This is a genomic window from Polaromonas sp. CG_9.7 (genome assembly GCF_015752205.1).
Taxonomy (GTDB): Bacteria; Pseudomonadota; Gammaproteobacteria; order Burkholderiales; family Burkholderiaceae_C; genus Polaromonas.
The window spans coordinates 1-57671 of sequence record NZ_JADOVG010000014.1 but is presented as its reverse complement, the minus strand read 5'-3'; the positions used below and the strand labels follow the sequence as shown (position 1 = coordinate 57671).

At 56.7% G+C, this 57671-nt stretch carries 52 protein-coding genes, 5 pseudogenes and 1 other annotated feature (1 of these 58 running past the window's edge); of the genes and pseudogenes, 14 read left to right on the top strand and 43 right to left on the bottom strand.

From position 1 onward, the window contains the following. From IWX87_RS14320 to IWX87_RS14295, 6 genes are all read right to left on the bottom strand, one after another. Window positions 1–383, bottom strand: the 5' portion of a protein-coding gene (locus IWX87_RS14320) for an ATP-binding protein (protein WP_196864207.1). 1858 nt of this gene lie to the left of the window's left edge; only the first 383 of its 2241 coding nucleotides appear in the window; the start codon lies at window positions 381–383; its stop codon lies off the left edge, out of view. Between the two features lie 63 nt (window positions 384–446). Further along, window positions 447–2678 (bottom strand): ATP-binding protein, encoded by a 2232-nt coding sequence (locus tag IWX87_RS14315; protein WP_196864206.1) that lies wholly within the window; start codon window positions 2676–2678, stop codon window positions 447–449. Between the two features lie 200 nt (window positions 2679–2878). Next, on the bottom strand, window positions 2879–5263 hold the full coding sequence (locus tag IWX87_RS14310; protein WP_196864205.1) for a YgiQ family radical SAM protein: 2385 nt from the start codon (window positions 5261–5263) through the stop codon (window positions 2879–2881). 74 nt (window positions 5264–5337) lie between these two features. After that, window positions 5338–5550 (bottom strand): hypothetical protein, encoded by a 213-nt coding sequence (locus tag IWX87_RS14305; RefSeq protein ID WP_196864204.1) that lies wholly within the window; start codon window positions 5548–5550, stop codon window positions 5338–5340. A gap of 11 nt (window positions 5551–5561) precedes the next feature. Next, on the bottom strand, window positions 5562–6035 hold the full coding sequence (locus tag IWX87_RS14300; protein WP_196864203.1) for a hypothetical protein: 474 nt from the start codon (window positions 6033–6035) through the stop codon (window positions 5562–5564). Window positions 6036–6465: 430 nt separating this feature from the next. Beyond that, the gene (locus IWX87_RS14295) at window positions 6466–6945 is read right to left on the bottom strand and encodes a CHRD domain-containing protein (protein WP_196864202.1); all 480 of its coding nucleotides are present in this window, start codon (window positions 6943–6945) and stop codon (window positions 6466–6468) included. Window positions 6946–7150: 205 nt separating this feature from the next. Between IWX87_RS14295 and IWX87_RS14290 the strand changes: the two genes are divergently transcribed. From IWX87_RS14290 to IWX87_RS14275, 4 genes are all read left to right on the top strand, one after another. Then, complete coding sequence (locus IWX87_RS14290) at window positions 7151–7744, top strand: type 1 glutamine amidotransferase domain-containing protein (protein WP_196864201.1); 594 nt, start codon at window positions 7151–7153, stop codon at window positions 7742–7744. 51 nt (window positions 7745–7795) lie between these two features. Further along, a complete protein-coding gene (locus IWX87_RS14285) occupies window positions 7796–8743 on the top strand; it encodes a Ku protein (RefSeq protein WP_196864200.1) in 948 nt (315 codons plus the stop codon). A 226-nt stretch (window positions 8744–8969) separates the two neighbouring features. Beyond that, the gene (locus tag IWX87_RS14280) at window positions 8970–9170 is read left to right on the top strand and encodes a hypothetical protein (RefSeq protein ID WP_196864199.1); all 201 of its coding nucleotides are present in this window, start codon (window positions 8970–8972) and stop codon (window positions 9168–9170) included. Further along, window positions 9167–9490: a hypothetical protein gene (locus IWX87_RS14275; RefSeq protein WP_196864198.1), complete on the top strand. Its 324-nt coding sequence runs from the start codon at window positions 9167–9169 to the stop codon at window positions 9488–9490. The genes IWX87_RS14280 and IWX87_RS14275 overlap by 4 nt, the downstream gene beginning before the upstream one ends. Window positions 9491–9592: 102 nt before the next feature. Here IWX87_RS14275 and IWX87_RS14270 read toward each other — a convergent pair. Together IWX87_RS14270 and IWX87_RS14265 are read right to left on the bottom strand one after the other, a co-directional pair. Continuing rightward, window positions 9593–10039 (bottom strand): annotated as a pseudogene (locus IWX87_RS14270) (PA2169 family four-helix-bundle protein); the annotation flags it as partial. 448 nt (window positions 10040–10487) lie between these two features. Then, window positions 10488–10577, bottom strand: a pseudogene (locus tag IWX87_RS14265) (glutathione S-transferase); the annotation flags it as partial. A 325-nt stretch (window positions 10578–10902) separates the two neighbouring features. Between IWX87_RS14265 and IWX87_RS14260 the strand changes: the two are divergent. After that, entirely contained in the window at window positions 10903–11241 is a 339-nt protein-coding gene (locus IWX87_RS14260; RefSeq protein ID WP_196864196.1) for a hypothetical protein, read from the top strand. Between the two features lie 12 nt (window positions 11242–11253). Here the strand turns inward: IWX87_RS14260 and IWX87_RS14255 are convergent, their stop codons facing one another. After that, complete coding sequence (locus tag IWX87_RS14255; RefSeq protein WP_196864195.1) at window positions 11254–11922, bottom strand: DsbA family oxidoreductase; 669 nt, start codon at window positions 11920–11922, stop codon at window positions 11254–11256. Between the two features lie 182 nt (window positions 11923–12104). Between IWX87_RS14255 and IWX87_RS14250 the strand changes: the two are divergent. The 3 genes and pseudogenes from IWX87_RS14250 to IWX87_RS14240 all read left to right on the top strand — a co-directional run. After that, window positions 12105–12182 (top strand): annotated as a pseudogene (locus tag IWX87_RS14250) (3-oxoacyl-ACP reductase); the annotation flags it as partial. 233 nt (window positions 12183–12415) lie between these two features. Further along, complete coding sequence (locus IWX87_RS14245; RefSeq protein ID WP_196864194.1) at window positions 12416–12991, top strand: chromate transporter; 576 nt, start codon at window positions 12416–12418, stop codon at window positions 12989–12991. Further along, window positions 12988–13572: a chromate transporter gene (locus IWX87_RS14240; protein ID WP_196864193.1), complete on the top strand. Its 585-nt coding sequence runs from the start codon at window positions 12988–12990 to the stop codon at window positions 13570–13572. Before IWX87_RS14245 ends, IWX87_RS14240 begins: the two co-directional genes overlap by 4 nt. A 25-nt stretch (window positions 13573–13597) precedes the next feature. Here the strand turns inward: IWX87_RS14240 and IWX87_RS14235 are convergent, their stop codons facing one another. Genes IWX87_RS14235 through IWX87_RS14225 form a run of 3 tightly spaced genes read right to left on the bottom strand, consistent with a single transcriptional unit; the run spans window position 13598 to window position 18511 of the window. Beyond that, window positions 13598–14461: a DUF6671 family protein gene (locus tag IWX87_RS14235; RefSeq protein WP_196864192.1), complete on the bottom strand. Its 864-nt coding sequence runs from the start codon at window positions 14459–14461 to the stop codon at window positions 13598–13600. Window positions 14462–14471: 10 nt separating this feature from the next. Next, entirely contained in the window at window positions 14472–16952 is a 2481-nt protein-coding gene (locus IWX87_RS14230) for a YbcC family protein (protein WP_196864191.1), read from the bottom strand. Then, entirely contained in the window at window positions 16949–18511 is a 1563-nt protein-coding gene (locus tag IWX87_RS14225; RefSeq protein ID WP_196864190.1) for an NADH-quinone oxidoreductase subunit L, read from the bottom strand. The genes IWX87_RS14230 and IWX87_RS14225 overlap by 4 nt, the downstream gene beginning before the upstream one ends. 98 nt (window positions 18512–18609) lie before the next feature. Between IWX87_RS14225 and IWX87_RS14220 the strand changes: the two genes are divergently transcribed. Continuing rightward, window positions 18610–19497, top strand: a complete 888-nt coding sequence (locus tag IWX87_RS14220) for a LysR family transcriptional regulator (RefSeq protein ID WP_196864189.1) — start codon at window positions 18610–18612, stop codon at window positions 19495–19497. 27 nt (window positions 19498–19524) lie between these two features. On the opposite strand, the gene rlmB is transcribed toward IWX87_RS14220, so the two are convergent. Continuing rightward, window positions 19525–20277: a 23S rRNA (guanosine(2251)-2'-O)-methyltransferase RlmB gene (rlmB, locus tag IWX87_RS14215; protein WP_196864188.1), complete on the bottom strand. Its 753-nt coding sequence runs from the start codon at window positions 20275–20277 to the stop codon at window positions 19525–19527. Between the two features lie 131 nt (window positions 20278–20408). Beyond that, the gene (locus tag IWX87_RS14210; RefSeq protein ID WP_196864187.1) at window positions 20409–21149 is read right to left on the bottom strand and encodes an ABC transporter ATP-binding protein; all 741 of its coding nucleotides are present in this window, start codon (window positions 21147–21149) and stop codon (window positions 20409–20411) included. Between the two features lie 100 nt (window positions 21150–21249). On the opposite strand from IWX87_RS14210, the gene IWX87_RS14205 reads away from it, so the two are divergent. Both IWX87_RS14205 and mnmH read left to right on the top strand, forming a co-directional pair. After that, a complete protein-coding gene (locus IWX87_RS14205; RefSeq protein ID WP_196864186.1) occupies window positions 21250–21864 on the top strand; it encodes an arylesterase in 615 nt (204 codons plus the stop codon). Further along, on the top strand, window positions 21861–22919 hold the full coding sequence (mnmH, locus tag IWX87_RS14200; protein ID WP_196864185.1) for a tRNA 2-selenouridine(34) synthase MnmH: 1059 nt from the start codon (window positions 21861–21863) through the stop codon (window positions 22917–22919). The genes IWX87_RS14205 and mnmH overlap by 4 nt, the downstream gene beginning before the upstream one ends. 121 nt (window positions 22920–23040) lie before the next feature. Here mnmH and IWX87_RS14195 read toward each other — a convergent pair whose 3' ends face one another. From IWX87_RS14195 to IWX87_RS14095, 21 genes and pseudogenes are all read right to left on the bottom strand, one after another. Beyond that, entirely contained in the window at window positions 23041–23232 is a 192-nt protein-coding gene (locus IWX87_RS14195) for a hypothetical protein (protein WP_196864184.1), read from the bottom strand. Between the two features lie 26 nt (window positions 23233–23258). After that, window positions 23259–24479, bottom strand: a complete 1221-nt coding sequence (locus IWX87_RS14190) for a PLP-dependent transferase (protein WP_196864183.1) — start codon at window positions 24477–24479, stop codon at window positions 23259–23261. A gap of 188 nt (window positions 24480–24667) precedes the next feature. Next, window positions 24668–25192, bottom strand: a complete 525-nt coding sequence (locus IWX87_RS14185) for a phosphoribosyltransferase (RefSeq protein WP_196864182.1) — start codon at window positions 25190–25192, stop codon at window positions 24668–24670. A 77-nt stretch (window positions 25193–25269) separates the two neighbouring features. Then, complete coding sequence (locus IWX87_RS14180) at window positions 25270–26610, bottom strand: adenylosuccinate synthase (RefSeq protein ID WP_196864181.1); 1341 nt, start codon at window positions 26608–26610, stop codon at window positions 25270–25272. 92 nt (window positions 26611–26702) lie between these two features. Next, window positions 26703–27872, bottom strand: a complete 1170-nt coding sequence (locus IWX87_RS14175; RefSeq protein ID WP_196864180.1) for an ATP phosphoribosyltransferase regulatory subunit — start codon at window positions 27870–27872, stop codon at window positions 26703–26705. 148 nt (window positions 27873–28020) lie between these two features. Beyond that, a complete protein-coding gene (hflC, locus tag IWX87_RS14170) occupies window positions 28021–28926 on the bottom strand; it encodes a protease modulator HflC (protein WP_196864179.1) in 906 nt (301 codons plus the stop codon). Between the two features lie 11 nt (window positions 28927–28937). Continuing rightward, window positions 28938–30332: an FtsH protease activity modulator HflK gene (hflK, locus tag IWX87_RS14165; protein WP_196864178.1), complete on the bottom strand. Its 1395-nt coding sequence runs from the start codon at window positions 30330–30332 to the stop codon at window positions 28938–28940. Between the two features lie 65 nt (window positions 30333–30397). Beyond that, a complete protein-coding gene (gene hflX / locus IWX87_RS14160) occupies window positions 30398–31549 on the bottom strand; it encodes a GTPase HflX (protein WP_196864177.1) in 1152 nt (383 codons plus the stop codon). Window positions 31550–31566: 17 nt separating this feature from the next. Continuing rightward, complete coding sequence (hfq, locus tag IWX87_RS14155) at window positions 31567–31836, bottom strand: RNA chaperone Hfq (protein WP_196864176.1); 270 nt, start codon at window positions 31834–31836, stop codon at window positions 31567–31569. Window positions 31837–31893: 57 nt separating this feature from the next. Beyond that, the gene (gene der, locus IWX87_RS14150) at window positions 31894–33231 is read right to left on the bottom strand and encodes a ribosome biogenesis GTPase Der (RefSeq protein ID WP_196864175.1); all 1338 of its coding nucleotides are present in this window, start codon (window positions 33229–33231) and stop codon (window positions 31894–31896) included. A 35-nt stretch (window positions 33232–33266) separates the two neighbouring features. Then, a complete protein-coding gene (bamB, locus tag IWX87_RS14145; protein ID WP_196864174.1) occupies window positions 33267–34412 on the bottom strand; it encodes an outer membrane protein assembly factor BamB in 1146 nt (381 codons plus the stop codon). Next, the gene (locus IWX87_RS14140) at window positions 34409–35101 is read right to left on the bottom strand and encodes a tetratricopeptide repeat protein (protein ID WP_196864173.1); all 693 of its coding nucleotides are present in this window, start codon (window positions 35099–35101) and stop codon (window positions 34409–34411) included. Before IWX87_RS14140 ends, bamB begins: the two co-directional genes overlap by 4 nt. 72 nt (window positions 35102–35173) lie before the next feature. Next, window positions 35174–36544, bottom strand: a complete 1371-nt coding sequence (hisS, locus tag IWX87_RS14135; RefSeq protein WP_196864172.1) for a histidine--tRNA ligase — start codon at window positions 36542–36544, stop codon at window positions 35174–35176. Between the two features lie 5 nt (window positions 36545–36549). Then, window positions 36550–37824, bottom strand: a complete 1275-nt coding sequence (gene ispG / locus IWX87_RS14130; protein ID WP_196864171.1) for a flavodoxin-dependent (E)-4-hydroxy-3-methylbut-2-enyl-diphosphate synthase — start codon at window positions 37822–37824, stop codon at window positions 36550–36552. Further along, window positions 37824–38738, bottom strand: a complete 915-nt coding sequence (locus IWX87_RS14125; protein WP_196864170.1) for a helix-turn-helix domain-containing protein — start codon at window positions 38736–38738, stop codon at window positions 37824–37826. The genes ispG and IWX87_RS14125 overlap by 1 nt, the downstream gene beginning before the upstream one ends. Continuing rightward, entirely contained in the window at window positions 38731–39540 is an 810-nt protein-coding gene (pilW, locus tag IWX87_RS14120; RefSeq protein WP_196864169.1) for a type IV pilus biogenesis/stability protein PilW, read from the bottom strand. Before pilW ends, IWX87_RS14125 begins: the two co-directional genes overlap by 8 nt. Next, window positions 39537–40685, bottom strand: coding sequence for a 23S rRNA (adenine(2503)-C(2))-methyltransferase RlmN (gene rlmN / locus IWX87_RS14115; RefSeq protein WP_196864168.1), 1149 nt, complete (start codon window positions 40683–40685; stop codon window positions 39537–39539). The genes pilW and rlmN overlap by 4 nt, the downstream gene beginning before the upstream one ends. Window positions 40686–40764: 79 nt before the next feature. Beyond that, entirely contained in the window at window positions 40765–41190 is a 426-nt protein-coding gene (ndk, locus tag IWX87_RS14110) for a nucleoside-diphosphate kinase (RefSeq protein WP_196864167.1), read from the bottom strand. 276 nt (window positions 41191–41466) lie between these two features. Beyond that, a complete protein-coding gene (locus IWX87_RS14105; RefSeq protein WP_196864166.1) occupies window positions 41467–43062 on the bottom strand; it encodes a pseudouridine synthase in 1596 nt (531 codons plus the stop codon). Between the two features lie 170 nt (window positions 43063–43232). After that, a pseudogene (gene scpB / locus IWX87_RS14100) lies at window positions 43233–43766 on the bottom strand (SMC-Scp complex subunit ScpB); the annotation flags it as partial. Window positions 43767–43880: 114 nt separating this feature from the next. Then, window positions 43881–44915 (bottom strand): RluA family pseudouridine synthase, encoded by a 1035-nt coding sequence (locus IWX87_RS14095; protein ID WP_196864164.1) that lies wholly within the window; start codon window positions 44913–44915, stop codon window positions 43881–43883. A 17-nt stretch (window positions 44916–44932) separates the two neighbouring features. Between IWX87_RS14095 and IWX87_RS14090 the strand changes: the two genes are divergently transcribed. After that, window positions 44933–45757, top strand: coding sequence for an outer membrane protein assembly factor BamD (locus tag IWX87_RS14090; protein ID WP_196864163.1), 825 nt, complete (start codon window positions 44933–44935; stop codon window positions 45755–45757). Here IWX87_RS14090 and IWX87_RS14085 read toward each other — a convergent pair. From IWX87_RS14085 to IWX87_RS14075, 3 genes are read right to left on the bottom strand one after another with little or no spacing between them, the layout of a single operon-like run. Further along, window positions 45720–47726: an ATP-dependent DNA helicase gene (locus tag IWX87_RS14085; RefSeq protein WP_196864162.1), complete on the bottom strand. Its 2007-nt coding sequence runs from the start codon at window positions 47724–47726 to the stop codon at window positions 45720–45722. The two genes, IWX87_RS14090 and IWX87_RS14085, sit on opposite strands and share 38 nt — an antisense overlap. Continuing rightward, window positions 47726–47929, bottom strand: coding sequence for a YdcH family protein (locus IWX87_RS14080; protein WP_196864161.1), 204 nt, complete (start codon window positions 47927–47929; stop codon window positions 47726–47728). Before IWX87_RS14080 ends, IWX87_RS14085 begins: the two co-directional genes overlap by 1 nt. Then, complete coding sequence (locus tag IWX87_RS14075; RefSeq protein ID WP_196864260.1) at window positions 47877–48020, bottom strand: hypothetical protein; 144 nt, start codon at window positions 48018–48020, stop codon at window positions 47877–47879. The genes IWX87_RS14080 and IWX87_RS14075 overlap by 53 nt, the downstream gene beginning before the upstream one ends. Before the next feature lie 8 nt (window positions 48021–48028). On the opposite strand from IWX87_RS14075, the gene IWX87_RS14070 reads away from it, so the two are divergent. Then, entirely contained in the window at window positions 48029–48787 is a 759-nt protein-coding gene (locus IWX87_RS14070; protein WP_196864160.1) for a PP2C family serine/threonine-protein phosphatase, read from the top strand. 9 nt (window positions 48788–48796) lie between these two features. Here IWX87_RS14070 and IWX87_RS14065 read toward each other — a convergent pair whose 3' ends face one another. The 5 genes from IWX87_RS14065 to IWX87_RS14045 all read right to left on the bottom strand — a co-directional run bounded on the left by IWX87_RS14065 (window position 48797) and on the right by IWX87_RS14045 (window position 56263). Next, window positions 48797–49444: a hypothetical protein gene (locus IWX87_RS14065; protein ID WP_196864159.1), complete on the bottom strand. Its 648-nt coding sequence runs from the start codon at window positions 49442–49444 to the stop codon at window positions 48797–48799. After that, window positions 49441–50544 (bottom strand): cell division protein ZapE, encoded by a 1104-nt coding sequence (gene zapE / locus IWX87_RS14060; protein ID WP_196864158.1) that lies wholly within the window; start codon window positions 50542–50544, stop codon window positions 49441–49443. Before zapE ends, IWX87_RS14065 begins: the two co-directional genes overlap by 4 nt. A gap of 12 nt (window positions 50545–50556) precedes the next feature. Beyond that, the gene (gene lpdA / locus IWX87_RS14055; protein ID WP_196864157.1) at window positions 50557–51984 is read right to left on the bottom strand and encodes a dihydrolipoyl dehydrogenase; all 1428 of its coding nucleotides are present in this window, start codon (window positions 51982–51984) and stop codon (window positions 50557–50559) included. A gap of 68 nt (window positions 51985–52052) precedes the next feature. After that, on the bottom strand, window positions 52053–53324 hold the full coding sequence (gene odhB, locus IWX87_RS14050) for a 2-oxoglutarate dehydrogenase complex dihydrolipoyllysine-residue succinyltransferase (RefSeq protein ID WP_196864156.1): 1272 nt from the start codon (window positions 53322–53324) through the stop codon (window positions 52053–52055). A 47-nt stretch (window positions 53325–53371) separates the two neighbouring features. Beyond that, complete coding sequence (locus IWX87_RS14045) at window positions 53372–56263, bottom strand: 2-oxoglutarate dehydrogenase E1 component (protein WP_196864155.1); 2892 nt, start codon at window positions 56261–56263, stop codon at window positions 53372–53374. 399 nt (window positions 56264–56662) lie between these two features. On the opposite strand from IWX87_RS14045, the pseudogene IWX87_RS14040 reads away from it, so the two are divergent. Continuing rightward, a pseudogene (locus IWX87_RS14040) lies at window positions 56663–57579 on the top strand (IS3 family transposase); the annotation flags it as partial. Next, window positions 56941–57057: a sequence feature (AL1L pseudoknot), on the top strand. It overlaps the preceding pseudogene by 117 nt. Window positions 57580–57671: the final 92 nt, after the last annotated feature.

Below are 57671 nucleotides of genomic sequence, written 5' to 3'. Positions count from 1 at the left end.
TTTTTGACCATATCCGCCCTGATTGGAAATAGCGGCAATACGGTATCGAAAGGAACGGCAGTGTTCACAAGCTCTACGCCTTTGTCGTCGAACAGCACGATCCACGAATCACCTTGCTGGTAAAACGCTGCAGCCTGCTGGTAAAACGCCTTGAAGTTCCGACTTTCAAGATTTGCTGAGTTGCCTAATACCTTTAGCGCCGACAGTGAGCCTTGTATCTCGCGGTCAACGATAAGGGCCGTGGAATGCGCCGTTTCGCTCAACCCGCGTAATTCCGCCTGTTGTCCGGCGTCCCTGATCTTTTTGAGTGCCATACCGGACACCGCAATGACGGGAATCAGTATGGCCGCAGCCATGAGCAGCAGCTGGGAACGGATTTTCATGGGTGATTTTTCAAGGTTTCGAATTTTCGAATCAAGCTGTTCAGTCCTGAAAGACGGACTGCTTTAAGCAGACGACTGACCGGCAATCACCTTGGAAAAAACCCGCACCAGCGCTTCAGACGTGTAAGGTTTTTGAATCAGCTCAAAGCCGTGTCGTCCCTTTTCGGCCATGGCAGCGCTGTAGCCGCTGGTCAGCACGACCGGCAGGCCAGGGTAGCGTTGACGCACCAGAAGCCCAAGCTCGATGCCGCCCATTCCCGGCATGATCACGTCGGAAAACATCAGGTCAAAGCGGCCTGCATCCTTGGCCAACAGGGCCAATGCAGCCTCTGCGCTGGCCGCCCAGGTTGTGCGGTAATCCAGATCATCCAGAATTTCGCACGTCATTTGTGCCAGGGTTTGGTTGTCCTCGACGATGAGCACGCTGGTGCGATGGCCCTGAACATCCGGTTTTGTCAGCTCCGTTGCATTTTGTAGCGAGAGCAAGGGCATGGCACGCGCCAGGTACAGGGTAAAAACAGAGCCCTTGCCGGGTACGCTGCGCACCTCGACTTCTCCGCCCGATTGTTTGGTGAAACCAAACACCTGGCTCAAGCCCAGGCCCGTGCCTTTGCCGACTTCCTTGGTGGTGTAGAAAGGCTCGAAGATGGCCTGCAGCTTGTCATGCGCAATCCCGCAGCCCGTGTCAGCCATAGAAATGGCAATGAATTCACCCACGCGGCGGTCATGACCCGGGCCAGCCGGAATGCTGTCCACGGCATGCACTTTGAGGGTAAGAAGGCCTTTTGCGTTCATGGCGTCGCGTGCGTTGATGGAAAGGTTCACCAGCGCGGTTTCAAACTGGCTGATATCTGCCATGGCAAAGCAGACACTCCCCCCGGAAGGCTCAAAATCAACCTGTACCTGTGACCCCATCAGGGGACGAACCAGATCAACCACGCTTTTTACCTGCAGGTCGACATCAAACACCTCGGGACTGAGAGGCTGCCGTCGGGCGAAAGCCAGTAACTGGCTGGTAAGTTTGACTGCGCGCGCCACCGTATCGAAAATCATGTCCAGATACAGGCTATGCCGCTCGACAGGTATTTTGTCGCTGCGCAACAACTCGACCGAGGAGCTGATGACAGCCAACAGATTGTTGAAATCATGCGCCACACCACCGGTAAGCTGGCCCAGCGCTTCGAGTTTTTGTGACTGCCGCAGCGCGGTTTCCGTGCGCAGCAGTTCGGTCGTGCGCTGCTCAAGCGCCTGGTTCATTTCGCGCAGGTCAAGCTCTGTCTGCAGTCGCTGCAGCGATGTCCAGGTCCGCTGGGCAATTTCCTCGACCAGTGCTTTTTCGGAAAGCGTCCAGTTGCGCGGCTCAGGATTAAGCACAAACAGGATCGCGGCAAGATGTCCATTCCTGATCAACGGGGTATTGATGATGGCCCTCGCACCGGCAGATTCAAAAGCTGCTGCATAAGCCGCGCCGACAATCGGGTCGGTCAATGCATCGCTCACTGCAACGGTTCGACCTTCTCGCACCTCTGCCATCATCGCGGGACCGTAAATGTCAAGTCGATGGGTTCCTACTATGCTGTGGCAATTCGCAGCGGTCCAGTCCTGGTGAACCTGCATCCACTTGCCCTCGGCATCAACCTGCGCATAGCCGACGCAACCCGCTTGCAGGTGCTGGCCCAGCTTTTCTGCGGCAGTCGCCATCAAGGCTTCGGGCGTGCTGGCATCGCGCAGGGCATCTCTGAGTTCGATCCGGAACGACTGCCGTTTTTGCTCGAACGCCGCCTGCTGTGACAGCAGCATCTGTTCGGTTTTCTCGGTGGTGATGCAATACATGCCAGCGACTGCCCCACTGGCGTCGCGCAAGGGCATATAAGAAAACGACCACCAGGTGGCTTCTTCAAAGCCGTTGCGGGTCAGGGTGAGCGGCAGGTTTTCGTAAAGCGAGCCTTCTCCGTCGAGTGCCTTGCGCACGATCGGCTCAAGATCAGGCCAGGCATCGGACCACAACTCGGCAAATGGCCTTCCCATCGCACCCTCGAGGCGCTTCCCGAGCATGGGACGATAGGCGTCATTGAAAAACGAGAAAAGCTCCGGTCCCCACGCCAGGAATATAGGCTGCGGGCAACTCAGCAGTGATGCCAGCACAACCTTCAAAGCGGGTGGCCATCCCTCAACACCGCCAAGAGAGGTCTTATGCCAGTCACTGGCGCTGATGAGCGCGCCCATTTCACCACCGTTGGCCAGAAAACCTGGCATGGCCGGCGCGGGCACATCATCGGTCAGGTTTGGATTCATGTTTTTACAGTAGGCGCCGGACAGGTTTCAGGATGGACGATTATTGCCATGCAACCTTACGCCTATTTCGCAGCGCTGCCTGTCAGCCAGCCAGCCATGACAGCAAAAAAGACGCTATTGTTTTTGTAGCTACCCGGGCATGCTTTGCATGCCCAGAGCCTTGAAACACCTGAAATTTCTTTTGCTCTTTCAGCAGCTGCCTAGCGCAGCTTGCGCACCAGTTTGCCGGACACCTTGCCCGAGCCGTTGTCCCGTGGCGGCAGGCCGGTGTGCTGCGTGAGCATGCGGCCCTTGACAGGCGCGGCCGGGGCCACGGAAGCCGTCGAATTTTTCCGCCGCGCGCTGGTGTAGGTGCCGTCGGTCATCGGCTGAAAGGTCGGAATCAAATGGTGCTTGCCGTTGCCGATCAGGTCGGCGCGGCCCATCGTTTTCAACGCTTCGCGCAGCAACGGCCAGTTGTTGGCATCGTGGTAGCGCAAGAATGCCTTGTGCAGGCGGCGGCGCTTGTCACCGCGAACAATGTCCACGGTTTCGCTGTCACGGGTGATTTTGCGAAGCGGATTCTTGTTGCTGTGGTACATCGCCGTGGCCGTTGCCATCGGGCTGGGGTAGAAGGTCTGCACCTGGTCGGCCCGGAAACTGTTCTTCTTCAGCCAGATTGCCAGGTTCATCATGTCTTCGTCGCTGGTGCCGGGGTGGGCGGCAATGAAGTAGGGAATCAAAAACTGCTTCTTGCCGGCTTCCAGGCTGAACTTCTCGAACAGCTGCTTGAACTTGTCATAGCTGCCGATGCCGGGCTTCATCATCTTGGTCAGCGGCCCCTGCTCGGTGTGCTCAGGTGCAATTTTCAGGTAGCCACCGACATGGTGCGTGACCAGTTCCTTGACGTACTCGGGGCTTTTCACCGCCAGGTCGTAACGCAAACCCGAGCTGACCAGGATTTTCTTGACACCCCTGAGCGCACGGCCGCGCTTGTAGATCTTGATCAGCGGGCCATGGTCGGTGGTCAGGTTCTGGCAGATACCAGGGTAAACGCAGCTTGGCTTGCGGCAAGCGGCTTCAATTTCCGGGCTCTTGCAGCCCAGGCGGTACATGTTGGCCGTCGGGCCGCCCAGGTCGGAAATGGTGCCGGTGAAGCCTTCGACCTTGTCGCGGATGTCCTCTATCTCGCGGATCACCGATTCCTCGGAACGGCTCTGAATAATGCGGCCTTCGTGCTCGGTGATCGAGCAAAAGGTGCAGCCGCCAAAGCAGCCACGCATGATGTTGATCGAAAAGCGGATCATTTCCCAGGCCGGTATCTTGGTCACGCCGTCGTGGCTGCCGTTGTCGTCGGCGTAGCTCGGGTGCGGGGAGCGTGCATACGGCAGGTCGAACACGTAGTCCATCTCGGCGGTGGTCAGCGGGATGGGCGGCGGCGTGATCCAGACATCGCGCGCGGTCGTGCCTTCGCCATGCGCCTGCACCAAGGCTCTGGCGTTGCCGGGGTTGGTTTCCAGGTGCAGCACGCGGTTGGCGTGGGCATACAGCACCGGGTCGGCCTTGATCTGCTCGTAGCTGGGCAGTCGAATTACGGTACGGTCGCGCGGCGGCACCTTGACATTGCCTTTGCCGTAGAGCGCAGGATTCGGAAAGAAGGTCAGTGGCTTGATCGCCGGGTTGGCCTCTGTCTTTAAGCTTAATTGACCTGTAGCGCTTGCTGGCATTGCACCAGCAGCTACGTTTTCAGCAGCAGCCTTCTCGCCGTCTTCCTTGGCGCAGGTGCTGCCTTGCTCGGCCGCCTGTTCGCTGGTGGTCATGTAAGGGTTGATGTGCGACTCGACGCGGCCCGGCTCATCGACCTGCGTCGAGTCAATCTCGAACCAGCCCCGGCCGGTTTCGTCGTCCTGTCGGCGCACGAAGGCCGTGCCGCGCACATCGGTGATGCTGTGCACCGGTTCGCGTGCGGCCAGGCGGTGGGCAATCTCGACCAGCGCGCGCTCGGCGTTGCCATAGAGCAGCAAATCGCTTTTTGCATCGACGACGATGGAGCGGCGCACCTTGTCGGACCAGTAGTCGTAATGCGCGATGCGTCGCAGGCTGCCTTCGATGCCGCCCAGAATGATGGGTACGTCTTTGTAGGCTTCACGGCAGCGCTGGCTGTAGACGATGGCAGCGCGGTCGGGCCGCTTGCCGCCGATGTCGCCGGGCGTGTAGGCGTCGTCGCTGCGAATCTTGCGGTCCGCCGTGTAGCGGTTGATCATCGAGTCCATGTTCCCGGCGGTCACGCCCCAGAACAGGTTGGGTTTGCCCATCACCTTGAAGGGCTCGGCGCTTTGCCAGTCGGGCTGGGCAATGATGCCGACACGAAAGCCCTGGGCTTCCAGCACCCGGCCAATCACCGCCATGCCGAAGCTGGGGTGGTCAACGTATGCGTCGCCAGTGACGAGGATGATGTCGCAGCTGTCCCAGCCCAGCGCATCCATCTCGGCGCGGGTCGTCGGCAGGAATTTGGCGGTGCCGAAACGGGCAGCCCAGTATTTGCGGTAACTGGTGATGGGCTTGGCGGCGCGGTTGAAAAACGAGACGTCGATGGGGGCGTTCATGGCGGGCGATTCATGGTTGAAATCGCGCGGACGGCCAAATGACAACGTCTGCGATTTTTACTTAACCCATGATTTTAAGGTTTTATCGACGACAGGGGAACCCGGCGTTGATATACGCCTTGGAAATGAAAGTCCATGCCCTGCGGACGACGAAAAATGCAGTCGGCGATGGTGCGCTGAATGCTGTGGATGGCAGCCGTCCATGCCTTGACCACGGTCTTGACACAATGCTGCAAAGAGAGCGCAGCTATCGAATCAGAAACTTTCTGCCGGGGCGCGTCAAACATCACACCGCGCTTTACCTGTCGAGCTGATCCATCAGCAACGTGCTGACCGCTTCAAGGAAGGCGATTTCGCTGTCGGCAATCTCCATGGGCTGGGCGTCGAAATGGCAAAACGTGCCGTAGATCGTCCCAGCTTTGCGAGACAACGGAAGGCCGAAATAGGAATTCAGGATACCCTGGTAAGGATGGCCAAGCAGCCGCATGTCGTCAGCAGAATTGGCCGTATTGAAACCGTTGTCGCGCATCACGAACTGGCAAAAACTGTCGCCTAACGGCAATTCTGACAGGCTGGTGGGGTTTTCGCCATCACGGTCGAACAACAAGATATTGCGCATCATCTGCCCGTCAAGCCGGTAGATGGCGGTGTAGCGAAACGTGGTGCGGGCATTGAGGTACCGAAGTGCACCAAGCAAGCCGCCGTTTTCAAACGCCAGATAAAACTGCGCCAGTTGCTGCTCATGTTTCTGTTGATGGTCATGCGATGCCATGGCGGGTCTCTTTGGTACTGGTCAAAACGTCTGGCCTGTCGGCCAAACCCGGTACGCACGGATTAATTTCAACGCACACAACATGGGCTGTCGGCAAAGGCCACGCCAAAAATCTTATGCTGCTGAAAAGGGTGAAAGCCGATGAACTATTTTCATCGGCTTTATATAACGTGAAGCACTGAACCTGCCTGCCTTGTCGGCAACGGCCATAAGTGCTTTCCATATACACGTTTGCGGTCAACCCCAACGGTCAAACACTGCGGGCGCTGGTACAGCCCGCTCCCATACTGCTGTGCATCCTGCTCCATAGCTGGCAAGGATGCATTCGCAAACCCTGGGTTTTGACTGGTTCTAAGCACAAAAAGCCTACTTCACCCAGTAACTGAATGGTCTCAGCCATGCAAGCAATGGCCAAGACAAAGTTTGCAAATCAGTTTTTCACCATCATCTGGCCGCGGATTTCGCCACCGGGGTGCATGGCGGTGTGAATATTGGCATACCAGCGGCCGGCAACCAACTCGGCTGACTGCGCAGGGGTCAGTGTGGCACTGCCTTCCATCGAACTGGTGACAGGATTTGGCCATGGCAACGCCACGCCGGCATTCGCGCCGACAGCAGCAGGGCCATGGAAATGTGCCATGGAGGCAGGACCACTCAAGCCGGTGTAGCTAACTTTCCAGCGCAGCAAATTGGTTTCCTTGTTCAGCACGGCATCGACGGTTCCAGTGGCTTGACTGGCATTGGGCGGAACCTCATTGCCGGCTCGCAACTGCGTGCTGAGGGCCACCATGTTGGCACTGGCCATGTCGGTAGATGTTGATTTCATCATGCCGCAACCGCTAATGACGGCAAGGGCTGAAACAGTCAGCGTGGCGAGTGAAAGGCGAAGGGCTTGGCGACGTTGAATCATGGGGTCTCCCGATAAATGAAAATTGATTGCGATCCTGCGAACAATACGCAACGACAGAATAAACCCGATTGTTAATGGAAAGCGTTTTATGGGCCTGCACGGTCTGAATTGGGGCCTTTCTCCTACGCCATCGAACTTGGCGCGCCGACAAATACCCCTGAGGGCGCGGTTCAAAGTGAGACCATGGTGAACCCAGGAGAAAACCATGTCCAACACTTCGCAACCCACTTTGGGCAGCCTTTGCATTGGCATCTTTCTTACCGACGGTTTTGAACAGGCAGAGCTGACCGAGCCACGAGCCGCTCTTGAAAAAGCTGGAGCGATCATCCGCATGCTGTCCGATAAAACGGGCCAGGTCCGTGGCGTCCATCACGACCAACCGGGCGATCTTTTTGATGTGGACGCGACCTTCAAGCAAGCTGGGGCTGATGAATTCGACGCGCTTTTGCTGCCAGGCGGCGAAGTCAACGCCAGTCACATTCGAAACAATCCGGATGCGCAGGCGCTGGTCAGACAGATTGATGCGCAAGGCAAACCGATTGCCGTAATTTGCCATGCGCCGTGGCTGTTGATTTCGGCTGGCTTGGTGCAGGGCCGCAAGATGACCAGTGCGCCGGACGTGAAGCGCGACCTGGAAAAAGCCGGGGCTTATTGGGTCGATGAAAAGGTTGTGGTGGACCGTAACTGGGTCAGCAGCCGCACGCCTGACGACATTCCTGCCTTTAATGCGGCGTTCAAAGACATTTTGGTCAAGCATATACGGGGCACGTCGGATGACATTTCGTCTTCAGCGGCTTAAGGTGGACAGGCCACTTTATTAACGTCCCAAAGCCCAACCAAAGGAAAATTCATGGCAACACGTGCGGTGTGGAAAGGCGCCATCAGCTTCGGGCTGGTGCATGTCCCGGTGGCCCTGCATTCGGCCACGGTCAATACCGGGCTCGATTTTGACTGGCTGGACAAGCGCACCCTGGATCCTGTGGGCTACCGGCGCATCAACAAGGTCACAGGTCAGGAAATTGAGGCCGAAAACATCATCAAGGGCATCGAATACAAAAAAGGCTGCTATGTGGTGCTGACCGACGAGGAGATCCGTGAGGCCTACCCCAAGATGACGCAGACCATTGCCATTGACAGCTTTGTGCCCAATACACAGATTCCTTTCGTTTACCTGGAAAAGCCCTACTACCTGGAGCCGATTAACAAAGGCGAGAAGGTTTATGCGCTGCTGCGCGACGCCTTGCTGCAGACCCGGCAGGTAGGTGTGGCCCGGCTCGTGCTGCAAAACAAACAGCATCTGGCCGTGCTTGTGCCGTCGGGCCAGGGCCTGGTGCTGAATCTGCTGCGCTGGGGTGATGAAATCCGCTCTTGGGAAGACCTTGATCTGCCACCCAAAGGACCGAAGGCAGCGGGCGTCAGTGACAAAGAACTGGCGATGGCCGTGGCGCTGATTGAGGACATGCGCGGCAAGTGGGACCCGCACCAGTTCAGCGATTCTTTCAAGGACGAAATCCTGGCGCTGGTTGCACGCAAGGTTGCAGCCGGACAGCTGCAATCCATTGCACAATTTGAAGAGGATGCCGAAGAAACGACTCCTTTTGGCGCGCAAATCCTGAACCTCAGTGACTTGCTGCAGCGCAGCCTGCACAAAAGCGAGGTATCCGACACGCCTGGGAATGGCAACAGTGCAAAAGGCAAGGTCAGGGCAAGCGCCTTGTCAGCCAAGAAAAAAGCACCGGTGCCTGACGAAATCAAGTACGCAACCTCCGGTTTGACAGGCAGTCGCAAGACTGGATAGACGCGTCAAGCGCTTTAAAAAGTGGTAAAAATGCCTTTGCCCTAGCCTGCCAAAATTTCAAAAACAAAGATGAATTTTCACCTTTGGATCCGAACACCAATCGAGCGCTGCCAGGACCATCCAATTCGACTGTAGGCCTTGGCCGCAACATCAGTTCGGTTTCTGTCAGGCCGACAAATGACCGCCTATGATTTGGAGATGCCGAAGAACTGTCTTGGAGAATCTGATGAAAAAACGTCTTTTTTTAGTGCCACCACTGGCTTGCGCAGCCCTGTTGCTTTCAGGCTGTCCTGACGCCAAACTGCCAACGCCTACTCCGATGGTGCCCACGCCCAAGGCACAACTCACGCCTGACCATGGCCAGTCAGCAGCCATAGCGGGACAACAACCATCAGCTTCCATGCTAATCAAAGCTGGTAATTCATGAAACAGTGCATTGCTTGGGCGTTTGCTGTAGCCAGCCTTGGAATAAGTGGTTGCACCCTGCCTGGAGTAACTGCAGAGCCTGCGCCCCGCATGATGACTCTGGACGGCAAATCCTTTCGCGTCCGGCAGATTACCGAAAGCACTTGGACCGCCAGCGCCGCCGGAAACGAAAAAATCCTTGCACAAACGCCCAGCGCCCAGACATCCCTTCGTCAAGCGATCGAGATGGTTTCAGGTTGTCGCGTGACCGACAGTGACTACTCCCGGCAGGGAACACAATTTGATGCCCAGGTCAGTTGCGCCAGAGGTTTGGACAACTGAACACGCAAACTGGAAAAAAGGCCTCAACCGGATAGCCAGTTGAGGCCTTTGGCTTGCCGCATCGCAAAATGTCGGCAGGCAAGCAGGAATTCACGAAATAGTTCAGTGACGCGCCTTGTGTGAATCGCGCAGGGCCTTGATCTCGTCATGATTTTTTTGAGCGCCCTGAGCCTGCTTTTCAACAACATTACGGATGGCCGGTGGCAAGTCCTGCTTGAGCGCCTTGCGGTAACTGGCCACGGCAGAATCCTCGCCCCGCTCGCATTCGTCCAGCATGGCTTGGTCGCTGTGACCGCTCAACACGCCACGCACCGAAACCCATCCACGGTGCAACGCTCCTGACATGGAACCACCTTCATCCGGCTCGCCCCCAAGCTGACGAATCAGCGCTTGCAGTTCTTGGCCAGCGCCCTGGCACTCGCTGGCATGGCGTGTCAACAGAGTTTTGAGGTCAGGCGATTCGGTATGTTCGGCGGAAGTGGTGAATCCATATTCACCGTCGCGGCACGATTCAAGAAGGTCGTTCAACGTGCTGATCACATCGTCGTTGGTAGCTGGCATGGGGTTGGCTCCATCAAGTCAAGGTTGAAAAAATCTGCCGAATTGCGACATAACTGAACACCATCGAAATCAAGCGTTTCAACACCGCAGGCTATCGATGCGTTCGCTGAATACCTGAAAGGTCAGGCCTCTGGGCAGCGTTTTTCGGTTCAGCATCAATACTCTCCCGGATGAAACCCAACACCGGTCAGGCAAGCACAAACAGCGATGTAGGAAAAAACCGTTCCGCCATTGCAGACAACACCCAACCCCAGGCGGCGCGTGTGCCGGTCCAACCAGAATTTTTGACGCCAAATAAACGCTTTGAGCGCGTCCTGTAATCACCAACAGCTATCAAACACGTAGCAGTAGGACTCAGCTCTCCAGTTCCGGAAAATGCCGTCTTCGCTGAACGCAATGCGCCTGTCACTCTGCAGATAACCCCGCATACCATCGCTACATAGGACGCGCCAGCCGCTTCCAACGCCAGCCGCAGGAATTCGCCGCGCCCCTGAATACCGGGCCAGTAATGCAGCGGGTAAGCCATGTGTTGACTTTCAATGGTTTTGTTGAAAATACCACTCCAGCGTATGAACCACCTGATCAACCTGCTACTTATTCGATAGCAATAAAAGCAAGGGGAACTTGGCTCCGTGGCCATATCGGAAAGTCCTGGCTTGTCCTACACCGAGTTCATCCAGGTCCGATTCCTTTAATCCTGAGAACTTCATACATTCAATTCGCGCCCTCATCACAGGCTACTCAAAGTCTGCAACCTGGCACGGCTTTGGGCCGAATGTTTGGCCCAATTCCCAGCATGAAACATGCTTTCTGCATGGTCCCAATTCAACGATTTCATCAAGGAAATTCAAATGAACCCAAGAAAACCAAAGCATCTGGCAGAGCCAGCCACTGAAGTCAGCACCACAACTTCAAATGAATCGGTACCCAGTCAGGAAGTGCAGAGCAGTCCACCGCTTCATCCTGACCAGACAGGTGCGCAATATGGCGGCTATGGCCATGCTGACAATTCGTTCGGCCGGGATGCTGGCAGTTCAAGCAAAGAAGGCGGCCAGGGTGCTGACAAGTCCGGCGCAGACAGGCTTTCTGCTTCCAAACCGCTCAAGGACGCGAGCGATGGCAGCACGAAAACCGGGTCTGCCAGTGCCGCCAGCCAGCATGACCAGGCCAGCGTGAAAAAGCCGGACTGATTTGAATGCAGTTCAGCCTGCCGCAGCGATCTGGCGCAGCGCCTGCTCGAACACCTCAACCGGCTGGCCACCGGAAATCAGGTGGCGGTCGTTGATGATGACCGCAGGCACCGAATGGATCCCCTGGGTCAGGTAAAACGACTCTCGCTCGCGTACTTCTTCGGTATAGGCATCGCTTGCCAGCATTTCGGCGGCCTGAACCGGGTCGAGACCGCACTCGCCAGCTACACGGATCAGCACCTCGTGTGAAGCAGGACTCTGGCCATCGGTGAAGTAAGCCTTCAGCAGACCTTCCTTCAATGCCTTTTGCACGCCGCTTCCCTGAAGTCCGGCCCAATGCAGCAAGCGATGGGCGTCAAACGTGTTGTAAATGCGACTGCGCCCTCCTCCGGGCTGGTCGGCCCGGCTGAACGTGAAACCGACATCCTCGCCGCGCTGGCGAATGTTTTCGCGATTGACGTGGGCCTGCTCCGGCGTGATACCGTACTTTTCGGTGATGTGTTCGGTGATTTCCTGGCCTTCGGGCGCCATCTTCGGATTGAGCTCGAAAGGCTGGAAGTGCAGTTCGGCGGTGATCTCGCCCGCCACACGTGCCAGCGCCTCGTCTAGTGCTTTCAGACCAATGGCGCACCAGGGGCACGAAACGTCGGAAACAAAATCAATCTTTATCAAGGTAGTCATGGGGGTTTTCTGTAAGCCAAAACGCGGCATTCCGGGAATGGCCCGTTTTCCGGTTTTGTATTGAAGTGGATTTCAGGCATTGTCCTCCGATCAACGGAGGGATGCACGTCAACCCGGCAGTCCGCAAGCGCGGTCACTATGGCCTGCTCATTCATCACACGGAGCAGGCCATGTAGCTACGGGGCGTGATTCTCGATGCCAGCTCGGTGGTGGGCATCTTTGGCAACTTTGGTCAGACCAACTGCGACGCCACCAAGTTTGACGCCAGCGCGGGCAAGCGCTTGCCTGCAGGCCACAAGGTTGCGATGGGTGGTGTCGTGAATGGCGTGACCAACAAACGCCCTATCATTCAGTGCGTTCATTTTATTGGTGTTTTATGCCTTTGGCGCATGCTGGACGGGCACAAGCAGCTATGTTTTTTTGATTAGATCAGTGCTCATTCCATCGCCCCGCGCCGACCTTGCTTTTTCAAGCCTGCAGCGATAATTCACGCATGCCTTCCCTGCCGATACCCGACCATCCGCAACCCCAGTCCCTGACTGACCTGTTCGTTTCCTTCACTCTCCTGGCGCTGCAGGGTTTCGGCGGCGTGCTGGCCGTGGTGCAACGCGAAATGGTTGAAAAAAAACGCTGGATGACACGCGAAGAATTCATTGAGGACTGGGCGGTGGCGCAAATCATGCCCGGTCCCAATGTGGTCAACCTTTCACTGATGATTGGCGGGCGCTACTTTGGGCTGAAGGGCGCCATGGCGGCACTGGCCGGCATGCTGGCGGTGCCGCTGATCCTGGTGCTGCTGCTGGCGCTGGTGTATGCCCAGTTTGCCGACCATCCGGGCGTCGCGGGCGCGCTGCGCGGCATGGGCGCGGTGGCCGCCGGGCTGATTGCGGCGACCGGCCTGAAACTGTTTGGCGCACTGCTGAAAAATGTGCTCGGTCTGCGGCTGTGCATCGCTTTTGGTCTGATGTGCTTTGTCTCCATTGCGCTGCTGCGCTGGCCCTTGTTTTATGTGTTGTTCGGTCTGGGCAGCGTGGCCTGCACCGTGGCCTACCAAAAGCTCAAGCCATGACGGAGCCGATCACCCTGGTGTTTGGTCCGCAAGACTGGATCAACCTGTTTTTGCATTACCTGACGCTTTCTTTGCTGTCGATAGGCGGGGCGATCACCACCGCGCCCGACATGCACCGCTTTCTGGTCGATCAGCAGCACTGGCTCACCGACGCGCAGTTCAATGCCTCGATTGCGATCGCCCAGGCCGCGCCTGGCCCGAATGTGCTGTTCGTCGCGCTGCTTGGCTGGAATGTCGGCCTGAATGCCGGCGGCATGATGACCGGCCTGCTCGGCGTGGTGCTGGCGCTGACGGGCATCCTGATTCCCAGCACGGTGCTGACCTATGCCGCTGCCCAATGGGGCTATCGCAACCGCGATTTACCTGCCGTGCGCGCCTTCAAACAAGGCATGGCGCCCATCGTCGTGGCATTGCTTATCGCCACCGGCTGGATTCTGGCAAGCGCCAACGGCAGTTCATTGAAAGACTGGCCGGTGTGGCTGGTGACGATCGTTACCGCCTTGATGGTCTGGCGCACCAGAACGCACCTGCTCTGGCTGCTGGGCGCAGGTGCCTTGCTGGGCTGGTACGGCTGGATTTAAGCGCAAAAATACACAACTGACCTGTTCAGGGATTGCACCTGTCACAGCGTGAAGGATCGGCAAGCAATGCACCGGCCCGGCGTTTTTCTTCGCTTTGACCGCAATGCTGGCACGACCAGATATCGGCCAGCGCTTGCCGGGTGGGGCTTGCACAAAGGGCGCATGGCAGACCAGTAACGGTCCGGGTCATCCAGTAGCCTGGTGCTACGCAAACCGGACAGGATGAACTGAGCTTGTGCGCAAGATTGTCGGTTGCGACCCCAATGAGTTTCTGGCGCGTCGGATTGCAATACGCACGCAGGTCGTTTTCGACGATGACACCACTTTTTACTGACCGGCTGGCTGTTTGTTCATACGCTTTTTGCAACAAGGTCCAGTTGTAAAGACCTTTGTAAATAGGCGAAGCCTGATCGTCTTTTGCCATGACGACAAGGTGATGGGATGGAAATTCAGCCTCTTCTGCAAAAGCCACCACTTCTTCCCAATTATTCACTTCCCGATGTCCACTTTTGGCTGGCCCCTGTGCAATCCCGGTGAGTTCAAGTCCGTTTTCATCGTCGATGAAAACGACCAGCTCGACATCCCAGGGAATCAGACCGGTGTAAGGGTCGGCAACGAAAGCACCTTCGCTTGCCAAGCCGACGCGAGAACTGGCCAGCGTCATGCCGATGCGGGCTTTTTTCAACGCCGTTTCCAGTTGCGAGCCGGAGCGTGGAATATCGCGGGTAAAAGTGCCAAGTTGATCGGTGTCAAACCCTGTCACAAGGTCTACACGGCAGCCTGTTGCCGCCTCCAGAATAGGCCCAATGATGGCTTCCTTGCCGTGTTGCGTCAGCAGAGCAACATGACGGCCCCGGTACAGGTTGCGGACATCCGTAAAATTCTGCATTGCTTGACCCTCAAGATTCGCGTGCCGAATCCGGAGCTGCCACCCAGGTTTGCCAGCGACCGCCAGACCAGGCCTCAACAACATTCGTTTGCGGATCGATGCGAAAAAGGTGAAGCCAGCGGTTGTCCACCAACTGGCGTACCGTTTCATGCTTGCGCATGACCGCTTCAATGCCGGCCCGTGGGGCTTCGATAAAGACCGACAGGCGCAGCGGCGTGTGCAACCATTTTTCGCCGTCATGCAGGGACTGCAATGGCAGGCCAATGCGCAGGTCGCCCCCATTGCCTTCGAACACGCCAATACGGCCGCCGACCACGTTGTGCAGCACCTTGTTGCCACTGCCATAGCGCGCGTTGTCCACGGTCGAGGCAAAGTACTGCATGTTGATCCAGTGCGTCACCACCATCGGCGCGGTCATGATGAGTTCAAGAATGCTGCCCTGGGCATCTCCCTGCCAGTCGTAGTCGTGCAGGAAGGACCGACCGGCCAGATTGAGGTGACGGGAGCGGGAACGTGGCGCGACAATGAAGGCGGCATTGTTGACCAGCCCCCATTCCGGTCGGGTCTGCGCCCAGTCATTGGCCCTTTTTTTCAGGGCTAAAAGCAAGGCATCAGGCTGCGCGCACAGATCACCCAGGCCCAGCAAAGGCGCGCGTTCGGCACGTGTCCTGGCACCGGCTGCAAGCAGCGTCTGGCGCAGACGAGTCAGGTCTTGGGCGTGGCTGGCAGGCACCAGATCAACGTCATAGAGCTGCATCTCATCGGTGGTGGTGTTATGCAGGCCCGCCAGAAAGTGCGTCGTTTCAGGAACCACGAGGTGACGTTCGGAGAGGGCTTGCCGCAGCGCAGGGTCGTTCAGCAGCGACGCCAAAGCGCGGGCATTGACTTCTCCGGTTTGTCCGCAACAGGCGCCGCAGTCCAGCCCCGCCGCATGCGGGTTGTTGGCGCTCTGGCTGCCATGGCCTGCGAGCAGCACCATGCGCGCAAAACCCGAGCGCAAACCCATTGCCTTGAGCACGCCTTCAGCCAGAGAAACACGCTGCGCGAGCGTGTCATCTGCTTGCGCCACCAGCACAGGCCGCGCGGCGTAACGCGCACCCAGGCCGTCATGGTCCGCAGGCGGTGCAACGCTGCTCGAAGGCAGGCTGCGCTTGAGCAGCTTGCCCAGGTAACCCAGACCGATCGATTCCACCAGCGTAAAGGCCGAACCCGGCAGGCGCTCAAAGGGTTGCCACGCTTGCTTGGCAGCAAAATTTGACTGCCTGGCCTTGACCAACGCAGCGTCACGGTCATTGCCGCCGCACGAGTCGGTGACGCACAAGGTGGGAGCCAGCAACCCCGGCAGCTGAGGGCGCGTCGCCGTCGTTCCCAGCGGCGTATAAGAAATGGGCAGGCCAAAGAAACCGGCAAACCCCATCGTCTGCACGTCGGGCCAAGCGCTTTCCAGCGCACGCCTGAACACTTCTGAACGAACATCGATACAAAACACCGCCTGAACCGCGCAACTGTGCCCGGTTGAAGCTGCAGAGGACTTCGCCAATGCGGCAGCCAGCGGCTTTTGGTAAGCTATTTCCAGCGCGCGATGCAGCAACGCGGCGTGGTCCGGTGCTGTGTGGCTGCTGCGAATGCGAGGTCCTTGCCAGGCGTTCCGCCAACGCATCCAGGAAGATTGTTCATCGCGCGAGCCATCGTCCAGCAAATATTCCCAAGAAAGACGAATCGCCAGCAGATCGACGATTTGGTTGTCGTCTTCGCCTTCGAGCCGCGCTTGCCAGCGCAAATAGGCGCACCAGGAGGCCCATCCATTGATTCGTTGCAAGACAGCGCACAGGAAGTCACTCAGGCCGTCGGCAGGCACGGCCAATTTATCAAGAACAAACGCAATCGCCTGCTGGGCATCGGCAGGTAGCGCTTGTGAACGTCGCAGTACTTCGGGCGCTTTCATCAACAGCGCCACGCCATGGTCATGTGCAATCGAATGGCGCCACCCGGCATACAAGCCGCTGCTCAGCGAGGGATGCCAGTCGGCCTGTTCGGCATCAAAATGCGCGGCGCAGAACTGACTGATCTGGTGGGTGATGGTTGAGCACCAGGCAGGTTCGCGTGCCAAATGGCGTTGCGCGTCGTGCATGTCCGACAGCAAGGGAAGCGCGCCGGACGATTCCTGCGCACCATCAAGCGCGGCGATCACTGCCGTTGGGTTCACCGGCACCCCTGCCTCCGCCATGGCCTGGGCCAGGTGTTCGGTTTGAAAAGCCTGGCGCTTCCAGGCATCGCGATAGAACGCCTGCGGCATGTGCATGCGGCTGCCACCCAACTGATTTAGCTGTCCGGCTGCCTCTTCAATGGGACGGTCAACCCATCCCCAGTATGGATTGACTGCGATGAAGCGGTCCAGGGGCCAGGTTGGTGCGATCAGGCGGCAGGCCGAATCGACGGCCAGATCCACAGAAGACTTCACCGGATGGAGCAAGGAGGAAACAGCATTCATGATTTTTCGCTCAGCAGTGCAGCAGTTGAATAAGGGGGCCGCAGCAATACTGCAGGCAGGGATATAGGCCAGAGACGAAACGTCAGCCGCGTAAAGTGCGCGTCAAGGTAAAAGCCGGCATATGCCCATGGATAAAAGGCCTTGGAAAATTGCCCGTTCGGGAAGGCGAGCAACCACACTTGCAGCAGATAAAGCGATAGAAGGCAACTGCCGGCCCAGAGAATCAATGGCAACGGTGCAGAAACAACCGGCGTATTGACCAAGGCGCCAAAGACAAGATGCCCTGCAATGTAGAACTGTCCTAGAACCAGGATAGCGATGACGCCGCGCACCGTGCCCATGCCCCACCCATCGGCGCGCCACAACAAGGGCGCCAGACCCAGCCCCACAATCAGAATGGCTACGGGTGCAATCGTCAGGCCAGGCAAGCCGATTTTCCAGACTGCGAGGCTGCCAGCCAGCAGCACAATGGCAAACGGGACGCAAAGAAGACGCATCACCGCGCGGGTAGCAGGCGAACGCCCGGCCTCGGACGGATAAAACGCACGGCGGCGGCTGTCCAGCACGGCTTCGCCTGCAGCCAGAAAAGCATAGGCCTTGTAGAGCGAATGCGCCACCAGGTGCAGGAAAGCCAGCTCATACAGACCGAGACCGCATTCAAGCAGCATGAAGCCCATTTGCGCGCAGGTTGACCAGGCCAGGCGCACTTTGATGCTGATGCGGGTCATCATCACCAGGCCGGCCAGCACCGCACTGAGGCTGCCAACGACGACCAGCAAGGTTTGCGCCGTGGGCGAAACCGACAAGACATCGGCCAGGCGAATCAGCAAAAAACCGCCCAGATTGACAATACCCGCATGCAGCAGGGCCGACACCGGCGTGGGCGCTTCCATTACCTGAATCAGCCAGCCATGAACAGGCAACTGGGCTGACTTGAGAATCACCGCCAGCACCACCAGCGCCATGGCGGTATTGAGTGCCGCAGACAGGGCATTGGCCGACTGAACGTGATGGGAAATTCCTTGGAATTCAAGCGTGCCGGTTTCCCGATAAATCAGCGCCAAAGCAGCCAGCAGACACACCTCGGCCAGGCGGCTGGCAATAAACTTTTTATGCGCAACCACTACCGCGGCAGGACGGTCGCGGTAAAAGGTCAGCAAATGGTGCAGCGTGATGCTGCTGGCAATCCATGCCAGCACCAGCACACCCAGGTTGTTGGTCACCACCACGACGCCGATGGATGCCAAAGTCAGCAGCATGGCAAGCACGTACCGCTTTTGCCCCTCCTCGCCGTTCAGATACCGCCGGGAATAGCGGATCACCACCCAGCCCAGCAGGCTGACCAGCATCAGCATGGCCAGTCCCAGTTTGTCGATGTGCGAATTGCTGAGTGCTTGCAGCACAGCAGCGGCCAGCGCGATCGCAAGCGCGGCAAGTGCTGCGCCTTCAGCTACAACCCATGTACGAAAAATTCCGGCACCGAGCGCGACCGGCATGCAGGCCAGCACATAGATCAGCGGCACACACCAAAGCAGTACGCCATTGTTGAATTCGGTCATCCAGCCCCTTCTGTTGATTGAGATGGCGCGACTTTGCCTTCAAGCCAGCAATAAGTAAAATAGATAAATTTTTAAATATCATTCTTTAAAACAGAACCATGCCGTTTTCCCGACTTAACTACCGTCATCTTTACTATTTCTGGATGGTTGCCAAGGAAGGGCACCTGACACGTGTCGCCGAGCAGCTGCATGTGTCCCAGTCAGCCCTGTCGTCCCAGATCCGCCAGCTTGAGGAGCAGATGGAACATGCCCTGTTCCTGCGTCAGGGCCGCAGCCTGCAGCTGACCGAAGTGGGACGTGTGGTGTTGGGATACGCCGACGGCATTTTTGCGCTCGGCACCGAGCTGGTGGCGGCGGTGGCCGCTGGAGGGGGGCAGAAAATACAGCGACTCAAGGTGGGAGGCGTGGCCAACGTATCGCGCAATTTTCAGGAGAATTTTTTGCGCCCCATCATGGGTATGGAAGATGTGCAGCTGGTGCTGGAGTCAGGCAGCCTGGATGAGTTGCTGCCACGCCTGGCAGTGCACAAGCTTGACCTCGTCTTGTCCAATCGCCCGGTGAGCGCAGACGCCGAACAGGCCTGGCAATGCCGCCGTGTTGCGCGCCAGCCAGTTTGTCTGGTGGGCAAGCCGCGCCCTGCGTCGCGTCCGTTTCGCTTTCCCGATGATTTGCCCGGCGTCAAGCTTTTGCTTCCCGGGCACAGCAGCGACATACGTACCGAGTTCGACATGCTTTGCGAACACCTTCAGGTCAAGGTCAACATATTTGCTGAAGTCGATGACATGGCGATGCTGCGTTTGCTCGCCCGCGATTCAGGCGGCGTGGCGCTGTTACCGGCCGTGGTCGTGCAGGACGAACTGCACAGCGGTGTGTTGCAGCAATATTGCGTGGTGCCGAAGGTTTATGAAAATTTTTATGCCATCAGCGTCGAGCGGCAATTTCAGTCGGCGGTACTGAAAAAATTGCTGACAAGCACTTCAGGCTAACCACTGGCTTGGCCGTCCGGCTGGCTTTCAGCGGCGCTGACGCAGCGCTTCGTAAAGGCACACGCCGCTGGCGACCGACACGTTCAGGCTTTCTACCGCACCGTGCATCGGAATGCGCACCAGTTCGTCACAGGTCTTGCGGGTCAACTGGCGCATGCCCTCGCCTTCCGCGCCCAGGATCAAGGCCACGGGGCCGGTCAGGTCCACGTCGTAAATCGTCTTTTCAGCGTCGTCGCTGGTGCCGATGCACCAGATGTTGCGTTCCTTCAATTCCCCCAGGGTGCGCGCCAGGTTGGTCACCATGAAATACGGCACGGTTTCGGCCGCGCCGCTGGCGACCTTGGACACGGTGGCATTGATGCCGGCGGCATGGTCCTTGGGTGCAATCACCGCCTGCGCACCCGCACCGTCAGCCACCCGCAGGCAGGCGCCCAGGTTGTGCGGATCGGTCACGCCGTCAAGTACCAGCAGCAAAGGCTGGGTGGTGCCGGCCGCCTCTAATTGCTCAAGCAATTCATCGAGCGAGGTAACCTGCGCAACCGCATCAACGCGAGCGACAACGCCTTGATGGCCGTGGCTGCCGCACATCTTGGCCAGGCGCAGGCCATCACACTCGACCATGCGAACGCCGGCTTCACGAACGCGGTCGGTGAACTGGCGCATGCGGGCATCGCGGCGCGAAACATCATAAAAAACCTCAAGAACCGACTTGGGCGCGGTCTTGAGGCGGACACCGACGGCATGGAAGCCGAAAAGAACTTTTTGGGGAGAAGAAGACATGCACCAATTATCGCTGCACAGATTTTGAAGGCTGCGCGCGGGCCTGGCGGGGGCAAGGCATCAACGCACTGCATGCTATTTTATGCATAGCACATATCGCATACCAGGTAAGCGCCAGAGGCCTTTTTACCTCAAGAAATAGCGATCTTCCCCGCTTCAATGGTGATGCGCCGCTCACAGCGCGCGGCAATCGCCGGGTCGTGCGTGACCAGCACCAGCGTGGTCCCGATTTCCTGGTTCAGCTCGAACATCAGTTCCATCACGGTTTCGCCGGTGGCAAAGTCCAGGCTGCCGGTCGGCTCGTCGGCCAGCAGCACGGCCGGCTTGACGACAAAAGCGCGTGCCAGCGCCACCCGCTGCTGCTCGCCGCCCGACAGCACCTTGGGATAATGGCCGAGCCGTTCGCCCAGGCCGACCCGCTTGAGCATGTCGGTTGCCAGCGCCCGGGCGTGCTTCATGCCGGACAGCTCCAGCGGCAGCATGACGTTTTCAAGCGCCGTCAGGTTGGCCATGAGCTGGAAGCTCTGGAACACGAAACCGACTTTTTGTGCCCGCAGGGCGGCGCGGTCGTCCTCGCTGATGGCAAAGATGTCCTGGCCGGCCAGGCGTACGGTGCCACTCGTGGGCGTGTCCAGCCCTGCAATGATCGTCAGCAGCGTGCTCTTGCCCGAGCCCGATGCACCGACAATGGCAGCGGTTTCGCGCGGATTCAATGAAAAGTCAATATCGCGCAAAATGGTCAAGGTGCCGGTCGAGTCGGTGACCGACTTGAAAACATGCTCAACGCAAACAATTGGAGAACTGGCAGGCTCCCCTGATTCAGGCAGCCTGGAAGCCACTTCACCCCTACCGGAAACTACAGGTTCAAACATGTCAACCTTTTTTGGAAACGTTAAATCGATTGCTGCCCACTGTAGCAAGCCTCGCCTGGCCACGCGAAACCATTGCGCTAAATCCTTGGGGACCCTGTTGATGAGCGCCGTGCTGGCGGTGCCGGCCTTTGCCCAGGCGCCGGCCGAGGCCAGACCGCAGCCCACCCTCCTCATCGTCGGCGACTCGTTGAGCGCTGAATATGGCCTGAAGCGCGGCACAGGCTGGGTGCCGTTGCTTGAAAAGCAGTTGGCGAGCGAAAACAAAAACGTCCGTGTGGTCAATGCCAGCATCAGCGGCGACACCACTTCGGGCGGGCGTTCGCGTTTGCCGGCTTTGCTGGCGCAGTACCAACCTGCCACCGTGGTGATCGAATTGGGCGGCAATGACGCGCTGCGCGGGCTGCCGCTGGACATGACCGCCAAGAACCTGAGCGCCATGACGCAGGCGTCCAAAAAATCCGGTGCCCGCGTGCTGCTGCTGGGCATGGAGGTGCCGCCCAACTATGGCAGCGCCTATGCCACCACCTTTTCAGGCCTATTCTCGAAAGTCGCCAAGGAAGAAAAAGTCGCACTCGTGCCGTTTTTCCTCAAGGGCATTGCCGATGGCGACAACGCCGCGGACAATTTCCAGGCCGACCGCATCCACCCCAACGCGTCATCGCAAGCCAGAATGCTGGCCAATGTCTGGCCAGAACTGAAGAAAATCATCCCGTGAGCCTTGACCGCATTTCTGCCGAAGACGCCCTGGCCCGATTGAGCCAGTTTTCCACCGTCATCGACGCCCGCTCCGAGGGTGAATATGCCGAAGACCACCTGCCAGGCGCTGTGAACTGGCCCAGCCTGCACGACGACGAGCGAAAGATCGTCGGCACCCAATACAAGCAGATCAGCCAGTTCGAGGCCAAGAAGCTGGGCGCGGCGCTGGTCGCCAAAAACATCGCCGAGCACATCCATAGCGAGGTGCTTGACAAGCCCCGTGAATGGCAGCCGCTGGTGTATTGCTGGCGCGGCGGCAAGCGCAGCGGTTCACTGGCGCTGATTCTGGACCAGATCGGCTTCAAGGTGACACTGGTTGACGGTGGCTACAAAGCCTTTCGTGCAGCGCTGGTAGCGGACCTCCCGCAACTTGCGGTGCAGCACCACTACCGCGTGGTGTGCGGCCCTACGGGTTCGGGCAAGACGCGGCTGCTGCAGGCGCTGGCAGCGCAGGGCGCGCAGGTGCTCGACCTGGAAGCGCTGGCCAACCACCGCAGTTCGGTGCTCGGCTTGATACCCGGGGTGGCCCAGCCCAGCCAGAAAGCCTATGACCGCCGCATCTGGACGGCGCTGCGCAGCTTCGATGCAGCGCGGCCGGTCTATATTGAAAGCGAGAGCAAAAAGGTTGGCAATGTGGCCGTGCCCGAAGGGCTGATTGCCGCCATGCGCGCCAGTCCCTGCCTGCAACTGAACCTGCCGGAGCCCGAGCGGGTAGCGCTGTTGCTAGAAGACTATGATTTTTTTGTCCGCGACATCGATTTCTTCTGCGACCGGCTCGACGCCTTGACAGAGGCACGCGGCAAGGCCACGGTTCTTGACTGGCAGGCGCGCGCGCGCGGTGGCGATGTGGCGTCAGTGGTGCTCGAATTGCTGATCAATCACTACGACCCGGGCTACCTGCAGTCGATGCAGCGCAATTTCATCCAATACAAAACAGCGCAATCTTTGGCGCCGCGCGACCACAGTGTTCAAGCCATGACCGAACTTGCCAGTTTGATGCTGGCCAAGGCGTAACGAAAAAACCCGGCATCACCAATGAGGATAGTGCCGGGTTGACCATCAACTTACTATCAAATCAATAGCTACTTGCGCATATTCACATTGCGCCAGATAGCTATTTTTTTGAATTTTTCGCTCAAGGAGGAGAGCCGGCAGGTGGTATGCCAATTTGCGCTTCGCTGATGTTGTCCTGATCCGGCGCGCCGTCACTGGACACATCGCCGTCTTCCGGCTTGCCTTCACCCTTGCGCTTGAGTTTGTCTTCTTTCTTGCGTTTTTTCGCCAGCTCCTTCTGACGCTTTTCATAGGAGTAATTAGGAGTTGCCACAGCTTGCTTTCGTGAATAGGTAACCCTTACTGTAATGCATTGCCATCTGGCGTTTCGTTAAGGCCGGCCAGCGCATGGGCCAAGTCGGCCTGCAAGTCCGCAACGGCTTCCAGGCCAACGGAAAAGCGCACCAGCCCGCCCGGGTAAGGCCAGGGGCGTACGACACGCAGTGCCGGCATGTCATACGGCACGCACAGGCTCATCGGCCCGGCCCAGCTGTAGCCGAGGCTGAAAAGTTGCAGGGTGTCGCAAAAACGGTCGATCTGCACAGTGGTGAATTCCGGCTTGAAGACAGCGCTGAACAGGCAAGCCGCGCCCTGGCAGTCGCGCTTCCATTCGGCATGGCCTGGCGAATCGGGCAAGGCCGGGTGCAGCACGGCGGCAATCTGCGGCTGGTCCCGCAACCAGGTGGCGAGCTGGCGCGTGGCGGCATCCTGCGCGGCATAGCGCAGGGCCATGCTGTTCAAGCCGCGCAGCACGAGTTCAGCATCATTGCCGCTAACGCCATAACCGACACGCATATGGCAAAAATGCACCAACTGGTGGAGTGCTTCGTTGTTCGTCACCACCGAACCCATCAACACATCGGCGCCGCCGCTCGGGTATTTGGTCAGGGCCTGTACCGAGATGTCTGCGCCCAGCGTGAAGGCATTGAACGCAAGACCTGCGCCCCAGGTGTTGTCGAGCGCCGTGATGGCGGACAGGGGATGCGCTGTACCGGATGCGTTGTGCGTCTTGACGGCGGCCACCAGCGCGGGAATGTCCGGAAACTCCAGCGTGATGGAGCCGGGGGCCTCCAGCCAGACCAGGCGGGTACGCGCATTCAGCCGTACGGCCAGATCAGCCGGATTCATGGCGTCGTAAAACTGGCAGCTGATGCCCCAAGACGCCAGTTCAGACTGCGCGAAGGCCTTGTTCGGGCCATAGGCATTGTCCGGTATCAGGACTTCGTCACCCGCCTTCAGCAGGGCCATGTCCACCAGCACCACGGAAGCCAAGCCGCTCGGAACCAGTGTGCAAAACCTGCCGCCCTCCAGCGTTGCGATGCGTTCTTCCAGCGTGAAAGTGGTCGGCGTTCCGTGCAGTCCGTAGGTGTAGCCGGTCTTGTGCTTCCAGTCACGGCGGCGCAAAGCAGCCACGCTGGGAAAGATGATCGTCGAGGCTTTGTAAACCGGAGGGGAAACCGACTCGAAGCCTGTCGGTGGCGTGTAGGGATGGTGGATCAGTGTGGTGGAGAGTTCGCTCATGCTCCAATAATAGCGACAAGCCCAAGTCGACGAAGAGCCCTCCCGACAACCGCACATAGGAATGCAGTGATAGCGGGGGCTCCGGCTTAATTTCAGCAGGGGCCACGGATCTGGCTTTGCCAGTCCGCAGGCGCAGTGGCACCCTCGGGGGGCAGGAAGCTACACGAAGTGAGCGACCGCGGGGGCAACTACACGCGCCATTTGTCTATCAATTGCAATGGCGAAAGCGCGTCGTAGCTTTCGAAGGGCTGGTGAATCCACGGGTTGGTTGACAGCGTCTCGACCGAATAGTCCGCCTGGAAGGTCGAAACACCCTTGGTCCAGATCACGGCACTGCGCAGTTCGGTGATCGGCTTGTAATTGTTGCGAAGCTGTTCAATCACCGCATTCAGGGTATGGCCCGAATCGGCCAGGTCATCGACCAGCAGCACCTTGCCGGCGATCTCGCCCTTGGGCGTGGTGATGTAGTGGGCAATGTCCAGCTTTCCCTGCACCGTGCCGGCATCGGCGCGGTAGGAACTGGTGGACATGATGGCCAGCGGTTTGTCAAAAATACGCGACAGGATGTCCCCAGGCCGCATGCCGCCCCTCGCCAGGCACAGGATGGTGTCGAACTGCCATCCAGACTGGTGGATCTTGATGGCCAGTTTTTCAATCAGGTTGTGGTATTCGTCATAGCTGACATAGAGATGCTTGCCGTCTTCGGTCAACATGAAATTGCTCCTGATTTAATAGCTGCAAGCGCTTATGGTTATTGCGCAAGCAGCCTGTTTGTCTAAAATTTAAAGTTTTAGAGGGCGTAGGGGTTGCGAAGCAAGATAGTGTGGTCGCGGTCCGGACTGGTCGAAATCATGTGAACCGGCACACCTGTGACTTCTTCGATCCGCTCAAGGTAGCGCTGAGCGGCAGGCGGCAGCTGATCGTATTGGGTCACGCCCACGCTGCTCTGGCTCCAGCCCGGCATGGATTCATAAATCGGCACACAGCGGGCAATGTCGTCGGCGCCCATAGGCAAAATGTCGGTGGTCAGGCCGTCAAGCTCGTAACCCGTACACAGCTTCAACTCGTCAAGGCCATCGAGCACGTCAAGTTTGGTGATACACAGGCCCGACAGGCCATTGACCTGGGCCGAGCGCTTGAGCAGCGCCGCATCAAACCAGCCACAGCGGCGGCTGCGCCCGGTGGTCACGCCTTTTTCGGCGCCCACGGTGCTCATGTGGTAGCCCGGCGTGCCTTCCACTTCCCAGTCGAGTTCGGTCGGAAACGGCCCGCCGCCCACGCGGGTGCAATAGGCCTTGGTGATGCCCAGGATGTAATGCAACATGCCCGGTCCGACGCCGGCACCGGCCGACGCATTGCCGGCAACACAGTTGCTGGAGGTCACATAGGGATAGGTGCCATGGTCCACGTCAAGCAGCGTGCCCTGCGCACCTTCAAACAGCAGATTGGCGCCGGCCTGGTGCGCGTCATTGAGTTCACGCGACACGTCGGCCATCATCGGCTTGAGCAGTTCGGCATGGCGCATCGCTTCGTCATACACCGTGTCGAAGTCAACCGCTGGCGCATTCAGATAGCCAGTTAACACAAAGTTGTGCAGGTCCAGCAGTTCGCGCAGCTTGGCGGCAAAGCGTTCGGGGTATTTCAGGTCCTGCACGCGCAGCGCGCGGCGGGCAATCTTGTCTTCATAAGCTGGCCCGATACCGCGGCCCGTCGTACCGATTTTCTCAATACCGCCTTTTTCGCGAAAAGCTTCACGGGCAATATCGATGGCCGCGTGGAAAGGCAGGATCAGCGGACAGGCTTCGCTGATGCGCAGGCGCGAACGCACCTCGACGCCGGCTTTTTCCAGCCCTTCGATTTCCTCGAAAAGCTTGGCCGCTGAAAGCACCACGCCATTGCCGATGTAGCACTTCACGCCGGGGCGCATGATGCCGCTCGGAATCAGGTGCAAAGCGGTCTTGACGCCATTAATGACCAGCGTATGGCCTGCATTGTGGCCGCCTTGGAAGCGCACAACGCCTTGCGACATTTCGGTCAGCCAGTCAACAAGCTTGCCCTTGCCTTCGTCACCCCACTGGGTACCCACGACCACGACATTGCGGCCGGGAGCTGCGCTTGGTTTGTTTGTCATCTTCAGTTCTCGTTAAGGATCAAATGGATAAATCCGCCGCCGGGCCAGTCCCTGCGCACGACATTTTTGCCGATGGTCGATGCGGCTCAGGCTCAGGCGCGGGCCTGGACCACCCAGCGGCCAGTGTTCAACACCAGCTCCCGGTCGCAGTCAAATTCATTGACTTCATTTTCATGGCCGGGCAGCACGCAAGTCACGGTTTCACCGCCGGCACGCAACCGGGCGATGGCAGCAACGAGCGTGACATCATTGCCCCAAGGCGCACAAATAGCCGTCTTCAAAGGGCGAGGCGGCAGCACACTGACCAGCTCTTTCAGATCAAGGCTGAAACCCGCAGCCGGTCGGTTGCGACCGAAGACCGCACCAACCTCGTCGTAACGGCCGCCGCGCGCCAGTTCGGCGCCTTGGCCATAAATGGCAAACCGTGTGCCCGTGTAATAAGCATAGCCCCGCAGGTCAGCCAAATCAAAGCTGACCCTGACGTCAGTCGCATGCGATGCTAGCCACTTTAAATTCTGTAGCGCTTCATGCACGCCAGGCATGGGCGGAAGGACTTTTTCAGCCTCAAGCAACACATGTTCGTCGCCGTACAGTTGCAATAATGCCAGCATGCCTTCGCGAGCTTCTGATGACAAGCTGCCGTTGAGTTCGCCCAACAGGATATTGAGTTCGCCTGCATCTTTGGCAGCCAGAGCGGCATGGATGCGTGCAAGCGTCAATGCATCCAGGCTGGATCCGGCCAGCAGACTGGAAACAATTCGCACGTCGGCCATGTCCAGCATCAAGTCGGTAACGCCAGAAGCTTTCAAGCAATTCAGGGCAAGCCGCTGGGCTTCCAGGTCTGCTTCCGGGCCGGCATGACCATAGATTTCAGCGCCGAATTGCAACGGCTCGCGGGTCGCATGTGGCCGGTCTGCACGCGTATGCAGAACCGGGCCGCAATAGCAAAGACGCGCCACGCCACTGCGGTTGAGCAGGTGCGCGTCGATGCGCGCAACCTGGGGGGTGGTGTCGGCACGCAACCCCAGAGTGCGACCCGAGAGCTGATCGACCAGCGTGAAGGTCTGCAGGCCCAAGGCTTCGCCAGTTCCAGTCAACAACGATTCCAGATGTTCCAGCAGCGGTGGAATGACGAGTTCGTAACCGTAGCTACAGGCGGCGTCCAGAAACAGACGGCGTAGCTCTTCGATGTGACGCGCCTCGGAAGGCAGGACATCGGCAATTTGATCAGGCAATTGCCAAGATGACGACCAAGCGGGCATTGTAGATTTTGTAAGCTGTTAAAAGCAGGATTTTACCGGCACGGGATGGATCGAAAACAGAAAAAGGGCAGACCGCCCTTTTTCTGTTGACCACCGCCTGTGGGTGAAGACAATCCAGATTGCCTGGATTCCCCAATATGAAGACTACTTAACGGGAATTAGCCCCTGAAGCGCCGCCAGTGTTCGGTCCCCGCATGGCCTTGAAAAAGTCCGAAGACGGGTCGACCACCATCACATCGCTTTTCTTGCTGAAACTGGCTTTGTATGCATCAAGGCTGCGATAAAACTGTGCAAACTGCGGATCCTGACCAAAGGCCTGGGCAAAAGTGCGAGCCGCCTCGGCGTCGCCTTCGCCCTTGACCTTCTGTGCATCACGATAGGCATTGGCAATGGTGACCTCACGTTGCCGGTCGGCATCTGCACGAATTTTTTCACCTTCTGCTGCGCCGGTCGATCGCAACTCGTTGGCCACCCGCTTGCGCTCGGCCTCCATGCGGCGGTAAACAGATTCGGTAATGGCTTCGACGTAATCGACGCGGGTAATCCGCACATCGATCACATCGATACCCCAAGGCTTGGCTCCCCGCACCACGCTCAGCACTTCTTTCTTGACGTCAGCCATCAGTGCTTCGCGCTTGAGTGAAAGCAGATCCTTGACAGTCCGCCGGTTGATTTCCTCTTGGAACGCATTACGAACCACGCGATTCAATTGGTTCGCACCTGCCCTTTCGTCCAGCCCGACATTACGGATGTATTCGGAAGGGTTGATGATGCGCCAGCGAACGTACCAGTCGATCACCACGCGCTGCTTTTCAAGTGTCAGCATGGGCTCGGAATCAGTGCTGTCCAAGGTCAGCAAACGCCTGTCGATGTACGAAACGTTTTGAAACGGAGGCGGAAGCTTGAAATTCAAGCCCGGCTCAAGAACGACTTCCTTGATTTGGCCAAGGGCATACACCACGCCGAACTGGCGCTGATCGACCACGAACAGCGTGGAACTGAGCAATGCCAGAAGCACCAGCAATGAAGAAACGACAAGTCCAACTCTATTCACTTTTGTTTTCCTTAGCGGGTTTCACGATCACGGGTGCGGGAAGTATCCCGGGCCCGAGAGTCCACAGGCACACTATTCATCGGTGCTTGCGCTGCAGGCACCGTGGACAGAGGCGTAGTTGCATCACTGGTTGTGCCTGCCCCACCCGTTCCGGTCATTTGCATGATTTTGTCAAGCGGCAGGTACAACAGGTTTGAGCCTGAACGTGACTCCACCAGGACCTTGGTCACATTGGTATAGACCTGCTGCATGGCATCGGTGTACATGCGGTCCCGGGTAACCTGCGGAGCCTTCTGGTATTCGGTCAGTACCGAACTAAAACGCTTGGAATCACCCTGGGCCTGCGCCACGATACGGGCTTTGTATGCATCAGCCTCCTCTTTCAATCGGGAGGCCGAACCCACGGCTCGAGGAACCACGTCGTTGGCATAGGCCTGGGCTTCGTTCTTTGCGCGCTCGCGCTCCTGTCCAGCTTTCAGCACATCATCGAAAGCGGCCTGAACCTGCTCGGGAGGACGGACACCACTTTGCTGCAAGTTAATGGCAACCACCTCGACACCAACCTTGTAACGGTCCAGGATCGTTTGCATAAGCTCCCGAACACGTGGGGCAATCTGGTCACGCTCTTCTGCCAGCGCCATGTCCATTTTCATCTTGCCGACGACTTCGCGTACAGCAGTTTCTGCAGCCTGAACGACTGCAGCTGCAGGATCTTTGCTTTCAAACAAATAAGCCCGCGCATCGTTCAGACGATACTGCACCGCAAACTTGATTTCGACGATATTTTCGTCTTCCGTCAACATCGCTGAATCACGCAACCCCGTTGCCTTGATTATGGTGTCACGTCCCACATCGACAGAGCGAATCTGGGTAACCACCACAATCTCATGACGCTGTATCGGATAAGGCAGACGCCAGTTAAAGCCTGCGCCAACCGTAGATTGGTATTTGCCAAACTGGGTGATAACTGCTTGTTGACCTTCCTGCACAATGAAAAAGCCGGTGCCCAGCCATATCAATGCCACCACGCCAGCAATCAGGCCCACGCCAATGCCTGCATTCTTCATGTCAGGCTGAAAACCGCCGCCGCCTTTGTTTCCGCCACCGCCAAATCCGTCACGGTTGCCGCCGTTCTTTGCGCCGCCAAACAAATTACCCAGTTTTCTATTGAAATCACGCCACAACTCGTCAAGGTCAGGCGGCCCCTGATTAGAGCCTTGCGGACGATTGGGTGGCTTGGGGGGTTGACGGTCTTCGCGCGGTGACTCGGGCTTGGAGCCATCCGACGACGACTTGTCTTCATCCCGGCCCCACCGCGGATCATTCAAATTGAATATTCCTTGGGCGCGTTGTCTAAGCCGACCCGGAAAGTTTGTCAGCGTTTGCAGCACGGGATTCAAATTCATGGAAGAAAACTCACTTTTTTGTTACACCTACATTGTGCCTAATGATATTGCCCGGCAGGGCAATATCATTGAGGTGTTTGGGGGCTATTGCCAGGCTCGGCGCGTGAACCTTGGACCGCCAGCGATTCGCGCAGAAGATTCAAGTTTTCACCGCTTTTGGCACTTACGAATACGCGCTCGACACTCCGGCTGGCGCCTTCAAATGCGTCCCTGAGATCAAACTTATCTTGAAGATGCAGGGGGTGATTGCTTTTTTCAATAGCGTCGAGCTTGTTGAACACAAGTATTTGCGGCACATCCGCAGCACCGATCTCGAAAAGTACGCGCTGTACTTGCTCTATTTGCTCAAGGTATTCAGGATTGGAAGCATCGACGACATGAAGCAGTAAATCCGCATCGACCGCTTCCTTTAATGTTGCTGCAAACGCATCAATAAGCCCATGCGGCAAGTCGCGAATGAAGCCTACGGTATCTGACAGCGATGCGAAACGACCCGCTTCGCCAAGATACAGCTGTCGCGTGGTGGTATCAAGCGTTGCGAAGAGCTGATCGGCGGTGTACGACTGGGCTTTTACCAAAGCATTGAAAAGGGTGGATTTTCCTGCATTCGTGTATCCCACCAGGGAAACTGAAAAAGAATTTCGCCGTTCACGCTGTTTTCGCTGCGTCTGGCGTTGCTTCTTGACCTTGGTCAAACGTTCCTTGGTTCGCTTGATAGCTTCGCCAATCATGCGCTTGTCCAGTTCGATTTGCTTTTCACCGGGACCACCTCGCACTCCTGCGCCGCCAGTCTGACGCTCGAGATGCGACCAACGGCGTACGAGTCGGGTTGAAACATACTGCAGACGCGCCAGTTCTACCTGAAGCTTGCCTTCATGGCTGCGGGCGCGTTGAGCGAAAATTTCAAGAATTAACAGGGTTCGATCATTGACGGGCATTTCCAGATGCCGTTCGAGATTGCGTTGCTGAGCCGGGCTGAGTGACTGGTCAAAAAGGACTTCAGTGGCGCCTGTCTCCAGTGCCAACATCTTGATTTCATCGGCTTTGCCCGAACCGACAAAAAGTGCCGCATCTGGCGCCCTGCGTTTGCAAGTGATGCGTGCCACAGGCTCCAAACCTGCGGTTTGCGCCAGCAGACCAAGCTCGAGCAAATCGGTATCAAAGTTGGGTAGACCCAGGTCAACCCCCACCAGAAGGGCGAGTGTTTGTATTTTCACCGAGGCTTCGTGGGTTCTCAGGATGTCGGAGTTTCTTCGGATTCAGCCGCTGAAAAGTTGACGGCTCGGCCTGGGACGATGGTTGAAATTGCATGCTTGTAAACCATCTGTGTGACGGTGTTGCGAAGCAAGACGACATATTGATCGAACGATTCAATCTGACCTTGAAGCTTGATGCCGTTGACCAAATAGATCGATACAGGAACATGCTCGCGACGCAAGGTGTTGAGAAATGGGTCCTGCAAAAGCTGGCCTTTATTATTGCTCACGATATTTTCCGTGTTCAAGAGTTAGTAAGAGTTTGACCATACCACAGCGGTTTACGTGGCCTTGTAATATTAGGTCTATTCCTTGTCCGTGAAAGGATTGTGCTGGCTTTTGAGCTGAATACGCAAAGGCGTTCCGACCAAATCAAACTCTTTGCGAATGCGGCCCTCAAGATAGCGCTTGTAAGATTCGGTCACATGCTCCAGCGAATTGCCGTGAACGATCACGATGGGCGGGTTCATGCCACCTTGGTGGGCGTAGCGCAACTTGGGACGAAAAACGCCTGAACGCTGGGGTTGCTGAAACTGCACAGCCTCCATCAGCAAACGGGTCAAGACTGGTGTGGACATCTTGCGATTCGCTGAAGCATGCGCTTGAATGATGGATTTCCAGACAGGTCCCAGTCCCTGCCGCTTGATGGCCGAAATATGATGGATGGATGCGAACTTCAGAAAACCAAGCCGCGTTTCAATCGAGCGCTGCAGCAATTCGCGCTGGTAGGCATCCACCGCATCCCATTTATTCACAGCCAGCACCACCGCCCGACCGCTTTCAAGGATATAACCCGCAATGTGTGCATCCTGGTCCGTCACGCCTTGAGTAGCATCAAGCAGCAGCAACACGACATTGGCGTTTTCAATCGCCTGCAGTGTCTTGACAACGGAAAATTTCTCGATTGCCTCGAAAACTTTGCCTTTACGACGAAGCCCTGCAGTGTCGATAAGCTCGAACCGCTGGCCTGCATGCTCGAAAGGCACTGAAATAGCATCGCGGGTGGTACCGGGCAAGTCAAATGCCACCAGCCGCTCTTCTCCAAGCCAGGTGTTGATCAAGGTTGATTTGCCGACATTGGGCCGGCCTGCCACTGCCAACTTGATGACCGCAGGGTCTTCCTGTTCAATTGATTCCGACGGATCGGGCAGGTTGAGAGGCGCCAGCGCCAGGTCAACCAGCATTCGCATGCCTTGCCCGTGTGATGCAGACACTGCCAGCATTTCGCCAAGCCCCAGTTCGAAGAACTCTGAAACCTGCGTGCCTTCGGGCAAGCCCTCGGCCTTGTTGGCTGCCAGCACGGTTGGCTTTCCAAGCTTTCGCAGGTATTTGGCGATGTCATAGTCTTGGGCACTGATGCCGGCACGGGCATCGACCACGAAAATCACCACATCGGACTCGGCTACAGCCTGGCGAGTCTGCCTGGCCATTTCCTTGTAGATGCCGGTGACGGCATCTGGCTCGAAGCCTCCGGTGTCAATGACGATGTACTCATGGGGACCCAGTTTCCCGTTACCGTAATGGCGATCACGCGTCAGACCGGCATAGTCGGCCACGATCGCATCCCGCGTCTTGGTCAACCGGTTAAAAAGGGTTGACTTGCCAACATTCGGGCGGCCAACTAGGGCAATGACAGGTTTCATCAAAATGAGTAGATCAGTTTCTGGCGCAGATGCCGTTATTCGGGCTGAAAGCCGTAAATGCCACCGTTGCGGGTGACGGCAACCAAGGTATTGCCTGCCAGCACCGGGGAAGCGGAAATGGGCGATCCATCGGTGCCAATGCGGTTGAGAAGAGAGCCGTCTTCACGCGACAGCAGGTGGATGAAGCCAGCGGCATCGCCAATCACTACAGAGCGGCCAGCGAGAAACGGTGCAGTCAACCCCCGGTAGCGCAGGCGCTCCGTGGACCAGACACGTTCGCCGTCACTGCGCTTCCAAGCCAGTACGGTTCCATCAGCTTCGGTGCCAAACAGCAGCCGGTCATCGCCATTGATACCTTGTACGCCATTGGCAGGACGGGTCCATAGCAGATTGCCACGGGTGGTATTCACACAGCCGATGCTGGACTGGAACGCCCGTACACAGACGTTGTCACCGACCCGGCTGACGCTGCCGACCAAGTCAACAAGCCGCTCAATGTCATTGATACCCCGTGGTGTGGCGACGGGGGCCTCCCACTGAATGCCGCCAGTCGACGGGTTCATTCCTACCAGTCGACCGGCCAGACCAACCACCAGCGTGTCCCCAACGGCCAGCAGCACGCCGGACTGGCGCAGTACCAGTGGTTCACTTGAACGTTGCTGTGTCCACAGCTTTCTGCCGGTCTGCCCGTCAAAGGCATTGACCGAACGATCAGCCGCCAGAACAAACACGCGCTCACCTGCCACGAACGGGGCGGTGAACGCCTGGGCAGTGAGCTTTTGACGCCACAACTCGCGTCCAGCCTGCATGGCAATGACTTCGTTGTCTTTGGTGATGACGGCAAGCACCTTGCCATCGCTTCCAACGCCAGCGGCAATCGGCGTCTTCAATGCCAGGCGCCAGACCTCGCGGCCGGTCTGGGCATCAAAAAGGGCAACCGTTCCGTCATCGCTGGCAACAGCCACACCACTACCGGCAACACCGACATCAAGCGGAAAATTAACCGGACCAATGCGCTGGGTCCAGCTTTGACGCACGGAAACCAGCGCCGTCACCGGTTGAAGCTCCGTGGGTTGGGGCTTTTTAACACCCCCGAAACAACCCGTCAGAAGCGCTACGCTAATAATAGCTATAGGTGCACGCCCGGCAAGCGCCAATGACCAAAAAGACTGAATTTTCATTTGTTTGCTCCTGCATTTTCAGCAGTCGACAGCTTGACCTGGCCAGCGGTGGGATCAACACCCAGCGCATTGAGCTTGACCTCGACTAGGCGACGGTATTCGGTACGCTCGTCAAAAGCCTTCCAGGCCTTTTCGTATTCGGCTCTGGCTTCGGCTTTTTTGCCTTGTACCATCAGGATGTCTGCACGCCGGTCAGCCACCAGCGCTTCGAAGTTTTTCGGAAAAGCAGCGGAAAGCTGCTGAAAGGCTTCTTCATACGATTTCTTTTCAAGCAGCAGTCCGGCGAGCCGAAGTCTGGCAACTGCCTGGTAGCCAGGATCGGATGCCTTGTCGGCCACCCAGACCAGCGCTGCACGGGCTGCATCGGCATTGCCTTTGTCGTGATGCGCCTTGGCGACCAGAAGGCCGGCCTGCTGGGCATATGTGGTGCTGGCGAAACGGTCTTTCATGTCAGCCAGCGCACGGTCAATTCGTTCGGTGTCACCCGACACGATGGCGCGTTCAATCTCGTCGAACATCACCGAGGCCTTAGCCGCCTGGCTGCGCTGCCAATACTGGTATCCGTTCCAGGATGCAAATGCGCCTAAAACGACAATCAGCACCCAGGTGATCAGATTGCCGTACTGCTTCCAGAAATGCTTGATCTCGTCAAGCTGTTCCTGTTCTTCCAAATCAAGGTGCTTTGCCATAAATTTCCGGGAGTTTTTAGCCAATACTGACAGGCTAAATTGAAAAAGGATTGTAGAGCGCTGAACTGCTGCTCAAATCGCGGAGCCGGTGAGCAGCATGTCTGCCCATGCATCTATGTCATCCAGCGTTTGAAGCGACTGGCCATCGGCCAACCCGTCTTTATCGCCGCGGAGCGGTTTGACCGCTACACGGCCTTCGGCAAGTTCGGTCGCGCCAAAAATCAGTGCAAATCGTGCGCCACTTGCATCGGCGCGCTTGAACTGCGACTTCATGCTGCCCATGCCGCCCGAGGTCGCGCTGGCGTGCATCTGTACGCTGACTCCGGCACTTCGCAGAGCCTGCAGGGTTTTCATCACGATCGGGAGAGCCGAGATTTCAGGAACCACCGCATAAACGTCGGGCACCGGAAGTTCGCCGAAAGCACCCTCTTCCTTGATGAGTTCGAGCACACGCTCGACACCCAGCGCCCAGCCGACGGCAGGCGCCGGTTTGCCACCCATCTGCGCGATCAGGTCGTCGTAACGGCCGCCTGCGCAAATGGTGCCCTGCGCGCCCAGCCGGTCGGTGACGAATTCAAAGACGGTCAGGTTGTAATAGTCCAGCCCGCGCACCAGCCGGTGATTGACGGTCCAGGCAATCCCGTTGGCGTCCAGAATAGCCTTGAGACCGTCAAAATGCGCCAGCGACTGCGCGCCGAGAAAATCTATCAGGCGCGGAGCGCTTTCCACCACCGACTTCATTGCCGGATTCTTGGTGTCAAGAATTCGCAGAGGATTGCTATGCAGGCGCCTTTTCGCCTCTTCGTCGAGCAAGTCCGCGTGTTGTTCAAAGTGCGCGATCAGTTGCGTGCGGTGTTGAGCGCGCTCGTCGGGCTGGCCTAGGCTGTTGATTTCCAGACGCCAGTCACTCAGGCCCAGTTCCTTCCAGAGCGCTGCAGCCAGCAGGATCAGTTCGGCATCCACTTCCGGGCCTGCAAACCCCAGCGCTTCAGCACCGATCTGGTGAAACTGGCGGTAGCGACCGCGTTGCGGCCGCTCGCGGCGAAACATCGGCCCCATGTAGTAGAGCCGCTTGCCACCGTCGTACAGCAAGTTGTGCTCTGTCACGGCACGCACCACGCTGGCGGTATTTTCCGGACGCATCGTCAGGTGGTCGTGGTCGCCATGCTTGTCCGAGCGATCTTCAAAGGAATACATTTCCTTTTCGACAATGTCAGTGACTTCGCCAATGCCGCGCACGAAGAGCTGGGTGTGCTCCAGAATCGGCGTGCGGATGTTGCGGTAGGCATAACGCGCCATCAGGTCACGAACCTTGCCCTCCAGCCACTCCCAGCGCGCCGAGTCCGGTGGCAGGATATCGTTCATGCCCTTGACGGCGGCAAGTTTCTCGATTTTGATCGGCAAGGTTTTTTCTGCCGGATCGGCATTCAATTTTTCAGGCATGTCGTTCAGGAAACCTGGGCCAGCGTAGCCGAGCCAAAGCGTTTTTCTATGTAGTTTTCAACAATCACCTGAAACTCCTGCGCAATGTTGTCGCCGCGCAGGGTCAGTCTTTTTTCACCATCGATAAACACGGGCGCAGCCGGAGCTTCGCCCGATCCGGGAAGACTGATGCCAATATCGGCATGCTTGCTTTCGCCAGGGCCATTGACAATGCAGCCCATGACAGCCACGCGCAGGCCTTCGACACCCGGGTACTGCTCGCGCCAGACGGGCATCTGGGCGCGCAGAAAATCGTCGATCTGCTTGGCCAGCTCCTGGAAGGTGGTGCTGGTGGTGCGACCGCAACCGGGGCATGCCGTCACGCTGGGAACAAAGGTCCGCAAACCCAGTGCCTGCAAGATTTCGGCAGCAATGACCACTTCCTGCGTCCGCGCCTCGCCGGGCTGCGGCGTCAGGGAAACACGAATCGTGTCGCCAATGCCTTCCTGCAACAAGATGGAGAGCGCAGTGGCTGAAGCGACCGTTCCCTTTGTACCCATGCCTGCCTCGGTCAGTCCCAGATGAAGCGTGTGATCGGTCCGCCGGGACAGTTCCCGGTACACCGACACCAGGTCCTGGACGCCGCTGACCTTGCAGGACAGGATAATTTGGTCACGCCGCATGCCCATTTCTTCGGCCCGCTTGGCGGAATCAATTGCCGAGGTGATCAGCGCTTCGTACATCACCTGCCGGGCATCCCAAGGTGTGCTGCGAAGGTTGTTTTCATCCATCATGACGGCAAGCAATTCCTGGTCAAGACTGCCCCAGTTGACGCCGATGCGGATGACCTTGTCCCAGCGCATGGCGGCTTCGATCATCTGGCCGAATTGGGCATCGCGCTTGTTGCCTTTGCCAACGTTTCCCGGGTTGATCCGGTACTTGGAAAGCGCCTGCGCACAGGCCGGGTAATCTGTCAGAAGGCGGTGGCCGTTGAAGTGAAAATCGCCAATGAGGGGGACATCGACCCCCATGCGGTCAAGCTGCTCACGGACATAGGGAACTGCGGCGGCAGCTTCAGGCGTGTTGACAGTGATGCGGACCATTTCAGAACCGGCCATGGCCAGTTCCTTGACCTGTATGGCCGTGCCAACAGCGTCCACGGTGTCGGTATTGGTCATTGACTGAATACGCACCGGCGCATCGCCGCCAACAGTAACCACGCGCGAGCCCCAGACGACCCGGGACTGGATGGAATGATGCGGCTTTGGAAAAGCAGAAATGATGGGAAGGCAGTTTTGCACTATTTCACCTCGAAACGGGCAATGTTGTTTTTGGTAACGCTGGCAAGATCAAAGGCCTGGCCACGTATCTGCACCTGTATGACGTTGGCACGGCTCGCCACCACGCCCAGCGGCAGTACGCCCGAGAGGCTGACAGACTCCCCTGCGCGAAGTGAACGGTCAAAAATTACCGTTCCACTGGCATCTGTCACCTTGATTTTCGATGAACCTTTTGCATTGATCGTTATTGGGGGATCAACAGGAGTGGAGTCAGCGTTTGTTGCCATCGGCAGACCCCCCGTTTCCAACGAAGTTAAAGGGGTCTCAGCAGGCGTTAGCGCAGCATCCGAAGATACGCCGGAAACATCGTTACCTGCAAATGTGGGAGTTATTACGGTCGTTGTGGCCGCAGCAGAGCCCACCGCCTGACCCGTAGCAGTTTCAAACTGGCCTGCCTGCCGGTATCTGGAAATTTCTTTCTGGATGGACGGCAAGAACATCAACAAGAGTGCGCCAAGCAGCAAAACCAGACCCAGAAGCACGGCTGGTCGCGAAATACTGGACCAAAATGAAAGCGCATTTTTGCCGGGTCGGGCACGAAACGAGATGTTGATCCCCCGGTTCTGGGAAGTTACCTTGAATGCGGCAATTGCAGGCAGCCGATGAAGCACGGGGCCGGCTTCCAGTTTGAGAATTCGACACATGCTGGCGGCCAACGCTCGTGCAAACACCGGATCGGCCAAAAGCTCAGGCTTGTCCTGCTCAAGCGCCTGAAGTTTGTGAACCGGAACCTTCAACAGTGCTGCCAGTGTGGCGATGTCCAGACCCTGCGATTGACGGGCAGTGCGAAGCATGGCACCAGCGGTGTCCTGCGCGCTTGCCGAATCTTGATTTAACGCAATGGCTGGGTCAACTAGCGCTTCATCCTTACTCATTGAACAGGCCCTTTTCATATGCAGCAGCCTCATGAGACTGCGCAAAGCGTTTCTTCAACTGACTTGCGAGTTGCACCATTGCTTCCTGATTGTTCAGCTTTTTCTCAGTCTTGATGCCCAGCCAGAGCGTCTGGGCATTGGCCAGCTCACTATTGTTCAAGCGGCGTATGTAGAACTGAGCGCGTGTCAAATCGCCACGCGCATACAGCAGCTTGGACAGGTTGTAGCCTGTCACGGGGTTGCCGGCATCCAGTTCGTAGGAATGCATGAAGCTTTGTTCAGCTTCACTTAACTGCCCGGCATTCACTTGACAAACACCCAAGGCCATCAGAGTCTTGGCTTTCCCCGTGTAGGTCGGGTTGCTGGCTGCCTGGGCCAACAATTTGAACGACTCTGGATAGCGTGCCTGCTGGCAAAGCATCCATCCATAGTTATGGGCCACACTGGCATCGCGCGCGTTTAACGCAAGCGCGCGCCGAAAACTGTCTTCTGCGAGCGGAATGTCATTGAGACGCATATAGATCAGCCCCCGCAGGTTGTATGCATCGACAAAGTTTGGATCGGTTGCCAGCGACTGTTTTATTTCATCCAGTGCCACCTTGGTTTGGCCCTGTTCAAAATAACCGCTGGCCAGTTCAACACGCAAGCGTGCACGACGACGCAGTTCGGTTTCATCGGAATCGGTAATCAGGTCGGTTCGGTTGCCCAGACCTTCGACATAACCAGGTTGACTGGCACAGCCGCCCAGCAGCATGGCTGTCCAGCAGGCAAATATCCAGGCATGGGCCCTAATCTTTGTCATGCCGCATCCTTGTTCATCACCACGACCTTGATGCCGGCCAGCCTGCCCAGCCGCTGTGCCGCCATGCGCTGCTCCACGCCAGTGCGATCCTGTACATCGCCCGCCAGCTGACCGCAAGCTGCATCAATGTCATCGCCGCGCGTTTTACGCACGGTGGTCACGATACCGGCATCTATCAGGATTCTGGCAAACGCCAAGACCTGTGGCATTTGCGAGCGGACCAGACCGGAAGCAGGAAAGGGATTGAAGGGAATGAGATTGAACTTGCATGACAGGCCATTTGCAGCGTGGGTCTTCATCAAGGCCACAAGCTGACGCGCATGCTCGGGCTGGTCATTGACGCCATCCAGCATGCAATATTCGAACGTAATGAAATCGCGGGGCGCGGCCGACTGGTAGCGTGTGCAGGCTTCAAGCAATTCGGCAATCGGGTACTTTTTGTTCAGCGGAACCAGGTCGCTGCGCAGCGCATCGTACGGCGCATGGAGCGAAACGGCCAGGGCGACCGGGCAATCGCGGGCCAGGCGGTCGATCATCGGCACCACGCCGGATGTCGACACCGTGACGCGGCGACGCGACAAGCCATAACCGTGGTCATCCAGCATGGTCTTGAGCGCCGGCAGTAACTGCGAATAGTTCTGCAATGGCTCGCCCATGCCCATCATGACGACGTTGGAAATGACGCGTTCGTCCTTAGACAAATGCTTGCGTAAAAAGTGCTCGGCAAACCACAACTGGGAAATGATTTCGCCGGTCGTCAGGTTGCGACTAAAGCCCTGGTGACCGGTCGAACAAAAACGGCAACCCACGGCGCACCCCGCCTGAGATGAAATACACAGCGTGCCACGGTCAGCTTCAGGAATGAAAACCGTTTCAATCACATCGCCAGCACCCACGTCAAACAGCCATTTGATGGTGCCGTCGGTTGACTCGTGGCGCGAGACCACTTTGGGGCCCGTGATGTTGGCTGAGACGGCAAGCTTGTCGCGCAGCGCTTTGGCCAAGTCGGTCATCTGCTCAAAATCGGAGGCCCCTTTTTGGTGAATCCAGCGAAACAGCTGTGTCGCGCGAAAGCGCTTCTGGCCCAGCTGTTCGCAAAACGCTGCCATGCCCTCCAGATCGAAATCGAGAAGATTGACAGTCATTGCAGGCAACGATGCATCAGGTCGCCCCACACAAGCGGCGACCCCGTCAAAGGGTGGCAAAGCATGGGGACGTTACGCATTAACGCGAGTAAACGTTCAGGCCGGCAAAGAAGAAAGCGATTTCTTCCTTGGCGGTTTCGACAGCGTCGGAACCATGGACGGCGTTGGCATCAATGCTGTCGGCAAAGTCAGCACGAATGGTGCCGGCATCGGCCTTCTTGGGGTCGGTCGCGCCCATCAGGTCACGGTTCTTCAGCACAGCGCCTTCGCCTTCGAGCGCCTGGATCATCACCGGGCCGGAAATCATGAAAGACACCAGGTCCTTGAAGAAGGGACGGGCTTTGTGCACGCCGTAAAAGGCTTCGGCTTCGCCTTGCGACAGGTGAACCATTTTGGCAGCGACGACCTTCAGGCCGGCGGCTTCAAAACGCGCATAGATTTGACCAATCACATTTTTGGCGACAGCGTCAGGCTTGATGATGGAGAGTGTGCGTTCGATGGCCATGTTTATTCCTAAAGATATTGGAGTTATTAAGTTTTAAAATTATTCAGGGACTGAATAAAGCCCATGATTTTAACCCGCTGGGTTACCTCTTCAAGGGCAAGTCAGCAAAATGGTCTTGTGCCGCACAAGCTGTGGAACGTATTCATTCTGGCCAATCATCTAATTTACAGTATCAAATCGGCTTTTTACGCAGAATAAATAAGCTTTAGCAGCTATTTATTCAATAGCAAATATTGATTTATTGCTTTCAATGAATGCCAACAATCCGGTTCCACTTTAGCGGTTGCCACCCCGGTTACCACCACCGCGATTGCCACCTGAATTGCCACCATTGCGACGCAGGCCACCGCCGCTGCCACCGCCACCACCAAAGCCGCCCGCATTGCCGCCACCGCCCCGGCGCTGTTGGCCCTGATCCTGCCGCTGTCGGGTAAAGGTATCGGCACCAATATAGCCAAACGAGGTCTTCATGGGATCGGGCTGTGAGGCACCTGCGGATTTGTCAATGCGCGGGCCCCGGTCGTCACGGCGCCTCTGGCCTTGCGGCGATCCTGAACCGGGCGGTCCGAAGCGCGTCGCCGGACCGGCATTTCCGCCCTGGCTTCGGCCCTTTGCGCCGCCAATGCCAGGATTGGCGCCGCGTCGATTGCCGCGCTGCGCGCCGTCGTTGCGGCTCATCGGCGGCTGCGAATCATCAAGCGGCTGGACGATGCCGGTTTGGCCTGCGCCCGCGTTGCGGGGACGGGTGCTGTTACTGCGTGGACCCTCGTTCCTGCGCGGACCGCGGCGCTGCGGGGGTCCGCCGTCACTGTCGGGCTGGCCAGCAACGCCTGCGTTGGCACGCGGATCTGACCGCGCTTCCGACCGGCTGACCGCACTGGTCAATGCGTAGATGTCGTTTTCGTCAAGCTCGACAAACGCGCCGCGTTTCAATCCGCGGGGCAGCACCATGGCGCCGTAACGGATGCGGATCAGGCGACTCACGGCGTGGCCCACGGCTTCAAACATGCGGCGCACCTCGCGGTTGCGACCTTCGGAAATCGTAACCCGGTACCAGCAGTTGGCGCCTTCACCGCCACCAGCATCAATCGAGCCGAACTGTGCCACGCCATCATCCAGCGTCACGCCGTCAAGCAGGCGTTTTTTCTCTTCGTTGCTCAATGCACCCAGCACCCGCACGGCGTACTCACGCTCCAGGCCGAAGCGCGGATGCATGAGCTTGTTGGCCAATTCGCCAGAACTCGTCAGGAGCAACAATCCTTCGGTGTTGAGATCCAGCCGTCCAACAGATTGCCATTTGCCCTGAAACAGCTTGGGCAGGCGCCGGAAGACGGTCGGACGGTTTTGCGGGTCATCGTGCGTCACCACTTCGCCGGCAGGCTTGTGGTAGGCGATGACGCGCGGCGGCGGAGGATCAATCTGCACACGGATGGGCTTGCCATTGACCTTGACGGTATCGCCAAACTGGATGCGCTGGCCGATGTGGGCCGGCTCGGCATTGACAGAAATCCGCCCTTCCAGAATCAGCTGCTCCATTTCCAAACGTGAGCCCAAACCAGCCTGGGCCAGGACCTTGTGCAGCTTGGGCGTTTCTGGCTGGGGCAGCAGAACCCGTTTGGGCAGGCCAAGGGCAACGTCTTCTTCGTCGGCATCGAATTGACCGGTGATCACGTCTTCAAAGCGAATGGTTGACGGCAAGGGCTTCAGTCCCTGCTGCCGCGCACCAGCCTGCGGCGACGTCACGCTGTCACCTGCGAAAATTGCTATTGATTCAGGAGCTTCTCGTGCAGTCAGTCCGTGCGCTGGAGCACTATTTGATTCATTTTCTGGCATGGGCAGTGGCTTGCTGGCGGGATGGTCGTTTGAGTTCATGCTTTTACATTCGTTCGGGTGGATAGCGGGCAGACGGATTACTGCGGATCAGGTGGAGAACTTTTTCCGGCATCCGACGCCAGGTCCTCGCTATAGGTCGAAATTTTCAATTCAGTCGTGGTCAGGGTTGGAAAACTGTCAGGTGTTCCCTACATTCCCAGTTCAAACTGCTCAAGCTTTGCAATCTGCGCCGATGTGTCGTTCATCGACGGCAGTCCGGCAAGGGATTCAACGCCAAGATCATCCAGAAACTGGCGGGTCGTCGCGTACAACGCCGGGCGGCCCACCGTTTCGCGGTGGCCGATGACCTCAACCCAGCCACGGTCTTCCAACTGTCTGAGCAACAAGCTGTTGATGGTCACGCCGCGAATATCTTCCATGTCACCCCGCGTGACAGGCTGCCGATATGCAATGATGGCCAGCGTTTCAAGTGTCGCCCGGCTATAGCGGGTTGGTTTTTCAGGAGTTAGTCGGTCCAGGTGCTCGCGCATTTCCGGCCGGCTTTGAAAACGCCATCCACTTGCCACATGCACCAGTTCAGTGCCTCGGTTCGACCATTCGTCCTGCAACTCGCCAAGCACCAGTTTAATACTGTCGGCCGCCAACCCCCCGTTAAACAAAACCCCAATATCGCGCAAGGTCAGCGGTTGCTGTGCGCAAATAAGGGCGGTTTCGAGAATGCGCCGGGCATCCGTCGTATTCATGATTGGTCGTTCCGAAGTAAACGGGAGGAAAGCGGATAAAGGCGCTTTTGTCAGCGCATCGCATTCAGGCAGGCTTTACCTGGATCAGGAAACCATGGTGCCGGTAGCAGAAAACTACATAGAAGGATTGTATCTCAGGCCCAAAGCGTCTATTGCATGCAGCAGGTCAGGTGGTAGCGGTGACTTGAATTCCATCGGCTCGCCTGTTGCCGGATGGGCAAATGCCAGTCGGCAGGCGTGCAGCGCCTGGCGCGCCATGTCGCCGGCCAACGCGCCGCCGTACACCACATCCGACACCAGCGGGTGAGCCAGAAATGCCATGTGAACCCGGATCTGGTGGGTGCGACCGGTATGCAGCTTGCACTTGACCAGACAATGATTTTTGGCGTTGCCAAGCAAGGAGACCACAGTGGAAGCGGTTTTGCCCGAATTTTTTTCAAGGTCAACCACCGCCATGCGCAGCCGGTTTCTTGGGTCGCGGCCAATGGGGGCTTCAACCTGGCGGGTTTTTGCGCCTTCCCATGCACCATGCGCCAGCGCCATATATTCCCGGCTCACCGTGCGTGCAGCAATCATGCCCACCAGCTGGTCCATAGACTGACGCTGACGCGCCACCACCATCAGGCCACTGGTGTCCTTGTCGAGGCGGTGCACGATGCCGGCGCGTGGCATGAATGAAGCTTGGGGATCGTGTGCAAGCAAGCCGTTGAGCAAGGTGCCGCTCCAGTTGCCGGGGGCTGGATGAACCACCAGCCCGGCAGGCTTGTTAATTACCAGGAGATGCGCGTCTTCATAGACAATGTCGAGTGCCATGACTTCAGGTTTGAAAGCTTGGCTCTGGGCAGTGGGTCGCAACTCGACGGACAGTTCATCCCCCGCCTTGACCTTGGCCGAGGTTTTGACGGTTTTCTGGCCTTTGACGCATACGCCTCCGGCTTCAATCAATTGCTGAAGATAATTGCGTGAAAACTCGGGCACTAATTCGGCCAGCGCTTTGTCAAGCCGGCTGTTGTGGCTTTCGACCGGAACACTGACATGCCGCAGTTCCATTTCGACAGCAGTGTCTGCCTCATCTTGGGCATCGTCTTCAGGCTGCCTGGCATTAACGCTGCCCGATATAATAGATATTCTCAGTTTTGAATCAGTCATCAAGAGGGTCGATTGCTATGTTTTTTGCCAGATTGTCGGATTTTCCGAAAGCATCGCCGCTTGTAGCAGCAGTTTTCGCAGGTTTGTTTGTGTTGTCGGGCTGTTCAATCGCGCCGGTAGCCGACAAGACCGCAAACTGGAGTCCCAACAAAATTTACGCGGAAGCGAAGGATGAAGCCAGTTCGGGCGCCTACGACAAGGCCATTCCACTTTACGAAAAGCTTGAAGGTCGCGCGGCAGGAACGCCCCTGGCACAGCAAGCGCAACTCGACAAGGCTTATGCCCAGTATAAAGGCGCAGAACAGGCCCAAGCCTTGGCGACACTTAACCGGTTCATCAAGCTTCATCCTGCCAGCCCGGCCTTGGACTACGCCTTGTACCTGAAGGGATTGTTGAATTTCAATGACAACCTGGGTCTTTTCGGATTTATCTCGCGTCAGGACCTTTCAGAGCGTGACCAGAACGCAGCCAAGGAGTCGTTTGAATCGTTCAAGGAACTGGTCACCCGGTTTCCCGATTCTCGCTATGCACCTGACTCACGCCTGCGTATGAACTACATTGTCAATTCACTGGCACAGTCAGAAGTCCACGTGGCACGCTACTACTACTCACGCGGTGCCTATGTCGCTGCCATTAACCGCGCGCAAAGCGCCATAGCAGACTACCGCGAAGTTCCCGCGCTTGAAGAAGCTACTTTCATTCTCTTTAAATCCTACGATGCCCTGGGAATGAACGAGTTGCGTGACGACATGCGCCGCATCCTGGAAAAAAGCTATCCCCAAAGCCAGTTCATGAGCAAAGGCTTCAAAACGGCAGAGAATCCGTGGTACAAGTTCTGGTGAAACTGGCCAGCCTGTCCATCAACGCCTGTTCCGATGCCAGTCTGTGCATTGGCGGCAACGCTTTGATGAGGCGGCGCCCGTATCCCATTGAAACCAGCCGGCTGTCGCAAACCACCAAGACGCCTTGATCTGTCTCCCGGCGTATCAGGCGGCCGGCTCCCTGTTTTAGTGCGACGGCTGCTTCGGGCAGAAAATAGTCATTAAAGGCACTGCGCCCTTGGGACTCCAGCAGCTTTGCACGGGCCTCGGCCAAGGGATCTTTGGGCGGAGGAAAGGGCAATTTGTCGATAATGACAAGTTGAAGTGAATCGCCCGGAACATCAATTCCTTCCCAGAAGGATGCCGATGCCACCAGGACGCAACCTTTGCCGCCGAGTGAATCGCCTTCGCGAAAACGGTCAATCAGCGCACGTTTGGGCATGCTGCCTTGCACCAGCACCAGCGGGTCTTTCAACTGAGTGAAAGCAGCGATCAACACATCTCCAATGGTTCGCAGCGCTCGCAAGGTCGTGGTCAGCACCATGGTACGTCCACCTATCTGGCGTGACCAGATCGCCACCGATTCGGCCACCCTTGCAGAATGCGTTGGGTCGCCGGGCTTGGGAAAGTTTGGTGGAACATAGAGCGCGGCTTGCCGCTGGTAGTTAAACGGACTTCCAATTCGCAGGACGCTGGCATCTTCAAGCCCGCATGGTTTTGTGAACCAGCTTAACTTTTCATCATCGCCCAGAGTTGCAGAAGTAAATATCCATGTCTTTGCGACTTCGGGCGAATTGCCCAGCATTTTGCTTTTTACAGCAGCCGAAATATCGAGTGGCGACTCGACCAGCCGCAGTTGCATGCCCACATCGACCCAGCGTACAAAGCCGGTATGGCAGGTTTTGGCAAAGCCTTCGGCTTGCTCGGCCAACTGCACCGCGCGCTCATGTAGCCGCACAAAATCAGGCGCAATCTCGCTGACGGTGTCAAGCGCTGTGCATGCCTGGAGGCAGGATGAGTGAACCGCTTCCAGAGCTAGCTGCCAATCGTTTGCAGTCAAGCCTTCGGGCACTGAATCAGTCCATCGAAGTTTGGTGCCAGGAGAATGCTGTCCCGCACTAAGGCGCAATTCACGAGCAGCCTGTTCAATGGTAGCCACCACTTCCTGCCAGTCAACCAATCCGCGTGCCAATTGCAAGCCTGCTGCCAGCATATCGCGGGAAAAATCGAGTAGTTGGCCAGTGCTCAGGTTATTTCCCAGAAACTGGACACCTGTTTCATTCAGTTGATGCGCTTCATCAAAAATAGCAATCCGCACAGAAGGCAGCAACTCGGCCACGCCTGATTCACGAACCGCCAGATCGGCAAAGAACAGATGATGGTTGACGACAACAACATCTGCCGCAATGGCTTCCCTGCGGGCAAGGTTGACATGACAGGCACGAAAACGCGGACATTGTGAACCGAGGCAATTATCCCGTGTCGAAGTGATCAGGGGGATCATGGGTGAACGCTCGTCAAGGCCAGGAAGCTCCGCCAGATCTCCTGTTCGTGTGACCTGAGACCACTCTTCCACCCGGGCAAGTGAGCGTACTGATACCCCCGCTGGCAAAAATCGTTCCTGACGCGCCATCTCCATTCGATGAAGACACAGGTAGCTGCCACGTCCCTTAAGCAAGGCTACCATCACTGGCAATTCGAGGGATTCCACAAGACGAGGCAAATCGCGTCCAAACAGTTGGTCCTGCAAGGCCTTGGTTGCAGTGGACAAAAGTACCCGCTCGCCACTAAGCAAGGCCGGCACCAGGTACGAAAAGGTTTTGCCAACACCAGTGCTTGCCTCAACGACCAGAGGATATCCGCCCTCGATAGCTTTCGAAACGGCCAGTGCCATCTCTTTTTGACCGGAGCGCGGAACAAAATATTCGGTCGTCCGGGACAATACACCTTCGGGCGAAAACGCTCGACCGACTTCAGATGCAAGATCCATTAAGCGGGCTCAGGAGTTGTCAACAGAGCTTCCAGTCGTGAGATGCGGTCACGAAGCTGGAGCCGGCGCTTTTTAAGACGCTTGACTAATAATTCGTCAATATGCGGCGCATGTACTGCTTTGTCTGCAAGTGCATTCAAATCTGCATGTTCAATTTTGAGCTGTATCAGCAGCCGTTGAGAGGAGGAATGATTTGGGATCAATGAATTTTTCCGTTTGCGCCGCTTGATAATACGTCGATTGCTGCTGTTGATAAAAACAATGGGGCACCACCTGAATCAGCGGATCTTCCACTGCCAAAAATGACTAAAAGTTATCGCATCACAGCCTCTACGGGTATTCACAAGGGAGACCGTGACTACCAGCAGGACCAAGTCAGTTTGTTAAGCCATCATCGCATTCCTGAATGCCTTCTGGGCATAGTTGCCGATGGAATGGGCGGGCGCAGTGGCGGCCGCAAAGCATCCGACCAAGTGATGTTGACAGCAAAGCAGCTTTTTGACCGCTATTCACCTGACACTGACGACGGACCCTCAATGCTCAGGCAGATTGTCGAAGAAGCTCACATTGTCATCAAATTGACCGCAATCTCCTCAGAACAGGAACCACACAGCACACTGGCAGCATTCCTGATTAATCCGAACGGAGATTGCCATTGGGTTCATACCGGAGATTCCCGTATTTACCACTTCCACATGAGCAAACTGGCTTATAGAACCATAGACCATTCATATGTTCAAACATTGGTGGACAAGGGTGAGATCAATGAAGAAGAAGCCACCAACCACCCGCAGTCAAATATTCTCATGGGCTGCCTGGGGGGTGAAGAAGCACCACCGATCGCCCAGCATTACATTCCAAAACTCCAGCCCGGTGACGTGTTGATGGCTTGCAGCGATGGGGTATGGCATTACTTCAACACAAGTGAAATGGGGTCTGCTTTGTCCATGTTGTCTCCACGTGAAGGTACTGAATTCCTGATTCAGAAAGCATGCAAGCGCGCACGAGGCGTTGGTGACAATCTATCACTGGTGATTGTCAAGTTTGAATCTCTGGAATAACCACCTCGATTACTGAGGCAGAGGTAAAGATCTCAAGGCGGGTTTGAGCCGCTTTGCTTCATCCGTATCATGCTGGACTCTACGTTCCTGTGCTCGAATCTGACGCTCTCTGAATTTTTTTGCGTCTTCCACTGCATCCGCTTGCCTCTCGGCACGTATCTGAATTTTTTTCTTGTGATTTTCAATTCGCGCTGCATTAGCGTCTCGGGCTGCTGATTCATTGGCAACAGCGGCATTTCGCCACTGCGCACTTTCCTGGTCACGTCCTTGCCGGTCTCGAAAATCTTCAATCGCTTTATTCTGGCGTTCACCGTTCTGCTGCAAGCTTTCGGGAGACAACTTTTCTTGATTTTTGCGGATTTGCTGTTCAGCGATGTTTTTTCGCTGCGCGTCATTAAGCAAGATTTCCTGCCGACGCAGGTTTGCCATGGCGACATCCCGTCTAGCGTTCACATTCTCAAGACAACTGTTAACAGCAAATTTTTTGTAGCAAGCAGAATCTTCTGTCAGAAAACTGGCCTCAAGTCTGTTTCGCTCAGCAGCAATGGTGGCTCTCTGCGCATTTATATCGACAGTTTGCGCTTTCACAAGTCCAATTTGCAATGATGCAAAGCCGCCGACCAAAAGCAGTAACAGTGCTGCCGCTTTAGATTTCATGTCAACGTAGTGTCCACCGTTCTGTGCTCAAGAGCTAAAAATTCCATCGATTGCATTTCATTGAGCCGAGAGACAGTCCGTGCAAATTCATGTACCAGAGGGCCCTCGGTGTACAAAGCTTCAGGCGGTACAGCGGCAGAAAGAATCAGTTTCACACGACGGTCATATAAAACATCCACCAGCCACGTGAAACGCCGGGCTTCCGAAGCCATCCTAACCGGCATATTTGGCACATCACTAACCAAAACCGTATGGAACTGGGTTGCAATTTCGAGATAATCATTTTGAGATCGCGGCCCCCCACACAAAGTTTTGAAGTCGAACCACACCAGTCCGCCTGCTTTTCGCCTCGCTTGGATCTGCCTGGATTCGATGTGGAGCACCGGATTTTCATCTTGGGAGGCCGCCAGCCGATTAAAGGTTTCCGTCATTTCAGCATCAGCCTCAAGGCCCAACGGTGAGTGATAAAGCGTTGCCTGTTCCAACGTACGCCGGCGGTAATCAGTACCGTTGTCAACGTTGATCACGTCAAGGTGGAGCTTTAAAAGTTCGATGGCCGGAAGAATTCGATCCCGATGCAAGCCGTTGGGATAAAGTTTGTCAGGATGAAAATTCGACGTCGTCACGAATCCCACACCATTGTCAAAAAGGGAAACGAGCATTCGATGAAGGATCATGGCGTCGGTGATGTCAGCCACATGAAACTCGTCAAAACAGATCAATCTGAACCGCTTGGCAATCCGCTTTCCCAATGCATCGAGGGGGTTGGGCGTGCCCTGCAGATCCATCAACTCACGATGGACTTCGCGCATGAATTCATGGAAATGAAGCCGTACTTTTCGCTTGAGCGGCACTGCATTGAAAAAGCAGTCCATTAAAAAACTTTTACCTCGCCCTACCCCACCGTACATGTAAACCCCGCGTGGAATAGGTGGACGATTTATCAGCTTTTTAAACGCATTTGACCTTTTCCCTTTATAAGCTGCCCACTCTGTAGCACAGCGCTCCAAAGCATCAATTGCAAGCAACTGTGCGGGGTCACTTGTATAGCCCCGTGCGGAGAGTTCAGCGTTGTAAGCTGAGCGAACCAAATTTGACACTACTCAAAGCCCTCAGAAATTGAGTGTGCGCTTGTCGACAGCAAGCGCTGCCTCTTTAGTGGCCTCGCTTAACGAAGGATGGGCATGGCAGATACGTGCGATATCTTCACTGCTGGCGCGGAATTCCATCGCCATGACGCATTCGGCAATCAACTCACTGGCCATCGGTCCTACGATATGGACCCCAAGAATTTCGTCACTTGCAGCATCTGCCAGCATCTTGACCATGCCGGTAGTGTCGCCCAGCGCCCTGGCCCGGCCATTGGCCATGAAGGGGAAAGTGCCGGCCTTGTAAGCGCGCCCTTCTGCCTTCAGTTGTTCCTCGGTCTGGCCAACCCATGCAATCTCCGGGCTGGTGTAGATCACCCACGGAATGGTATTGAAATTGACATGCCCATGCTGGCCGGCAATTCGCTCTGCAACTGCCACGCCTTCTTCTTCGGCCTTGTGCGCCAGCATTGGGCCGCGCACGACGTCACCCACCGCCCATACATTAGGCAAATTGGTCATGCAGTCGCCGTCCACCATGATCGCCCCGCGCTCATCCAGGCTCAGACCCACGGCTTGCGGATTCAGGCCAATAGTATTGGCAGTGCGGCCGATGGAAATAATGAGCTTGTCAACTTCGAGAGTCTGTGCTTCGCCTTTGGCATTCTCATAAGCAATGGACACGCTGTTCTCGCCATTCTTGATCTCGCCAACTTTCACCCCCAACTCTATTTTCAAACCTTGCTTGGTGAATGCCTTGTATGCCTCTTTGGCAATCTGCTGGTCAACCGCGCCCAGGAAGGTGGACAAGCCTTCCAGAATCGTCACGTCGGAACCCAGGCGGCGCCAGACCGAACCCATTTCCAAGCCAATCACGCCAGAACCGATCACACCCAGTTTCTGGGGAACCGCACCAATGCGCAGAGCGCCGTCATTCGACAAAATGTTGAGTTCATCGAAAGCCATACCCGGCAAGGCTCGGGCATTGGAGCCTGTGGCCACAATGATGTGTTTGCCAGAGATCGTTTCTTCTGCAGTGCCTGCGACCCTGATGTCGTAGACGCCATCCCTGGCAGCCATAAAAGAGCCACGACCGTGGAAAAAAGTGACCTTGTTCTTTTTGAACAGGTAAACGATGCCATCGTTGTTTTGCTTGACGACTGTGTCCTTGCGGCCAATCATCTTGCCGAGATCGAGACCCAGGCCCTTGACCTCTATGCCATGATCGGCAAAGTGGTGCCCTGCATGCTCGAAATATTCCGAGGATTGCAACAGCGCTTTCGAGGGAATGCAGCCCGTGTTAGTGCAGGTTCCACCCAGGGCTGGGCCGCCCTTGGAATTCTTCCACTCGTCTATGCAGGCAACATTAAAGCCCAGTTGTGCAGCGCGAATAGCAGCGATGTAACCGCCAGGACCGCCGCCGATGACGACCACGTCAAATTGTTTGGACATGTGCTTTTCCAGTAAATAGGGGGCGGGGACATGCAGCCGCCTGGCTGTGACCACTGCCCCAACAGGGTTTAGATATCAAACAGCAGGCGGGCAGGATCTTCCAGAGCCTCTTTCATGGCGACCAGACCCAACACTGCTTCACGGCCATCAATGATGCGGTGGTCATAGCTCATGGCGAGGTAATTCATAGGGCGAATCACAATCTGTCCGTTTTCGACCACCGCACGGTCCTTGGTGGCATGCACGCCCAGAATGGCGGACTGTGGGGGGTTGATGATCGGCGTGGAAAGCATGGAGCCGAACGTGCCGCCATTGGAAATCGAGAACGTTCCGCCGGTCATTTCTTCGATGCCCAACTTGCCGTCCTTGGCTTTCTGGCCATATTCGGCAATTTTCTTCTCGATCTCTGCAAAACTCATCTGGTCCGCATTGCGCAGGATGGGCACAACCAGGCCACGCGGCGAACCTACCGCAATGCCAATGTCAAAGTAGCCGTGATAGACGATATCGTTGCCATCCACCGATGCGTTGATCATCGGGAACTTCTTGAGTGCGTGCACGGCAGCCTTGACAAAGAAGCTCATGAAGCCGATCTTGACGCCATGCTCCTTGCTAAAGGCATCCTGGAACTTCTTGCGCATTTCCATCACCGGCGCCATGTTGACTTCGTTGAAAGTCGTCAAAATGGCATTGGTCGATTGCGACTGCAAAAGACGCTCGGCAATACGGGCGCGCAGGCGGCTCATGGGAACCCGCTGCTCAGGTCGGTCACCCAAGTCAGCAGCTTTAACCGGCGATGCAACTTTAGGTAAAGAAACGGTCGGTGCGCCCGTCGGTATTGTATTGACAGCTACTGTTTTAGGAGCTCCTGCAGCAGTCGCTCCCAGAACATCACCCTTGGTGACACGGCCGTCCCTGCCTGTACCTGGCACCGTGCCGGCCGCCAAGTTGTTGTCTGCCATCAACTTGGCAGCCGCGGGCATCGGAACGCCGGCCATGGAGCCGCCAGACGATGTGCCCGGTGCAGATGACGGCACAGAAGCCATTGCCGATGAAGGAGAAGCCACAGCGGGCGCAGGTGCAGCCGTGCCCGCCTTGCCATCGGTATCGATTCTTGCAATCACCTGGTCTGAAACCACCGTGCCGCCGTCGGCAACCACGAGTTCAACCAGTACGCCGGCAGAAGGTGCAGGAACCTCAAGAACGACCTTGTCGGTTTCAATTTCGATCAGGATCTCGTCAATTGCGATTGCGTCGCCGACTTTCTTTTTCCATTGCAGCATGGTGGCTTCCGCTACAGACTCCGACAGCTGGGGAACTTTAATTTCTACGATTGCCATTTTGATTCTTTCGAGTGTTTTCTTATATTTCAGGAAATAGCTTGACCTTATTTGGTCAAGATAAAACCCTTCAACTTTGAAAATGCGCCGTCTACCAGCGCTTTTTGCTGTTCCTGATGCAAATGCGAATACCCGACGGCTGGAGAAGCCGAGGCAGCGCGTCCCGAATAGCCCAGCTTTTGGCCGTTAAGCATGTTCTCGTGGATGTAATGCTGCACAAAGAACCATGCACCCTGATTTTGCGGCTCGTCCTGACACCATACGACATCAGTGGCATTTGGATATTTTTTCAACTCGGCAGCAAAAGCCTTGTGCGGGAAAGGATAAAGCTGCTCAACACGCAAAATCACAGCATCGTCAAATCCTTTTTCGTCACGCTTTTTGACCAGGTCGTAATAAACCTTTCCGGAGCATGCAATGACGCGCTTGACCTTATCGGCGCGCTTGATGACTTCTTCCTTGTTTTCAGGAATGACAGTCTGGAAGGCACCTTTGGTGAACTCGGACAGCGGAGATGTTGCGTCCTTGTTACGCAGCAGAGATTTCGGCGTCATGATTATCAGCGGCTTGCGCAGGTTGCGCACCATCTGGCGACGCAGCACATGGAAAATCTGGCTGGCGGTTGTTGGCTGGACCACCTGCATGTTGGCATCGGCTGACAATTGCATGAAACGCTCAAGACGCGCCGAGCTGTGCTCCGGCCCCTGGCCTTCGTATCCATGGGGCAGCATCAGCGTAATGCCATTTACTCGTCCCCATTTGACTTCACCAGAAGCGATGAACTGGTCGATCACCACTTGCGCACCATTGGCAAAATCTCCAAACTGTGCTTCCCAGATCACCATGGTACTTGGGTCGTTGGAGGCATAGCCGTACTCAAAGGCCAGCACGGCTTCTTCGGACAGGATCGAGTCGATGACGACAAACGGGGCTTGGTTGTCAGCCACGTTCTGCAGCGGCACGTAAGTTCCCGTATCCCATTTTTCACGGCTCTGGTCGTGAATCACGGAATGGCGATGCGTGAACGTTCCACGTCCGCAATCTTCACCTGACAAACGCACCGGGTAACCACTGGCCACCAGGGATGCAAAAGCCATATGTTCGCCCATGCCCCAGTCCACCGGAATATCACCACGTCCCATGGCGGCGCGATCGTCATACACTTTCTTGACCAGATTGTGTGGTGTGACAGTTTCGGGAATAGTAGTGATTTTGGTGGCCAGACGTTTCCACTCGGCCATGGGAATGGCCGTGTCCCCTGCATCGGTCCACTTCTTGCCTACGTAAGGACTCCAATCCACCGCGTACTTGCTCTTGAAATTGGTCAGAACCGGGTCAAACGTGCTCTTGCCGGCGTCCAACGCTGCGCGCGTGGCTTTGACCATGTCGTCGCCCAGCGTTTCGCCAAAGCCTTGCGCCGTCAGTTTGTCGGCGTAGAGGCGGCGTGTGCCGGGATGCTGGGCAATCTTTTTGTACATCAGCGGCTGGGTCAATGCCGGAGTGTCCTGTTCGTTGTGGCCCAATTTACGAAAGCAGATGATGTCGACCACGACGTCTTTCTGGAATTCCATGCGGAACTCAAGCGCCAGCTGGGTGGCAAGCACCACGGCCTCCGGATCATCGCTATTGACGTGCAGCACAGGCGCTTCAATCATCTTGACAACATCGGTGCAATACAGCGTTGAACGGCTGTCGCGCGGATCGCTGGTGGTAAAGCCGATCTGGTTGTTGATCACCAGGTGAACGGTGCCACCCGTGGAATAGCCACGGGTTTCAGCGAGCGCAAGCGTTTCCATGACCACGCCTTGCCCGGCAAACGCCGCGTCACCGTGCACCAGCACGGGCAACACTTGCAGGCCCTTGGGATCAGCGCGTCGATCCATGCGGGCACGAACGGAGCCTTCGACCACAGGGTTGACGATTTCAAGGTGAGATGGGTTGAATGCGAGCGACAGGTGAACCGGACCGCCAGGCGTCGTCACGTCGGAACTGAAACCCTGATGGTACTTTACGTCCCCGCTGGGCAGATCCTCAGGCGCGGTATGGTCGAATTCGGCAAATAAGTTGGCAGGAACTTTGCCAAGAGAGTTGACCAGCACATTCAGACGGCCCCGATGGGCCATGCCAATCACGATTTCCTGCACACCGATTTCGCCACCGCGCTGAATCAACTCATCCATGCTGGCGATGAAACTTTCGCCGCCTTCAAGCGAGAAACGCTTCTGGCCCACGTACTTGGTATGCAAAAAGCGCTCCAGGCCTTCTGCCGCAGACAGACGATCAAGAAGATGCAGCTTTTTTTCTTTAGATAAATTCGGTTTACTGCGAATGCTTTCAAGCTTTTGCTGCCACCAGCGCTTTTGATTCTGGTCGGTTGCATACATGTATTCGGCACCAATCGTGCCGCAATACGTTTCACGCAAGGCATTGAGCAGTTCGCGAAGGCTCATAGTTTCCGTGCCAAAAAATGTGTTGCTGGTGTTAAACACAATCTCTTGGTCAGCATCTGTAAACCCATAAAAAGCCGGGTCCAGTTCAGGAATATTGTCACGCTCGGCACGCTTTAGTGGATCAAGATCTGCCCAACGTGCACCGACATTTCGATAAGCGGCGATCAATTGCTGAACGGAGGTGCGCTTGCGGCCCATTTCAGAATCTGCACCACTTGCGACGACAACCTTGGTTTGTCCTTGCTTGGCACGCTCGGCAAAAGCATTGACCACAGGCAGATGTGGAACGTCTTTGGCGTTGGAGCCATCGGTTGCAGCAACATTCTGGAGGGCATCGAAATACTCACGCCAGCTATCTGTAACGCTTCCAGGATTGGCGAGATAGTTTTCATACATCTCTTCAACATAAGGCGCATTGCCGCCGAAAAGATAGGAATTGCCTTCGTAGGCTGTGTAGACAGACGCAGGTGACTGCGAGTTTGAACTCATATCCGCTGACCTCCGTTTCCCTTGGGGAAACATTAGCTGGTTAAAGCTTGGTTGATTAACCTCCCGCAACACGGCTGAACCGATTAGCGGATGCGACTGTGGCAAGGAAGGACCTTCAGAAACATGTTGGATTGTGCCAGCTCGGCAAGGCATACCAATAAGATGTGCCTTTAACATGTAAAAATTTAGTGTTGTTGATTCTCGCTAATGGAACAAAAAGGTACATATCTAGGATCTCTATGACTGACCTTGCCCCTACAGGGACTTTTCACGCAGTCAAGAGAAATGGTGTTCCTTGCGCCCGAGAAGCACGAAGTGACTAGAAACGAGGAACAGACTGCAAACCTACTGAATCGCTCCGGGTTTTGAGGAGGCTCAAATCTCTGAGAGGATTGAGCCATGAAGAAGTCAAACAAGTTTTCACCCGAGGTTCGCGAACGCGCAGTGCGTATGGTGCAGGAGCACCGAAGCGACTACCCTTCGCTGTGGGCGGCCATAGAATCCATCGCCCCCAAAATTGGCTGCGTGCCGCAGACGCTAAATGAATGGGTCAAGCGCGTAGAGGTCGATACCGGCGTACGCGACGGCCTTACTAGCGCAGAGGCGCAGCGTGTCAAGGAACTGGAGCGCGAGAACAAGGAACTGCGCCGGGCCAACGAGATTCTCAAGCTGGCAAGTGCTTTTTTTGCATCGGCGGAGCCGGGCCGCCGATGCAAGTCCTGAGACAGTTTATTGACAAGCATCGCTATACCCACGGGGTCGAGCCGATTTGCAAGGTCTTGCAGATTGCCCCGTCAGGCTACCGGCGCCATGCGGCACACCAGCGCAACCCTGATTTGCGCTGTGCACGTGCCAAAACCGAGGCCATCCTCAAGCCAGAGATCGAGCGGGTCTGGCAAGCCAACATGCGAGTCTACGGCGCCGATAAGGTCTACAAGCAAATGCGGCGAGAGCGCATCACGGTGGCGCGCTGCACCGTCGAGCGACTAATGAAATTCCTGGGTCTGCAAGGGGCCCGGCGCGGCAAGGTGGTACGCACGACCATTAGCGATACGACCGCTGCCCGACCACTGGATCGTGTCAACCGGCAATTCAAGGCTGATCGTCCCAATCAGCTGTGGGTGTCGGACTTCACGTACGTGTCAACTTGGCAGGGCTGGCAATACGTAGCCTTTGTGATTGACGTCTACGCTCGCCGGATCGTGGGCTGGCGCCAGAGCAGTTCCATGCGAACAGACTTTGTTCTGGACGCATTGGAGCAGGCCTTGTATGACCGCCAACCGCAATCGGGCGATGCCCTGATCCATCACTCCGACAGTAAGAATATCAGTGCCAGTTGTTCCTGGGCGGTCTGACTCACACAGCGATAGACCAACTGGGGTTGGTGCTGCGAATTGCGCCTGGGTGG

Bases quoted from the DNA above. Each gene is read 5' to 3' on its own strand.
- IWX87_RS14305 (WP_196864204.1), bottom strand. From the start codon at position 5,550: ATGTTTGACGCGCCCCGGCAGAAAGTTTCTGATTCGATAGCTGCGCTC.
- IWX87_RS14255 (WP_196864195.1), bottom strand. From the start codon at position 11,922: ATGACTACCTTGATAAAGATTGATTTTGTTTCCGACGTTTCGTGCCCC.
- IWX87_RS14210 (WP_196864187.1), bottom strand. From the start codon at position 21,149: ATGTTTGAACCTGTAGTTTCCGGTAGGGGTGAAGTGGCTTCCAGGCTG.
- IWX87_RS14245 (WP_196864194.1), top strand. From the start codon at position 12,416: ATGCCTTCCCTGCCGATACCCGACCATCCGCAACCCCAGTCCCTGACT.
- IWX87_RS14280 (WP_196864199.1), top strand. From the start codon at position 8,970: ATGAAAAAACGTCTTTTTTTAGTGCCACCACTGGCTTGCGCAGCCCTG.
- IWX87_RS14065 (WP_196864159.1), bottom strand. From the start codon at position 49,444: ATGAAATCTAAAGCGGCAGCACTGTTACTGCTTTTGGTCGGCGGCTTT.
- bamB (WP_196864174.1), bottom strand. From the start codon at position 34,412: ATGAAAATTCAGTCTTTTTGGTCATTGGCGCTTGCCGGGCGTGCACCT.
- ndk (WP_196864167.1), bottom strand. From the start codon at position 41,190: ATGGCCATCGAACGCACACTCTCCATCATCAAGCCTGACGCTGTCGCC.
- IWX87_RS14275 (WP_196864198.1), top strand. From the start codon at position 9,167: ATGAAACAGTGCATTGCTTGGGCGTTTGCTGTAGCCAGCCTTGGAATA.
- IWX87_RS14260 (WP_196864196.1), top strand. From the start codon at position 10,903: ATGAACCCAAGAAAACCAAAGCATCTGGCAGAGCCAGCCACTGAAGTC.
- IWX87_RS14220 (WP_196864189.1), top strand. From the start codon at position 18,610: ATGCCGTTTTCCCGACTTAACTACCGTCATCTTTACTATTTCTGGATG.
- IWX87_RS14095 (WP_196864164.1), bottom strand. From the start codon at position 44,915: ATGACTGATTCAAAACTGAGAATATCTATTATATCGGGCAGCGTTAAT.
- hisS (WP_196864172.1), bottom strand. From the start codon at position 36,544: ATGCCTGAAAAATTGAATGCCGATCCGGCAGAAAAAACCTTGCCGATC.
- IWX87_RS14085 (WP_196864162.1), bottom strand. From the start codon at position 47,726: ATGGATCTTGCATCTGAAGTCGGTCGAGCGTTTTCGCCCGAAGGTGTA.
- IWX87_RS14175 (WP_196864180.1), bottom strand. From the start codon at position 27,872: ATGCCCGCTTGGTCGTCATCTTGGCAATTGCCTGATCAAATTGCCGAT.
- rlmN (WP_196864168.1), bottom strand. From the start codon at position 40,685: ATGACTGTCAATCTTCTCGATTTCGATCTGGAGGGCATGGCAGCGTTT.
- IWX87_RS14235 (WP_196864192.1), bottom strand. From the start codon at position 14,461: ATGCAGAATTTTACGGATGTCCGCAACCTGTACCGGGGCCGTCATGTT.
- IWX87_RS14285 (WP_196864200.1), top strand. From the start codon at position 7,796: ATGGCAACACGTGCGGTGTGGAAAGGCGCCATCAGCTTCGGGCTGGTG.
- IWX87_RS14140 (WP_196864173.1), bottom strand. From the start codon at position 35,101: ATGGCAAAGCACCTTGATTTGGAAGAACAGGAACAGCTTGACGAGATC.
- IWX87_RS14090 (WP_196864163.1), top strand. From the start codon at position 44,933: ATGTTTTTTGCCAGATTGTCGGATTTTCCGAAAGCATCGCCGCTTGTA.
- IWX87_RS14105 (WP_196864166.1), bottom strand. From the start codon at position 43,062: ATGAACTCAAACGACCATCCCGCCAGCAAGCCACTGCCCATGCCAGAA.
- der (WP_196864175.1), bottom strand. From the start codon at position 33,231: ATGAAACCTGTCATTGCCCTAGTTGGCCGCCCGAATGTTGGCAAGTCA.
- hflK (WP_196864178.1), bottom strand. From the start codon at position 30,332: ATGAATTTGAATCCCGTGCTGCAAACGCTGACAAACTTTCCGGGTCGG.
- IWX87_RS14190 (WP_196864183.1), bottom strand. From the start codon at position 24,479: ATGAGCGAACTCTCCACCACACTGATCCACCATCCCTACACGCCACCG.
- IWX87_RS14295 (WP_196864202.1), bottom strand. From the start codon at position 6,945: ATGATTCAACGTCGCCAAGCCCTTCGCCTTTCACTCGCCACGCTGACT.
- IWX87_RS14180 (WP_196864181.1), bottom strand. From the start codon at position 26,610: ATGACAAACAAACCAAGCGCAGCTCCCGGCCGCAATGTCGTGGTCGTG.
- IWX87_RS14205 (WP_196864186.1), top strand. From the start codon at position 21,250: ATGAGCGCCGTGCTGGCGGTGCCGGCCTTTGCCCAGGCGCCGGCCGAG.
- IWX87_RS14290 (WP_196864201.1), top strand. From the start codon at position 7,151: ATGTCCAACACTTCGCAACCCACTTTGGGCAGCCTTTGCATTGGCATC.
- IWX87_RS14070 (WP_196864160.1), top strand. From the start codon at position 48,029: ATGACTAAAAGTTATCGCATCACAGCCTCTACGGGTATTCACAAGGGA.
- IWX87_RS14230 (WP_196864191.1), bottom strand. From the start codon at position 16,952: ATGAATGCTGTTTCCTCCTTGCTCCATCCGGTGAAGTCTTCTGTGGAT.
- IWX87_RS14310 (WP_196864205.1), bottom strand. From the start codon at position 5,263: ATGAACGCCCCCATCGACGTCTCGTTTTTCAACCGCGCCGCCAAGCCC.
- IWX87_RS14225 (WP_196864190.1), bottom strand. From the start codon at position 18,511: ATGACCGAATTCAACAATGGCGTACTGCTTTGGTGTGTGCCGCTGATC.
- IWX87_RS14240 (WP_196864193.1), top strand. From the start codon at position 12,988: ATGACGGAGCCGATCACCCTGGTGTTTGGTCCGCAAGACTGGATCAAC.
- IWX87_RS14185 (WP_196864182.1), bottom strand. From the start codon at position 25,192: ATGTTGACCGAAGACGGCAAGCATCTCTATGTCAGCTATGACGAATAC.
- lpdA (WP_196864157.1), bottom strand. From the start codon at position 51,984: ATGTCCAAACAATTTGACGTGGTCGTCATCGGCGGCGGTCCTGGCGGT.
- odhB (WP_196864156.1), bottom strand. From the start codon at position 53,324: ATGGCAATCGTAGAAATTAAAGTTCCCCAGCTGTCGGAGTCTGTAGCG.
- pilW (WP_196864169.1), bottom strand. From the start codon at position 39,540: ATGACAAAGATTAGGGCCCATGCCTGGATATTTGCCTGCTGGACAGCC.
- IWX87_RS14300 (WP_196864203.1), bottom strand. From the start codon at position 6,035: ATGGCATCGCATGACCATCAACAGAAACATGAGCAGCAACTGGCGCAG.
- rlmB (WP_196864188.1), bottom strand. From the start codon at position 20,277: ATGTCTTCTTCTCCCCAAAAAGTTCTTTTCGGCTTCCATGCCGTCGGT.
- IWX87_RS14045 (WP_196864155.1), bottom strand. From the start codon at position 56,263: ATGAGTTCAAACTCGCAGTCACCTGCGTCTGTCTACACAGCCTACGAA.
- IWX87_RS14125 (WP_196864170.1), bottom strand. From the start codon at position 38,738: ATGAGTAAGGATGAAGCGCTAGTTGACCCAGCCATTGCGTTAAATCAA.
- IWX87_RS14315 (WP_196864206.1), bottom strand. From the start codon at position 2,678: ATGAATCCAAACCTGACCGATGATGTGCCCGCGCCGGCCATGCCAGGT.